45 protein-coding genes and 1 tRNA gene (2 of these 46 cut by a window edge) are annotated in these 57671 nt (G+C 51.6%); 36 read left to right on the plus strand and 10 right to left on the minus strand.

The window, feature by feature from the left end; translation table 11 throughout:
* Nucleotides 1-981, minus strand: the 5' portion of a protein-coding gene (locus GCU45_RS16905; RefSeq protein WP_152399713.1) for an HD-GYP domain-containing protein. 123 nt of this gene lie to the left of the window's left edge; the window shows 981 of its 1104 coding nt (coding positions 1-981); the start codon lies at nucleotides 979-981; its stop codon lies beyond the left edge, outside the window.
* 163 nt (nucleotides 982-1144) lie between these two features.
* Nucleotides 1145-3709, minus strand: coding sequence for a DNA gyrase subunit A (gyrA, locus tag GCU45_RS16910; protein WP_152399714.1), 2565 nt, complete (start codon nucleotides 3707-3709; stop codon nucleotides 1145-1147).
* A gap of 578 nt (nucleotides 3710-4287) precedes the next feature.
* Here gyrA and GCU45_RS16915 point away from each other — a divergent pair.
* Complete coding sequence (locus GCU45_RS16915; RefSeq protein WP_152399715.1) at nucleotides 4288-5118, plus strand: YheC/YheD family protein; 831 nt, start codon at nucleotides 4288-4290, stop codon at nucleotides 5116-5118.
* A 99-nt stretch (nucleotides 5119-5217) separates the two neighbouring features.
* Here the strand turns inward: GCU45_RS16915 and gyrB are convergent, their stop codons facing one another.
* The 6 genes from gyrB to dnaA all read right to left on the minus strand — a co-directional run bounded on the left by gyrB (nucleotide 5218) and on the right by dnaA (nucleotide 11569).
* Nucleotides 5218-7128 carry a DNA topoisomerase (ATP-hydrolyzing) subunit B gene (gene gyrB / locus GCU45_RS16920; RefSeq protein WP_152399716.1) on the minus strand — a complete coding sequence of 637 codons (1911 nt, stop codon included), beginning with the start codon at nucleotides 7126-7128 and terminating at the stop codon, nucleotides 5218-5220.
* Nucleotides 7129-7192: 64 nt separating this feature from the next.
* Nucleotides 7193-7444, minus strand: coding sequence for an extracellular matrix regulator RemB (remB, locus tag GCU45_RS16925; protein WP_076172512.1), 252 nt, complete (start codon nucleotides 7442-7444; stop codon nucleotides 7193-7195).
* Nucleotides 7445-7460: 16 nt separating this feature from the next.
* Nucleotides 7461-8573 carry a DNA replication/repair protein RecF gene (gene recF, locus GCU45_RS16930; protein ID WP_116233178.1) on the minus strand — a complete coding sequence of 371 codons (1113 nt, stop codon included), beginning with the start codon at nucleotides 8571-8573 and terminating at the stop codon, nucleotides 7461-7463.
* A gap of 56 nt (nucleotides 8574-8629) precedes the next feature.
* The gene (gene yaaA, locus GCU45_RS16935) at nucleotides 8630-8848 is read right to left on the minus strand and encodes a S4 domain-containing protein YaaA (protein ID WP_076172508.1); all 219 of its coding nucleotides are present in this window, start codon (nucleotides 8846-8848) and stop codon (nucleotides 8630-8632) included.
* Between the two features lie 32 nt (nucleotides 8849-8880).
* Nucleotides 8881-10023: a DNA polymerase III subunit beta gene (gene dnaN / locus GCU45_RS16940; RefSeq protein WP_105445360.1), complete on the minus strand. Its 1143-nt coding sequence runs from the start codon at nucleotides 10021-10023 to the stop codon at nucleotides 8881-8883.
* Nucleotides 10024-10222: 199 nt separating this feature from the next.
* The gene (gene dnaA, locus GCU45_RS16945; RefSeq protein ID WP_076172504.1) at nucleotides 10223-11569 is read right to left on the minus strand and encodes a chromosomal replication initiator protein DnaA; all 1347 of its coding nucleotides are present in this window, start codon (nucleotides 11567-11569) and stop codon (nucleotides 10223-10225) included.
* A gap of 835 nt (nucleotides 11570-12404) precedes the next feature.
* Here dnaA and rpmH point away from each other — a divergent pair.
* The 12 genes from rpmH (at nucleotide 12405) to GCU45_RS17005 (ending at nucleotide 24665) form a co-directional block, all read left to right on the plus strand.
* Nucleotides 12405-12539: a 50S ribosomal protein L34 gene (gene rpmH / locus GCU45_RS16950; RefSeq protein ID WP_068778604.1), complete on the plus strand. Its 135-nt coding sequence runs from the start codon at nucleotides 12405-12407 to the stop codon at nucleotides 12537-12539.
* A 357-nt stretch (nucleotides 12540-12896) separates the two neighbouring features.
* Complete coding sequence (gene rnpA / locus GCU45_RS16955) at nucleotides 12897-13247, plus strand: ribonuclease P protein component (RefSeq protein WP_076172607.1); 351 nt, start codon at nucleotides 12897-12899, stop codon at nucleotides 13245-13247.
* A gap of 73 nt (nucleotides 13248-13320) precedes the next feature.
* Complete coding sequence (locus GCU45_RS16960) at nucleotides 13321-14214, plus strand: YidC/Oxa1 family membrane protein insertase (RefSeq protein ID WP_152399717.1); 894 nt, start codon at nucleotides 13321-13323, stop codon at nucleotides 14212-14214.
* Nucleotides 14211-14915: an RNA-binding cell elongation regulator Jag/EloR gene (jag, locus tag GCU45_RS16965; protein ID WP_076172500.1), complete on the plus strand. Its 705-nt coding sequence runs from the start codon at nucleotides 14211-14213 to the stop codon at nucleotides 14913-14915. The genes GCU45_RS16960 and jag overlap by 4 nt, the downstream gene beginning before the upstream one ends.
* Nucleotides 14916-15106: 191 nt before the next feature.
* On the plus strand, nucleotides 15107-16483 hold the full coding sequence (gene mnmE / locus GCU45_RS16970) for a tRNA uridine-5-carboxymethylaminomethyl(34) synthesis GTPase MnmE (RefSeq protein WP_105445365.1): 1377 nt from the start codon (nucleotides 15107-15109) through the stop codon (nucleotides 16481-16483).
* Nucleotides 16484-16542: 59 nt separating this feature from the next.
* The gene (mnmG, locus tag GCU45_RS16975; protein ID WP_145162243.1) at nucleotides 16543-18429 is read left to right on the plus strand and encodes a tRNA uridine-5-carboxymethylaminomethyl(34) synthesis enzyme MnmG; all 1887 of its coding nucleotides are present in this window, start codon (nucleotides 16543-16545) and stop codon (nucleotides 18427-18429) included.
* Between the two features lie 3 nt (nucleotides 18430-18432).
* Entirely contained in the window at nucleotides 18433-19155 is a 723-nt protein-coding gene (gene rsmG, locus GCU45_RS16980; RefSeq protein WP_152399718.1) for a 16S rRNA (guanine(527)-N(7))-methyltransferase RsmG, read from the plus strand.
* A 744-nt stretch (nucleotides 19156-19899) separates the two neighbouring features.
* On the plus strand, nucleotides 19900-20715 hold the full coding sequence (gene noc / locus GCU45_RS16985) for a nucleoid occlusion protein (RefSeq protein ID WP_152399719.1): 816 nt from the start codon (nucleotides 19900-19902) through the stop codon (nucleotides 20713-20715).
* A gap of 405 nt (nucleotides 20716-21120) precedes the next feature.
* Nucleotides 21121-21882 carry a ParA family protein gene (locus tag GCU45_RS16990; protein ID WP_076172495.1) on the plus strand — a complete coding sequence of 254 codons (762 nt, stop codon included), beginning with the start codon at nucleotides 21121-21123 and terminating at the stop codon, nucleotides 21880-21882.
* Nucleotides 21875-22714: a ParB/RepB/Spo0J family partition protein gene (locus tag GCU45_RS16995; RefSeq protein WP_105445368.1), complete on the plus strand. Its 840-nt coding sequence runs from the start codon at nucleotides 21875-21877 to the stop codon at nucleotides 22712-22714. Before GCU45_RS16990 ends, GCU45_RS16995 begins: the two co-directional genes overlap by 8 nt.
* Nucleotides 22715-22806: 92 nt before the next feature.
* Complete coding sequence (locus tag GCU45_RS17000; protein WP_152399720.1) at nucleotides 22807-23955, plus strand: aminotransferase class V-fold PLP-dependent enzyme; 1149 nt, start codon at nucleotides 22807-22809, stop codon at nucleotides 23953-23955.
* A 209-nt stretch (nucleotides 23956-24164) separates the two neighbouring features.
* A complete protein-coding gene (locus GCU45_RS17005; RefSeq protein ID WP_105445568.1) occupies nucleotides 24165-24665 on the plus strand; it encodes a DUF4446 family protein in 501 nt (166 codons plus the stop codon).
* Here GCU45_RS17005 and yyaC read toward each other — a convergent pair.
* Entirely contained in the window at nucleotides 24640-25245 is a 606-nt protein-coding gene (gene yyaC / locus GCU45_RS17010) for a spore protease YyaC (RefSeq protein ID WP_076172492.1), read from the minus strand. The genes GCU45_RS17005 and yyaC overlap by 26 nt on opposite strands.
* A 144-nt stretch (nucleotides 25246-25389) precedes the next feature.
* On the opposite strand from yyaC, the gene GCU45_RS17015 reads away from it, so the two are divergent.
* From GCU45_RS17015 to GCU45_RS17030, 4 genes are all read left to right on the plus strand, one after another.
* Nucleotides 25390-25650: a putative Se/S carrier protein gene (locus GCU45_RS17015; protein WP_152403137.1), complete on the plus strand. Its 261-nt coding sequence runs from the start codon at nucleotides 25390-25392 to the stop codon at nucleotides 25648-25650.
* A 6-nt stretch (nucleotides 25651-25656) separates the two neighbouring features.
* Entirely contained in the window at nucleotides 25657-26586 is a 930-nt protein-coding gene (locus tag GCU45_RS17020; protein ID WP_425281197.1) for a mechanosensitive ion channel family protein, read from the plus strand.
* A gap of 2 nt (nucleotides 26587-26588) precedes the next feature.
* A complete protein-coding gene (locus GCU45_RS17025) occupies nucleotides 26589-26807 on the plus strand; it encodes a DUF951 domain-containing protein (RefSeq protein ID WP_076172490.1) in 219 nt (72 codons plus the stop codon).
* Nucleotides 26808-26874: 67 nt separating this feature from the next.
* Nucleotides 26875-26965: transfer RNA gene (locus tag GCU45_RS17030), tRNA-Ser, on the plus strand.
* 436 nt (nucleotides 26966-27401) lie between these two features.
* Here the strand turns inward: GCU45_RS17030 and GCU45_RS17035 are convergent.
* Nucleotides 27402-27596, minus strand: coding sequence for a YjzC family protein (locus GCU45_RS17035; RefSeq protein WP_076172489.1), 195 nt, complete (start codon nucleotides 27594-27596; stop codon nucleotides 27402-27404).
* 201 nt (nucleotides 27597-27797) lie between these two features.
* Between GCU45_RS17035 and rpsF the strand changes: the two genes are divergently transcribed.
* From rpsF to GCU45_RS17130, 19 genes are all read left to right on the plus strand, one after another.
* Entirely contained in the window at nucleotides 27798-28085 is a 288-nt protein-coding gene (gene rpsF / locus GCU45_RS17040; RefSeq protein ID WP_076172488.1) for a 30S ribosomal protein S6, read from the plus strand.
* A 50-nt stretch (nucleotides 28086-28135) separates the two neighbouring features.
* Nucleotides 28136-28615 carry a single-stranded DNA-binding protein gene (gene ssb, locus GCU45_RS17045; RefSeq protein ID WP_145162262.1) on the plus strand — a complete coding sequence of 160 codons (480 nt, stop codon included), beginning with the start codon at nucleotides 28136-28138 and terminating at the stop codon, nucleotides 28613-28615.
* A gap of 21 nt (nucleotides 28616-28636) precedes the next feature.
* Nucleotides 28637-28909: a 30S ribosomal protein S18 gene (rpsR, locus tag GCU45_RS17050; protein ID WP_076172485.1), complete on the plus strand. Its 273-nt coding sequence runs from the start codon at nucleotides 28637-28639 to the stop codon at nucleotides 28907-28909.
* Nucleotides 28910-29235: 326 nt separating this feature from the next.
* Nucleotides 29236-31071 (plus strand): sensor histidine kinase, encoded by a 1836-nt coding sequence (locus GCU45_RS17055; RefSeq protein ID WP_152399721.1) that lies wholly within the window; start codon nucleotides 29236-29238, stop codon nucleotides 31069-31071.
* Nucleotides 31064-32584, plus strand: a complete 1521-nt coding sequence (locus GCU45_RS17060; RefSeq protein WP_152403139.1) for a response regulator transcription factor — start codon at nucleotides 31064-31066, stop codon at nucleotides 32582-32584. The genes GCU45_RS17055 and GCU45_RS17060 overlap by 8 nt, the downstream gene beginning before the upstream one ends.
* Before the next feature lie 349 nt (nucleotides 32585-32933).
* Nucleotides 32934-34424 carry an ABC transporter substrate-binding protein gene (locus GCU45_RS17065; protein ID WP_145948233.1) on the plus strand — a complete coding sequence of 497 codons (1491 nt, stop codon included), beginning with the start codon at nucleotides 32934-32936 and terminating at the stop codon, nucleotides 34422-34424.
* A gap of 91 nt (nucleotides 34425-34515) precedes the next feature.
* Nucleotides 34516-35445, plus strand: coding sequence for an ABC transporter permease (locus tag GCU45_RS17070; RefSeq protein WP_076172479.1), 930 nt, complete (start codon nucleotides 34516-34518; stop codon nucleotides 35443-35445).
* A gap of 27 nt (nucleotides 35446-35472) precedes the next feature.
* The gene (locus GCU45_RS17075; RefSeq protein WP_076172477.1) at nucleotides 35473-36393 is read left to right on the plus strand and encodes a carbohydrate ABC transporter permease; all 921 of its coding nucleotides are present in this window, start codon (nucleotides 35473-35475) and stop codon (nucleotides 36391-36393) included.
* Nucleotides 36394-36432: 39 nt separating this feature from the next.
* Complete coding sequence (locus GCU45_RS17080; RefSeq protein ID WP_152399722.1) at nucleotides 36433-38736, plus strand: glycoside hydrolase family 3 N-terminal domain-containing protein; 2304 nt, start codon at nucleotides 36433-36435, stop codon at nucleotides 38734-38736.
* Nucleotides 38737-41838, plus strand: coding sequence for an alpha-mannosidase (locus GCU45_RS17085; RefSeq protein ID WP_152399723.1), 3102 nt, complete (start codon nucleotides 38737-38739; stop codon nucleotides 41836-41838).
* A 99-nt stretch (nucleotides 41839-41937) separates the two neighbouring features.
* Nucleotides 41938-43257, plus strand: coding sequence for a glycoside hydrolase family 125 protein (locus tag GCU45_RS17090; RefSeq protein ID WP_145162281.1), 1320 nt, complete (start codon nucleotides 41938-41940; stop codon nucleotides 43255-43257).
* Complete coding sequence (locus GCU45_RS17095) at nucleotides 43254-46376, plus strand: beta-galactosidase (protein ID WP_152399724.1); 3123 nt, start codon at nucleotides 43254-43256, stop codon at nucleotides 46374-46376. Before GCU45_RS17090 ends, GCU45_RS17095 begins: the two co-directional genes overlap by 4 nt.
* Nucleotides 46377-47070: 694 nt before the next feature.
* Complete coding sequence (locus tag GCU45_RS17100; RefSeq protein ID WP_152399725.1) at nucleotides 47071-49815, plus strand: alpha-mannosidase; 2745 nt, start codon at nucleotides 47071-47073, stop codon at nucleotides 49813-49815.
* Between the two features lie 965 nt (nucleotides 49816-50780).
* The gene (locus tag GCU45_RS17105) at nucleotides 50781-52514 is read left to right on the plus strand and encodes a peptide-binding protein (protein ID WP_152399726.1); all 1734 of its coding nucleotides are present in this window, start codon (nucleotides 50781-50783) and stop codon (nucleotides 52512-52514) included.
* Nucleotides 52515-52637: 123 nt separating this feature from the next.
* Nucleotides 52638-53609, plus strand: coding sequence for an ABC transporter permease (locus GCU45_RS17110; RefSeq protein ID WP_152399727.1), 972 nt, complete (start codon nucleotides 52638-52640; stop codon nucleotides 53607-53609).
* Between the two features lie 5 nt (nucleotides 53610-53614).
* Entirely contained in the window at nucleotides 53615-54598 is a 984-nt protein-coding gene (locus GCU45_RS17115; RefSeq protein ID WP_152403140.1) for an ABC transporter permease, read from the plus strand.
* Entirely contained in the window at nucleotides 54565-55593 is a 1029-nt protein-coding gene (locus GCU45_RS17120) for an ABC transporter ATP-binding protein (protein ID WP_116233202.1), read from the plus strand. Before GCU45_RS17115 ends, GCU45_RS17120 begins: the two co-directional genes overlap by 34 nt.
* The gene (locus tag GCU45_RS17125) at nucleotides 55586-56590 is read left to right on the plus strand and encodes an ABC transporter ATP-binding protein (protein ID WP_152399728.1); all 1005 of its coding nucleotides are present in this window, start codon (nucleotides 55586-55588) and stop codon (nucleotides 56588-56590) included. Before GCU45_RS17120 ends, GCU45_RS17125 begins: the two co-directional genes overlap by 8 nt.
* 364 nt (nucleotides 56591-56954) lie before the next feature.
* Nucleotides 56955-57671: the 5' portion of an LCP family protein gene (locus GCU45_RS17130; RefSeq protein ID WP_105445378.1), read on the plus strand. 303 nt of this gene lie beyond the right edge of the window; the window shows 717 of its 1020 coding nt (coding positions 1-717); it begins with the start codon at nucleotides 56955-56957; the stop codon falls past the right edge of the window.

Consider the following 57671-nt stretch of genomic DNA (forward strand, 5'->3'; position numbering starts at 1 on the left):
CTGATCATTGCTTAGTCGGACAACGGTACCGTTATGAAATTCTGTCACTTTGCTGATCAATGTGCGAACGATGCCTGGATCCAACTTACCAAAAGCCTCTGCATGAATTTGTTCCAGCACCAGGTACGGAGATTGGGCTTTCTGGTATACGCGATTCAGCGTCATGGCGTGGAATATATCAACGATGCCAACAATTTTCGCATAGATGTGAATCTTGCCTCCATCCAGCCGGAGAGGATACCCTGTGCCGTCTACTTTTTCATGATGCTGCAGAGCAGCCAAGCGTACGCCCTCATTAATGGCTGTTACATTTTTAAGCAGTTGATAGCCGTAGGTGGTATGTCTCTTCATCTCTCCAACTTCCTCTGCGGTAAGAGGCTGTGGTTTGTACAATACGGCCGGATCGATTTTGAAGTTACCGATATCATGGAATAAGCCTGCAAAAGCAGCCTGCATCCAATCCTTCTGCTGTAACCCGACCCATCTGGCCAGCTGATAGGATGACAATGCACAAAGGACCGCGTGGTGATAAATATAGTCATACTCGCTCATGCTTCTTGGCGAAAAGGTTAATAAATTATAGTCCTTAATCTGTGAAATAAGGGCCTCCAGTTGGCCTCTGAGTTCAAAAATCGGGATCTCTGCCGCAATAACGGAAGGGTATGTGCTTTTTACCAGCTGAATCATTCTGTCATATTCCTCTAGAAAACTGGAACGTTGGACGGTTGTGACTGAGTCCTTTCCGGCCTGAACTGAAGGGACGCTCCGCTGCGGTATAGCCGCTCTACTGTCAGCGGAACTCTTCGTTTCCTGCTCTCCGTTGTCAACGTCAACCGACTGCACCATAAATGCACGAAGGATTTCTAGGTCTCTCGGCAGCAGTACCGTTCCCTTCTGAAGCAGCAATCCGCCCAATGGCGTGTGAACATCCTTGGATAATTTTAAACCGGGTTTGATTTCTGTAATCGATACGCTGGCCATTGATCCACTCACTCATTTCCGACTCATATGGTGGTAATATACACCAATTATATTACGGATAAGAACGCTGTACAATCGCCTGCTTGCCATATGAAGCCAAGAAAAAAAGCATGAATCTGATGGAATCAGACTCATGCTCTTAGCGTTTGCCGTATAAACGGAATTATTCTTCGTCCGGTGCCTCATCCGAAGCATCCGTCATTTCAGGTGCAGGTGCTCCGGTGTCGTCAGGCTCCGCGCCTTCTTCCGATCCGTTGCCGACCTCTTGCCCTTCGATCAAGACTACGTCTTCATCGTCCGGATCGTCGGTCTTATCGACGCGGCATACGGTTGCTACAGCATCATCCTCACGGATGTTAATCAGCTTCACGCCCTGCGTGTAGCGTCCCATCGTGGAGATTCCCTCCATGCTGGTCCGGATCAACGTGCCACTGGTGGTAATGATCATCAGGTCTTCCTCGGACTTCACGACCTTCAGCCCAACCACCGGTCCGTTCTTGTCCGTGACGTTGATAGTTTTAATCCCCTTACCGCCACGCGTTTGCGAACGGTAATCGCTGGCAGGGGTACGCTTGCCGTATCCCTTGGACGTTACGATCAGGACATCCAGCTCTTTATCGATGACGTCCATGCCGATCACCGAGTCGCCTTCATCCAGGGTAATCCCTTTAACCCCTGTCGCTCCGCGCCCCATCGACCGCACATCATGCTCAGAGAAGCGGATAGACATGCCGTGGGCTGTCCCCATGATCATTTCCTGCTTACCATCCGTCAGCTTGACTTCAATCAAGCAGTCGTCTTCGCGCAAGTTGATCGCGATCAAGCCGCCTTTGCGGATATTCACGTAATCCTCAAGAGGCGTCTTCTTCACAACCCCGCTGCGGGTAACGAAGAACAGGTATTTGTCATCCTCAAACTCGGAGACCGGAATCACGGCATTGATCGTCTCTCCCTGTTCGATCTGAATGAGGTTAATAATCGCCGTTCCCCGGGCGGTACGGCCGAGTTCAGGAATTTCGTACGCCTTCAGGCGGTACACCTTACCCCGATCCGTGAAGAACATCAGGTAATTATGCGAGTTGGTGACGAAGAGATGCTCGACAAAGTCCTCATCCTTCATATCAAGCCCCGTTACCCCGCGTCCGCCGCGTTTCTGGCTGCGATAGGTGTTAGCAGGCAAGCGTTTGATGTATCCGGTATGCGTGATCGTGATAACCACTTCTTCACGCGGAATCAGATCTTCATCCAAAATGCTCTCTTCACCAACGGTAATTTCGGTGCGGCGCTCGTCGCCGAAGCGCTCTTTGATTTCTTGAAGCTCATTCGTAATAATGTCCAGAACAAGCTGCTCATTCGCGAGAATTTCGCGGTACTCGGCAATCTTCACCATAAGCTCCTGGTATTCGGCCTCGATCTTCTCGCGTTCCAAACCGGTCAGGCGCTGGAGTCTCATTTCCAGAATGGCCTGGGTCTGCTCAAGGCTTAGGCTGAAACGCTCTATCAAACGGTCACGGGCAATTTCCGTCGTCTGAGAAGAACGAATAATCGAGATGACTTCGTCCAGATGGTCGAGTGCGATTCGCAAGCCTTCCAAAATATGAGCGCGGGCTTCCGCCTTTTTCAGATCATATTCGGTCCGGCGGCGGATAACTTCAATCTGGTGCTGCAAATAATAGTACAGCGCATCGCGCAGCGTCAGAACCTTTGGCTCCTTGTTCACGATCGCGAGCATGTTAATGCCAAACGTGGACTGCAGCGCCGTGTGTTTGTACAAATTATTCAGCATAACGCTCGGATTGACGTCACGGCGCAGCTCGATGACGATTCGCATACCGGTCCGGTCGGATTCGTCCCGCAGATCGGTAATACCCTCGATTCTCTTCTCACGGACGAGCTCGGCGATTTTCTCGACCAAACGCGCTTTATTGACCTGGTAAGGCAGCTCGGTCACAATGATACGCGCCTTATTGTTGACTTCTTCAATCTCGGCTTTGGCCCGCATCGTGACGGATCCACGGCCAGTCTCATAAGCCTGGCGGATTCCCTGCCGGCCTAAAATGAAGCCCCGGGTCGGGAAGTCAGGACCCTTGATATATTCCATCAATTCCAGTGACGTAATGTCGGGGTTCTTGATGAGCGCCTGTACGCCATCAATCACTTCACCCAAATTATGCGGTGGAATATTGGTGGCCATGCCGACCGCGATTCCCGATACCCCATTGACCAGCAGGTTCGGATAACGTGCTGGAAGCACAACAGGCTCCAGTTCCTCGCCATCATAGTTTTCGGTAAAATCAATTGTCTCTTTGTTGATATCGCGCAGCATCTCGATGGCGATCTTGGAAAGACGCGCCTCGGTGTAACGCATGGCGGCTGCAAAGTCACCGTCAACGGAACCAAAGTTTCCATGGCCTTCAACAAGCATATAACGCATCGAAAAATCCTGTGCCATACGAACCATGGTCTCGTATACAGCCGAGTCACCATGCGGGTGATACTTACCGATGACCTCACCCACGATTCTCGCCGATTTCTTAAATGGTTTATCCGGATACATACCGAGCTCCGACATCGCGTACAGGATACGCCGGTGAACCGGCTTCATCCCGTCCCGCACATCCGGCAAAGCCCGGGAAACAATAACACTCATCGCATAATCCATAAAGGATTCGCGCATTTCGTCGCGTATGTCCCGATCTTTGATTTGCGAGCCTCTTTCTTCCGCCATGGTGGACCTCCTCCAATTTCTATCAAACCACTAACATGTCTTTTCAGACGATTCATTTAGTACAGCAAATAAAAAATCAATATATGAGGAAAAACGTCTATCGACGTACAGTCTTTGCAGGCTGGGCCTAGCGCCCGTATTTCCGCAAAAGCTCCCATAACTTTCAGGCTTATGCAAAGCCTGTTAAAGTTCAATTCCTTCTTGCCCGAGCGAACCGAAAAACGCATAACCGCAGGGCTGAAAAGGTGAAATCAACGGACGAGAATCCGCAAACCCACCAACCTTTATTATATTACTTTCACAAAAAGAGCACAATTAAACGTTTGAGCGCCACTGGCTCCGCAGCTGCCCAAGTTCCGTTTCTCTAGGGATTCGCCCGGCCTTCTGTGCCTTTTCCACATATACTGGTAGGGCAATAGGGACGCCTAGTGTTGTTTTGAGCAAACAAAACACCACATCTTTATATTATACCATTGTTTTGCTTGCTTGTCCTATGTTTTACGCCTGTGAACCGTGGAGAAGAAGCTCCGGCCGACAAGCACATAACAAGGCCAATCACGTAGAAAGGATGATATTTCTTGGCGATTCAACGTGTTGCAAGCAAATGGGCGAAAACCCAGGTCCTTTTACAGAATCAACAGGTATCTCCTTACATTCCCTTAACGCAAAAATATACACGCGCTACGCTGGGTAATATGCTTGAAAACACACCTCTTGTATACATTAAGCCGGACCGCGGCACATACGGCAACGGGGTCATGAACGTACAGCGGCACGGTGAACCTGACGCTCCAGCTGGCGAGCAGCCCGCCGAGTGCTCTCCCCACACTGGAGTGGAATATACCTTGCGCTACGGGATACGCTCCGAGACGTACGCGAACCTTGATGCGCTGCATCAGGCCATACACAGGCACACAAGAGGAAAGTTTTATATTATTCAGCAGGGAATCGTGACTTTGAAGTATGAGGAGCGCCAGTTTGATCTGAGAATCCTGACCCAAAGAACGCCATACCGCAATTGGGAAACGACAGGGATCATCGGCCGGGTGGCCGCTAAGGACATGATCATCACGAACTACCACGGTGGAGGTTCCGTACGCCTGCTGAACGAACTGCTCGAGGGGAACGTAAGCCCTGAAGAAGCCCCTCACTTGGAACGAAAGCTGTATGAGCTGGGTGTCGCCACTGCACAGCAGCTGCAGACCAAATTCCCCGGTATCAAGGAGATTGGCCTCGACGTAGCCATCGACGAGCAGCTCAACCCCTGGATCCTAGAAGTGAATACGCTCCCGGCCATCTTTCCGTTTAAAAAATTCTTCAAGGATAAAAGCATTTACCGCCGCATAGAACGGTATGCGATCAACTATGGGAGGCTCCCCGGCAGAAGTAAACGGAGAGGCAGCTATTAACAAAAACAAGAGAAGCTCCGGTTCCGGAAACTTCTCTTGTTTTGTCTGTCTATATCATCTTGGACTGGACTCACCAACAAGTTAAGGTGGGCTTCAAGCTTAAATGTCCAGATTTTTAACTGTTTTTGCGTGTTCGTGAATAAAATCACGCCGCGGTTCAACGCTGTCACCCATTAGGGTGTCGAAAATAAGGTCTGCCTGCATGGCGTCTTCAATCGTCACCTGCAGCATGGTGCGGCTCTCCGGATCCATGGTTGTCTCCCACAGCTGTTCCGGATTCATCTCTCCCAGACCTTTATACCGCTGGATATTAATTTTGGATCCCTCTCCGAACTCAGCGATGATTTCATCGCGCTCCTTCTCGGAACCGGCATAACGGACCGTCTTGTTGCGCTCAATTTTGAAGAGCGGCGGCTGCGCGATGTATACGTATCCCGCTTCCAGCAGCTGGCGCATGTACCGGTAGAAGAAGGTCAGCAGCAGCGTGCGAATGTGCGCGCCGTCGACATCGGCGTCGGTCATGATAATGAGCTTGTGATACCGGGCTTTGCTGAGGTCGAAGTCTTCGTCGCCAATGCCCGTACCCATCGCCGTTACAATCGCCCGGATCTCCAAATTAGACAAAATGCGGTCGAGGCGCGCCTTCTCAACGTTCAGGATTTTACCGCGGATCGGCAAAATCGCCTGGAAATGCCGGTCGCGTCCCTGCTTGGCGGATCCGCCGGCAGAGTCCCCTTCGACGATGTACAGCTCGCAAATGGACGCATCTTTCGAGGAGCAGTCCGCCAGCTTGCCGGGAAGGGCGCTGACTTCAAGCGCACTCTTGCGGCGCGTCAACTCACGGGCTTTACGTGCAGCTTCGCGCGCACGGGATGCCTGCAGCGCCTTTTCCAAGATCCGCCGGGATACGGCAGGATTCTCTTCCAGGAACTCGGACAGCTTCTCGGAGAAGAGCGATTCCACGATGCCGCGGACTTCACTGTTGCCGAGTTTGGTTTTCGTCTGGCCTTCGAATTGCGGCTCCGGAATTTTGACCGAAATAATGGCTGTCAGGCCCTCGCGCACATCGTCACCGGACAGATTGGAGCCGTCTTTGACGAGGCCGCTCTTGCGGCAATATTCGTTAATAATCCGGGTTAAGGCGCTCTTGAAGCCGGATTCGTGGGTTCCGCCCTCATGCGTATTGATATTGTTCGCAAAAGAATAAATGTTCTCGGTGTAGCTCTCATTGTACTGCAGCGCGATCTCCGCCTGAATGTTGTCACGCGAGCCCTCTACATAGATCGGCGCTTCATGAAGAACTTCCTTTTTCTCATTCAGGAACTTGACGTATTCGATAATACCGCCCTCGTACTTGAAATAGTTGGAAGCCCCCGTACGCTCATCGGTCAGCGTCAGAGCAATGCCTTTGTTCAAAAAGGCCAGCTCTCGAATCCGCGTCAAGAGAGTATTATAGTCATACTCTGTTGTCTCCGTGAAAATTTCCGGATCCGGCAGGAAGGTAACGGTCGTACCGTGCTCGTCGGTATCCCCGATGACTTTGACGTCATACTGGGGCACGCCGCGATGGTATTCCTGCTGATAGATATGCCCATTCAACCTAACTTGGACAACAACCTTGGTGGACAACGCGTTAACGACGGATACGCCCACGCCGTGCAGGCCGCCGGATACCTTATATCCCCCGCCGCCGAACTTACCTCCGGCATGAAGCACGGTCATGACGACCTCAAGGGTCGACTTTTTCAATTTCTCGTTCTCACCAACCGGAATACCGCGCCCGTTGTCGACAACCGTGATGCTGTTATCCTTGTGGACAATGACTTCGATATGGTCGCATACACCCGCCATCGCCTCGTCGATACTGTTGTCCACCACTTCCCAGACCAGGTGATGGAGTCCTTTGACGCTGGTCGATCCGATATACATGCCCGGCCGTTTGCGGACGGCTTCCAGACCCTCCAGAACCTGAATCTGACTCTCATCATATTGCGGTTGATTCATAGACATGCCTGTCACCTACTTCTATATATTCTACGTTTGCTGATTGGAGTGTACCTGCGTTCACAGTGTCCTAAGCGTTGGCGAAGAAGACATTCGCCCGCTTCTTAAGCGTGGATGAGGAAATTGGAGAGTAATAGACGGTGCTCTTCGTCACGACGATGGATTTGGCTTCCTCTTCGCCAATGTACTCCACGTTCTTTTCCTGCCGGGCATGGCTTACAAACTGCTTGGATATTTTGGAGGATTTCTCGATCGAAATATCAAAGATCGCAACCAGCTCCGCAGAACGGATGATTTTTTCACCGCCCAGATGGATATACATAACCATTCCCCATTCCTTAAGAGTTGACCTGTCCCGCATGAACATGATAGATGTTCGCGTTCTTCAGTTTATCGGCATTCAAACTTTCGATTCCCGTCGCCGTGATAAAGGTCTGAACCTTGCTCTGAAAAGTCTCAATCAATTGCGTTTGCCGGTAAGGATCAAGCTCGGACAGCACATCATCCAGCAAGAGCACCGGATACTCTCCGATCTCCTCCTGGATCAGTTCGATTTCAGCCAGTTTAAGAGACAGAGCGGTCGTTCTCTGCTGTCCCTGTGAACCGTACGTATGAACTTCCTTGCCGTTAATGAAAAAGGCCATGTCGTCGCGGTGAGGCCCGGCGAGGGTCATCCCGCGGCGCACTTCTTGATCCTTCACTTGTGATAACTTTAACATAAATTGTTCAAAAAGATAAGCTTCATCTTCCTCCTCGGCGTCGCCAAACGACGGCTGATAGACAAGCTTCAGCGATTCCCCGCCGCTTGTGATGCCTTGGTGGATCGTTTCCGCCCACTTCTGCAGCTTTATTATGAATTGTTTCCTCTTTTTGATGATTTTAACACCGTGCTCCACGAGCTGCTGATCCCAGATTTCCAGCATGCCCGGCTTCACGCTGTCTTTCCCCCACATCTGTTTCAACAGGTTGTTCCGCTGGTTAAGAACTTTCTGGTATTGCTGCAAATGATAGAGATATCCCGGTTGGACCTGGCCGATCTCCATATCAAGGAACCGCCGGCGGATGCCCGGTGTGCCTTTCACAATTTCCAAATCTTCCGGGGCAAACATCACCACGTTCAGCGCACCGATAAAATCGCTCAGCTTCCGCTGCTCGAGTCCGTTAATCTTCGCCTTCTTCCCTTGCGGGGACATCGTCAGATCGAGGGTAAGCGGACCGTACTTCTTATCCACAACCGCGGACAGATGCGCGCTTCCTCCTTCAAACGAAATTAGCTCCCGATCTTTGGAGGTCCGGTGACTTTTGGTTAATGCCAACACAAAAATAGCCTCCAGCAAATTGGTTTTGCCTTGGGCATTTTGTCCGATCAGCAGATTTACGTCTCCAAAAGAATCCAGCTGCAGCTTCTCGTAGTTACGATAATGCTGCAGACTGATATTTTTAACAAACACGCCTTATCCTCCCCATCTTCGCCGGCCGCCGCAGACAGCAGCGGCCTGGGGGCACTTTATGCCTCTTGTGCTACCACAAATTCGCCGCAGTCCGTCACTTTGACCTGATCGCCCGGATACAGCTTCCGCCCCCGGCGGTCTTCCGGCTCCCCGTTTACGGTCACCATGTTCTCCGCCAGCAGGGCTTTGGCCATCCCCCCTGTGGATACGCAGTTGGCGAGCTTCAGAAATTGATCAAGCTTAATATATTCACTGTGGATAACTATTTTGTTCATCAGGAATCCTTTCGCTGTGGACAAGTTTTGCTTTAGTTGGTGGTCCGGTACGGAAGAATGACGTACAGGCTTTGGCTGTCATCTACCGGCTTTAGAATGATCGGGCTCATGATGCCGGTAAAGGCAATTTTGAGCTGCTCGCTTTCCACCACTTTCAGCACGTCCAGCATATATTTCGAGTTAAACGAGATTTTCAGAGGTTCCCCTTTAAAATCAATCACGTCCAGCTCTTCTCGTACTTTACCGAGTTCCGACGAGCTGGAAGAAATTTCGATACCGCCATGCTCCATCGTCTGCAGGCGTACGATATTCGTCTTCTCCTCTCTGGAGAGCAAATAAGCGCGGTCGATCGACTCGCTTAATTTTTTTGTGTCCAAAACCAGTTCTGTTTTGTAGTTTGTCGGAATAATCCTAGAAGTATCCGGATAAATGCCGTCCAGGATGCGGGAATAGAACAGGACCCGGTCGATCTTGAACAGCACCTGGTTGTCGGCCACGACGATATCGACCAGCGTATTCTGGTCGGGAATGATTTTGCTCAGCTCGTTCAGCGTCTTACCGGCAATAACGACATTATGAAACTTCACTTCGTCGGCCCCTTCCAAATGAGCGGAGCGGGTGGCCAGGCGGTGTCGGTCGGTAGCGGTAAACTTCAGCTCGTTTTGATCCAGGTTCCACAGAACCCCCGTCAGGATCGGTGTCGTCTCATGCGTGGAAATGGAAAAACCGGTTTGGCGAATCATGTTTTTGAGCAGCGCTCCCGGCAGGGAAACGGTTTGGTTCCCCTCGATATCAGGCAGCACCGGGAATTCTTCCGGATCCAGTCCGACCATCTGAATTTCGGTGGCTCCCGAGGAGATAAAGGTTTGGAACTGGTCTTTGACCTCCATTTGAATTTCCTGAGAAGGCAGCTTCTTGATAATTTCCACGAAGAATTTGGCTGGCAGCACGACGCTGCCCGGTTGTTCGACCGTGACGATAGTGCGTTCGCTATCTTCCACCGGAATAAAGGATTGAATGGAAATATCGGTGTCGCTCGCTGTGAGGGTAACTCCCGAATGATTCACGTCCAGCTTGATGCCGGACAAAATCGGAATGGTGGTTCGGCTTGATATTGCCTTGGATACGTGCTGGATGGATTCGTTAAGAACGTTTTTAAGGATGCTGATTTTCATAGTTTCACTCCTAGCAGGAAATTCGGATTGCAAGACTACTCCGGTATGCCGGCTGCGTGCAGCCTATTTATGAATATTATTTTATTTAAATAATATAGTAATAGCAGTAGGCGCACTGAATTTGTGGATAAGTTCAAAAACCTCAATAAAATCAAGCCTATTCACATGTGTATAGATTGTGCATAGGCTTTGAACTTGTTCAGGTTGGATTTTTGATTTTTTCCGTGATGTTATTGATGACTTTGAACAGATCCTGGTCCTCTTTCAGAGACTGGGATATTTTCTCGTGGGCATGGATGACGGTCGTATGGTCTCTTCCCCCGAAGGCCTCGCCGATTTTGGGCAGCGAGAAATCCGTCAGTTCCCTGGACAAGTACATGGCGATCTGTCTTGGAAAAGCGACGGCCTTAGTCCGTTTCCGCGCTTTGAAATCCTCAAGCTTCAGGTTGTAGTACTCCCCGACCTTCTGCTGTATGTCCTGAATGGTGATCATCTTTGGTCTGCTGGACGGGATGATATCCTTCAGCGCTTCGGCAGCCAGATGCGTGGTGACGTCCTGATTGGTCAGCGAGGAATAGGCGACGACGCGAATCAGCGCCCCTTCCAGCTCCCTGATGTTCGTGTCGATCTGATTGGCGATATACATCATCGCTTCATTCGGAATATCGAGATTCTCCGCCTTTGCCTTCTTCCGCAGGATCGCGATCCGCGTCTCCAGGTCCGGCGGCTGGATATCCGTAATCAGCCCCCATTCAAAGCGCGAGCGCAGCCGATCCTCCAGCGTCGGAATTTCCTTGGGCGGCCGGTCGCTTGAGATGATGATCTGCTTCTGTTCCTCATGCAGGGCGTTGAACGTATGGAAAAATTCCTCCTGTGTCGACTCCTTGCCCGCCAGAAACTGAATATCGTCAATCAGCAAAATATCGACGTTCCGATACTTGTTGCGGAAACTCTCGGCCCGGTTGTCACGGATGGAGTTGATGAATTCATTCGTAAATTTCTCAGAAGAGATATATACGACCCGGCTGGCGGGATTGTGCTCCAGAATGTAGTGTCCGATCGCATGCATCAAGTGGGTTTTGCCAAGCCCTACCCCTCCATACAAAAACAAAGGGTTATACGCCTTCGCCGGCGCTTCCGCGACAGCCAAAGAGGCCGCGTGAGCAAACCGGTTGCCCGAACCGATGACGAATGTGTCAAATGTATATTTCGGGTTAAGCATATGGGTTAGAGCCTCGTCAGGGGTCGCCTGAGGCATGGGCGCGGGCTGCTGTGGGGTGAGTTCGGCAGGCTTGTTCTCCTCAATAACGAATTTCACGTCAACCTGCTTCCCCAACACTTCATAGATGGTGGAGCTAACGAGTTTTGTGTAGCGGCTTTCCAGCCATTCGACAGCAAATGTGGTTGGAGCGGAAATTACGATGGAATGCTCGCTCATTTGTATCGCTTTGGTTGCTTTAAACCAGGTGTCAAAACTCGGCTTGCTGAGCTTGGTATGAATAATTGATAGGATTTGCTGCCATAATTCGGAAGTATGGCTGTCCACAGACTGTCACTCCTTTAAATCTTCCAAATGTGGCTGGGATCGAGCCATGAGTGGAAATGTCGAAAAAAGATGAATGGTGCAGAATATATCCCCAGTTTCAAAAACGGGGGAAAATAAAAAAAGTGGACAAATTGAAATTGTTCACAAGTTTATCCACAGCTTGTTGATAATATATGGGGTGAAATCACATATTCACATCCAAAAACAATATAATCATAGCAAAAGAACGCCCGTTTATCAATGAAATGGCTGAAATTATCCACAAATTCAATAAGTTGTGTATAATTTTTATTCACACCACTATATATTGTTTATAACGTGTTTAATTTTCGACAGCATCTCCCAAAATAAAAAATCAGTTGTGCACAGGTTATGCCGGATCTTAGAATTTTATTGCGAACGATGTGTACAAGTGGATAAATCCGAATTGTGGATTTTTCAGGTTTGTTGGCCGGGGGCTGTGGAAAACTCGGATGGCTGGATTTTAAAATGAGATGATGTGGTTTTACCGAAATGCCACCAAATGACAAGGGAATGCCAGGAGAAGGTGTCCGCTGGAGAGAGATGAAGCGTATAATGAAGCCGCTGCTGGAGATGGGGATGAAGCGGTGAAGCTGGCGTTCCAGATCAGACAGATCGAGAAGTGGGAGAGGGAAGCAGTAAAAAGAGGGAGAAGAGCGATCGCAGGGATTCAAATTCCGGAAAGTGGAGGAGCAGGTTTGAGTTGACTTTTGGGCCTGTTCATGATTAAATGTATAAAGGCATTTTCTGTGTTGAATGAAAATGAATATTTAACCATAAAGGTTATGAAATCCTGTAAGGGGGTGTGCAATACATGAGACCGACATTTAAACCGAATGTAAGCAAGCGCAAAAAGGTGCATGGTTTCCGGAAAAGAATGAGCACGAAAAACGGCCGCAAAGTGCTGGCAGCTCGTCGTCAGAAGGGCAGAAAAGTACTGAGCGCGTAAATTTCGTACATGAAGACCACCGAGGTGGTCTTTTTTTCATAAGAAAACGTCTATCGGCGTACAAAAATGAGTTTTTCCTTTCACTTCTACAGAATTTTTTAAGAAAAAGAGGGAGAAGAGGGCTTTTACGCCGAGCAGAAGATGTAGATACGTCCCGATCCCGATGAAATGAAAGAGGACGGGCCGTGCTCAGAGAAGTGCTCACGGTACTTATTGTGGTTTATATCGCACAATGGATGACCATACTAGGAAGTGGAATATCGCTATATATTATATGAAGCAAAATTTCGAATGCTGATATTTTTGAAGGAAAGGCCGCTGTACATCGGGATGGCGGGCAGCAAGCAGGGGATATTCGTGCATAAAAGTTTACGTTTACGAAACCGGGCTGACTTCAGCCGCGTATATAGGCATGGGAAGTCATTTGCCAATTACCAATTCGTTGTGTATTGGTTCCGCAAAAAAGAGGTAGAGAAGTTCCGCGTCGGCATATCCGTCAGCAAGAAAGTCGGCAACGCCGTTGTACGCAACCGGATGCGAAGACTGGTCAAGGAGATTATGCGCCACCATGAAGACAAGCTGATCGAGCATGTCGATCTTGTATTTATTGTAAGAAAAGGCGCCGTTGAAATGTCCTATAAAGACCTTGAAAAAAGTGTTCTGCACGTGCTGCGGAAAGCGTCGCTGCTGAAGCCGCCGGGGCGCTGAATGCTGGTTTCTTTGTCCAATTAATTATGGTATGATTTACGGTGAATGGAAGCGTTAAGAGAGGGGTTATGAAGTGTCGCTACTTAAGACTAGCCGAGGCAGGAAATGGATCCTCCTCATCGCTGTGATGATGCTCGCAGTGGTTGTTTTAGCTGGGTGCGGAACAGGCAACACTGTGACGCATACTACAGAAGAAATGAAGAACGGCGGCTTTTGGCAAGCTAACGTCGTTTATTATTTCTCGCTCGCATTAGATACGTTCGCCGGTTGGTTTGGCGGAGCTTACGGCTTAGCCGTCCTCGTGATGGTGATTATCGTCCGTACGATTATTCTGCCGTTATCCATTAAGCAGGTTAGAAGTTCCAAGGCGATGCAAGCGATTCAGCCTGAACTTGCAAAGATAAAAGAGAAGTTTAAGGATCAGCCGGAAAAACAGCAGCAGGAAACGATGAAGCTGTTTCAGGAGAACAAGGTTAATCCGATGGCGGGATGTCTGCCGCTGGTTATCCAAATGCCGGTTTTTATCGCACTCTATAATTCCATCGTGTACAACTCGCATCTTCGTGACCACTCGTTCCTGTGGCTCCAATTGGGTAAGCCGGACCATACGTTCATCCTGCCGCTGCTGGCCGCTGCAACGACATTCCTGCAGTCCCGCATGATGATGAAGATGAACCCGAGCCCGCAGCAGGGTGCCATGCAATTTATGATGATGGTGTATCCGGTTTTGATTTTCTTCATGTCTTACCAGTTCCCATCCGCACTGCCGTTGTACTGGATTTACAGTAACCTGTACACCATTATCCAGAACTACTTCCTGTATCGTAACAACAATACGACAGCGAACGTAGCTGCCGTTTCTTCTGCTGGAGGAAGCGCAAATGCCAAGTCTGGCAACAAAGGCAGCATCAACAAAGGCGGTAAAGGAAATAACAAAGGGAAGAAGGGGGCAAAAAAATCTAAATGAGCAAAGTCGTCGCTTCAGGAAAAACCGTTGAAGATGCTGTAAACCAAGGGCTGGCCCAGCTTGGGGTTAGCCGCGACCGAGTCACGGTCCAAATCGTATCGCAGCCGTCAAAAGGATTCCTGGGACTGATCGGTGTCAAGGAAGCAAAGGTGGAACTTACACTGCTGCCTGAGCCCGCACCGGAACCAGTGGAGACGGCGAAACCTTTGCCACTAGATTTACATGAACCCGAAGCTTCCATAGAGGAAGAAGAGAAAGACCCTTACGAAACGGCTGCCGAGTTTATCATTGACGTCGGAAAGAGTATGGGGCTGGATGTGAGCGTTGAAATCCAGCACGCGAGGGATGCTACGACACTTCATATTTTCGGTCCCGATTTGGGATTGATCATCGGCAGAAGAGGACAAACCCTCGACGCCTTGCAGTATTTGGCCAACATTGTGGCGAACCGGGTGTCAAGCAGTTACGTGCGGCTTGTGCTCGATGCTGAGAACTTCCGGGAGCGCCGGAAGAAGACCCTGGAGGATTTGGCCGACCGGTTGGCGGGACGGGTGATTCGGACCCATAAAGAGGTCGTTCTTGAACCGATGTCCCCGCAGGAGCGGAAGGTCATCCATTCCAAGCTGCAGGATCATCCGCAGGTGAAGACCTACAGTAAAGGGGAAGAGCCCAACCGGCGCGTAGTCATTACGATAAAGTAAAGAGAGACCTGTACAATGACTTTATTGAGCTTACCTTTAGCTTATGAAGTCATTGTTTTTTTTGAATCTTGAATGGGGTCACCGGGAGGCACCAGGTACAGGCGTCGCAGGTCTTGATACGTCTTGTTATGGCAACAATAGAGCTAACAGAAACGGATGAACGTTTAATATAGAAAAAAGAGGTGACAGCCTTGCTTACAGATACAATCGCAGCGATATCGACAGCTGTAGGGGAAGCGGGAATCGCCGTTATCCGTGTGAGCGGACCGGACTCGATTTCCGAGGTCGAACGGATTTTTCACAGCAAAACGGCGTTAACGAAGGCGGAGTCGCATACGGTTCATTATGGGCATATCGTCGACCCGGACACCCAGGAGCGGGTGGAGGAGGTGCTTGTCACCGTGATGCGGGCGCCGCGGTCTTTTACCACGGAAGACGTTGTGGAGATCAGCACGCACGGCGGTGTGATTTCGGTCAAAAGGGTGATGGATCTGCTTCTGCAGCTGGAGATCCGTCTGGCGGAACCGGGCGAGTTCACCAAGCGGGCCTTTTTGAACGGCCGGATCGACCTTTCCCAGGCCGAAGCGGTAATCGACCTGATCCGGTCCAAGTCGGACCGTGCCTTCTCGATTGCATTGAAGCAGGTTGAGGGATCTTTATCCCAGAAAATCGGGGAGCTGCGCCACACCTTGGTGGAAACGATGGCTCACATCGAAGTCAATATCGATTACCCGGAGCATGATGTGGAATCGCTGACGGCAGAGTTCATTAAGCAGAAAAGCAGCGAAGTTATGGAAGGTATCCAGAAGCTGCTGAAGACCGCCGAAGAAGGGAAGATTTTACGCGAGGGTATCACCACGGCAATTGTCGGACGTCCAAACGTGGGCAAGTCTTCACTGCTGAATGCGCTGGCGCATACGAACCGTGCCATTGTGACCGATATTCCAGGTACGACGCGGGATGTCATCGAAGAGTTCGTCACGATCAACAACATTCCGCTCAAGCTGCTGGACACGGCAGGAATTCGGGAAACGATGGACGTCGTGGAGAAAATCGGTGTGGAGCGCTCGAAGCATGCGGTCACGGAAGCCGATCTCATCCTGCTCGTGCTGAATGCAAGCGAACCGCTGCATGAGGACGAACTGGAATTAATGGAACAAATCCGTGGTAGACAATCCATCGTCATTATGAATAAAATGGACTTACCTTCGCAATTGGACAGGGATCTGCTATCCAGATACTATCCGGATGAATTGATCGTCCCGATGTCGGTGATGACCGAAGAGGGGATCGATCTTTTGGAAAAGGCGATTTCATCGCTCTTTTTCAGCGGGAAGCTGGAGTCGGGCGATCTGACTTATGTCAGCAACGTCCGGCATATCGCTCTCCTTAAAAAGGCGTACAAATCGCTTCAGGATGCCTACGAAGCGGCGGATCAGTTCATTCCGATCGACATGATCCAGATCGATGTCCGTCTTGCTTGGGAACAGCTTGGTGAGATCACAGGTGATACGGCGGCCGAAACGCTGCTGGATCAAATTTTCTCCCAGTTCTGTTTAGGTAAATAAGTCGTTCGTTCATATAGATTCATGTATTTATTTTCAGAAAAATAAAGGAGGTTTGTCCGATGAGTTATGATGGAGGCAGCTATGATGTTATCGTCATCGGTGCAGGTCATGCCGGCTGTGAAGCAGCTTTGGCCGCAGCGCGGATGGGCTGCAACACACTGATGATTACCATCAATCTGGACATGGTCGCATTTATGCCGTGCAACCCTTCGATCGGGGGACCGGCCAAAGGGCATGTCGTCCGTGAAATCGATGCGCTGGGCGGCGAAATGGGCCGTAATATTGATAAAACGTTTATTCAAATGCGGATGCTGAACACAGGGAAGGGGCCGGCGGTGCATGCGCTGCGTGCGCAAGCCGACAAGTTCCTGTATCAACAAACGATGAAGGAAACGATGGAGAAAGAACCGAACCTGACGATGCGTCAAGGCATGGTGGAACAGCTGATTGTTGAAGACGGCGTCTGCGTCGGCGTGGTGACGAAAACTGGCACCTCGTACCGTGCTAAATCTACGGTGCTGACTACCGGCACGTATCTTCGCGGTAAAGTCATTATGGGTGAGCTGACCTACGAAAGCGGTCCGAACAACCAACAGCCTTCGGTGAAGCTGGCGGAAAATCTGCGCGAGCTGGGCTTCGATCTCGTTCGCTTCAAGACCGGCACGCCTCCGCGTGTACACAAGTCCACCATTGACTTTTCCAAGACCGAAATTCAACCGGGAGATGAGAAACCTAAATTTTTCTCTTATGAAACAGAGTCTTCCGATAATGAGCAGCTTCCTTGCTGGTTGACGTATACTTCGGTGGAAACCCACCGCATTATTAACGAGAATCTGCACCGTGCGCCGATGTTCTCCGGTATTATTGAAGGAACAGGACCACGTTACTGCCCGTCGATTGAGGATAAGATCGTGCGTTTCAGCGACAAGCCGAAGCATCAAATTTTCCTCGAGCCGGAAGGCAAGAACACCTCTGAATATTATGTCCAAGGGCTGTCCACCAGTATGCCTGAAGACGTTCAGCTGGCGATGCTGCGCAGTATCCCTGGCTTGGAAAAGGTTGAAATGATGCGCAACGGTTATGCCATCGAATATGACGCTATGGTGCCGACGCAGCTGTGGCCGTCTCTGGAAACGAAGAAGATGCCGGGCTTGTTCACCGCCGGTCAAATTAACGGAACCTCCGGTTACGAAGAAGCTGCAGGTCAAGGCATCATGGCCGGCATTAACGCCGCGCGCAAAGTACAGGGCAAGGAACCGGTCATTCTGGACCGTTCGCAAGGCTATATCGGAGTTCTGATAGACGACCTCGTGACGAAAGGTACCAACGAGCCTTACCGTCTGCTGACTTCCCGTGCGGAATACAGACTGCTGCTTCGCCATGACAATGCCGATCTGCGGTTGACACCGGTAGGGCATGAGATCGGCCTGATCTCAGAGGAACGGTTCGCGAAGTTTTTGGATAAGAAGGAAAAGGTGGAGCTGGAAATCGAACGCCTACGTTCAACGAAGGTAGGTCCTTCCCATGTGAATGCACTGTTAGAATCGATCGGTTCCGCCCCGATTCAGGATGGCAGCAATCTGCTGACCATTCTACGCCGTCCAGAAGTATCCCACAGCCATATTGAACAAATTTCACCTTCGCCATATGAACTAACGGAAGAAATGAAGGAGCAGGTGGAAATTCAAATCAAGTATGCAGGGTATATCGAAAAGCAGCTGATCCATGTGGAACGTCTGCAAAAGATGGATAAGAAGAAGATTCCGGAATCGATCGACTATAACGATGTTCAAGGTATCGCCATCGAGGCTCGTCAAAAGCTCAGCAGCATCCGTCCGATTTCGATCGGTCAAGCTTCACGCATTTCCGGCGTGACGCCGGCGGATATCTCGATTCTGCTGGTATATCTGGAACATTATAATCGCGTTACAGCGGCAAGAGGTTAACGAATGGATCCGATACAAGAGCAGTTTGTACAGCGTTTAAAAGAACATGGCATTACGCTCGAACCATCCCAGTTGGAACAATTTGAAATTTATTTCAAGGAACTGGTCGAATGGAATGAGAAAATGAACCTTACCGGGATTACCGAGCGGGAGCAAGTATACACCAAGCATTTCTATGATTCCATCTCCCTGGCGTTTTATGTGAACATGGAGGAGATCGGAACACTAGCCGATATCGGCTCGGGGGCGGGATTCCCGGGAATCCCGCTGAAGATTTGTTTTCCACACTTGAAGCTGACGATCATCGACTCGTTAAACAAGCGCATTTCCTTCCTGCAGCACATTGTGCAGGAGACTGCACTTAAGGATGTAGAACTTCTCCATGGCCGGGCTGAGGATTGGGGAAGGAAGGCGGGGTACCGTGATCACTTCGATCTCGTTACCGCCCGAGCAGTGGCCAGGCAGGCCGTCCTGAATGAGTTCTGTCTCCCCTTTGTCAAAGTGAACGGTCTGTTTGCAGCGATGAAAGGAAGCAATCCGGCAGAGGAAGTACAGGAGGCAGCCAAAAGCTTGAAGGAACTGCGGGGCAAGGTGATCGAAGTAGAACGCTTCTTGCTACCTGTAGAGGAATCGGCCCGCCATATTGTCCAGATCCGAAAGACTGCGCCTACCCCGGGCAAATATCCGAGAAAGGCCGGAACTGCAATTAAATCGCCTTTAGTATAAGAAAAAACTGGTTTCGGCAAGCTGTATCAGACCCTATGGGATGTGCAGTCGACTGACTTCCTATCAACGAACTGTCTGAAACCAAGTCATATTAATAAAATGAAGAGGATTGTTTCACGTGGAACAGTCCTCTTTTTTTAGATTATAAAAATATAAATTATCAGCGGAGCTGTTCGATTCTATATAATTTCAAGAAAACTTTTGAAATACGCGGTCTGTCCTTTATAAAGATACAGCGATAGCCGCTTTACTAAGATTATATTGTGATAAATATAACGGTGCCGAATCACTGTAAAATCGCAAGAAATGCTTCTGTTAGAAGTGGTTTGTCTTCTTTGACATTCCATCGATAAATGCTTTTCCCGATGTGAAAAAATGGATAAATGGCAGGAAAAATCGGGAACTTTGGAGAATAGGATTATATGAAGAAAAGTGGTAGAATAGAGTATAAACTGTATTCTATGAACTGGCTTCAAATGGTATGATAGAGAGGGATGATCGTTGGTAAGTGGTCTGACTGTCAGACCGTTCAGTCATGTGAACCTTATACATAAATCGCGTTCGGATCTGACGATTCTCATCTTCCATTTTGAAGTCATTGAATGACTCTCTATGTCTGGATAGCAGCTGTCAAAGCTCAAGGGTTAGTTGTTACCCCTATCCAACGTGGAAGTTTCGATGACCTGTAGATTGTTGTTAGGGGCTCTAGCGGTGCTATTACGAATTTAGGTGGTAATATACGGAATGAAAGAACAATTTTCTAAATTGTTTGGTTTGACGGAACGAAGCAATGGGGATGAAGTAAAGCAAATTCCGGTGGCGGAAATCGTAAGCAGTCCTTACCAGCCCCGGACCATTTTTGATGACGATAAAATCGACGAACTCTGTCAAACGATCAAGACGCATGGGGTGATCCAGCCCATTGTTGTTCGTATCCGTAATGCCAAATACGAGATTATTGCCGGTGAACGGCGCTGGCGTGCCGTTTCCAAACTCGGTTTGGAGACCATTCCCGCCATTGTCCGTGAATTCAATGATTCCCAAGCTGCTTCCATTGCATTGATCGAAAACCTCCAGCGTGAAGGCCTGACTTCCATCGAGGAAGCCGTTGCCTATCAAAAGCTCATTGACCTTCATCAGCTTACGCAGGAGAGCTTGGCGCAGCGCCTTGGGAAAAGCCAATCAACGATTGCCAATAAAATCCGGCTGCTTCATCTTCCGGATGAAGTAAAAAATGCACTGATGGAGCGCAAAATTACGGAGCGGCACGCCCGCGCGTTACTGTCCCTCGATACCGAGGAACTGCAGCTGAAAGTGCTGGCTGAGATTGTATCCAAAGAGCTGAACGTGAAACAAACGGAGGCTAGAGTTGCCTTTTACAAGGAATCGGCAAAAATTAAAAAGGCAAAGCGCATCTCTTACTCCAAGGACGTCCGGTTGGCGTTGAACACGATTCGCCAATCCATCGATATGGTGTCTGGATCCGGGATGGCCATTAAAACGCAGGAAAACGACCATGAGGATCATTATGAGATCGTGATCAAAATTCCTAAGCGTTAATACGATGGAGCTTAGCGGCTGAGCGGCCGCTTTTTTTAGGAAGTCATAATGAATTTATGCTCTAAACCATGAAATCATAGGTTCCAGGCAGCTGAATTTCATAAGATGGAAGAATAGAAGGGGAGGGGGAAAGTTCGCATCTCCCATTTTTCTCGTCAATGTTCTGAAATCAAAGTTGTTCATTGATGGTGTCCGAATAATTGAGTAAAGGTTTTTCTTGTTATTCCAGCAAGGGGAAGCGCACTACTGCAGGGCGAAGCCGTTTCTGCGTATCTGTATCCTTGAAACACCGGTACTTCTGATGTACCGCCGGGGGTATACAGGTATTTGCAGCCGTTTGTTTTGCTGATGATCACAATCCCGCGACCTACAAGAAGAGTCTTCATACACATAGAGGTGAATTGAGTGTCCAAAATTATTGCCATAGCAAATCAAAAGGGCGGAGTCGGCAAGACGACAACCTCCGTCAATCTCGGTGCAGGATTGGCTTCGCTCGGAAAAAGGGTGCTGCTCGTCGATATCGATCCCCAAGGCAATACAACCAGTGGGGTAGGTGTCAATAAAGCGGATGTAGCGAACTGCATTTATGATGTGATTATCAATGATGTACATCCCAAAGATGCGATCCTGCAAACGCAAATCGAAGGACTTCATATTATTCCGGCAACGATTCAATTGGCTGGAGCGGAAATTGAACTGGTACCGACCATTTCAAGGGAGCTTCGGCTCAAAAAGTCGCTTCAGTTGGTGAAAGCAAATTATGACTATATTTTAATCGATTGTCCGCCTTCTCTTGGTATACTTACTATTAATTCACTTACTGCCGCTGACTCGGTCATTATTCCTATCCAGTGCGAATACTATGCCCTTGAAGGATTAAGCCAGCTGCTGAATTCGATTCGTCTTGTTCAGAAGCATTTGAACACTTCGCTCCGAATTGAAGGCGTTCTGCTTACCATGCTGGATGCTCGGACGAATTTGGGGATTCAGGTGATTGAGGAAGTAAAGAAATACTTTCAGGAAAAAGTGTACCAAACGATCATTCCGAGAAATATTCGACTTAGTGAAGCTCCGTCCCATGGTCAGTCGATCATTACGTATGATCCGCGTTCGAAAGGCGCTGAGGTATATTTAGAGTTGGCAAAGGAAGTGATTTCGTATGAGTAAACGATTGGGTAAAGGGCTCGATGCTTTAATTCCTTCACTTTCGATTAATGAAGATGACAAAATCGTAGAAATCCCACTCAGCCAACTTCGTGCCAATCCTTACCAGCCGCGCAAGGACTTTAACGAGGAATCAATTCAGGAATTGGCCGAATCGATTCGTCAGCATGGGGTCATTCAACCGATTATTGTACGCAGCGTGCTCAAAGGATATGAAATTATTGCAGGGGAGCGGCGCTTTAGAGCTTCGCAATACTGCGGCAAGGCCACCATCCCGGCTGTGGTTCGCACATTCAGCGATCAGCAGGTGATGGAGATTGCCTTGATTGAAAACCTGCAGCGCGAGAATTTAAATGCGATGGAAGTGGCTGTTGCTTACCAGGGCTTGATGGATCAATACTCACTGACGCAGGAAGAGCTGTCGTTGAAAGTGGGGAAATCCAGATCCCATATAGCAAACTTCCTTCGTTTGTTGGCTTTACCGGATGAAGTCAAAGACTATGTTTCACGTGGAACAATTTCCATGGGCCATGCGAGAGCGTTGGTTGGTCTCAAGGATTCGTCCCTCATCAAGCAGTTGGCGAAGCAATGCGTCAACAATGAGTGGAGCGTACGGGATCTTGAGGAGGCTGTGAAACAGCTCGACCGGAAACCGGCGGATAAAAACAAGGTGAAAGTCAAAAAGCGAGATCCTTATATCGATAACTTGGAAGAGTCGCTGCGGGAGCGGTTTAGAACGACAGTGAAGATCAAGCAAAACAAAGATAAAGGCAAAATCGAATTGAACTATTACAGCAAACAGGACCTGGAACGGCTGTTGGAGTTGTTGCAATAAAGATCAGTGGATGGGATGACGCGTCTAGGTGATTCCTGAAAAGGACCACAGATGCGTCATTCTTTGTTCCTTGGATCGGAGTGAAACGGGATATGAACGCAGTTGTATATCTGGATCATGCAGCGACTTCCTGGCCGAAACCGCCTGGTGTTCTGGCAGCCATGCAAAAGGCGATGAAGGAAGCGGCAGCGAATCCAGGACGAGGGAGTCATCAAATGGCTCTGCAAGCGAGCAGGGTTCTCTTTGAAACCCGCCGGGTGCTGGCTCAGTTGTTTCGGGTGAAGAACCCGAATAACATCATTTTCACCCATAACACAACCCAGGCATTGAATATGGCGATCAAAGGAATCTTGAAGTCCGGTGATTATGTCGTTGCGACGATGATCGAACACAACTCCGTACGGAGACCGTTGGAATACTTAATGCGGACACTAGATATTCAAGTGGATTACATTGGGGTAAGTGATCAAGGAGAACTGGACATGCAGCAACTGGAGGCATGTTTATCCAAAAAACCGAGGCTGGTGGTTTGCAGCCATAGCTCGAATCTGTTGGGTAGTATTCTGCCAATCCAGCGAATTGGTGAGCTGGCACGCAGCAGTGGGGCAGTATTCTTGGTAGATGCTGCACAAAGCGCCGGGGTGCTGGACATTGATGTGGAGTCCTGCTGTATCGACATGTTGGCTTTTCCGGGCCATAAAGGGCTGCTCGGTCCGCAAGGGACAGGAGGGCTTTACTTATCGCCGGAGATCGAACTGGAGCCGCTGATCCACGGAGGAACGGGCAGCCAATCGGAGGAAAAGGAAATGCCCAGCGTAAGGCCGGATCGGTATGAAGCGGGGACCTTGAACACGGTTGGAATTGCCGGGCTAAGAGCAGGGGTAGAGTATGTGATTAAGGAAACCCCTCAGCGGATTTATGAGCATGAATGGGCGTTGACCCAAATGATGATCGATGGGTTGAAGGATCTGCCAGGTATGAACTTGCTTGGTCCGGCACAAGGGAAGGAAAGGACCGGAATCGTGGCCTTTACGATCGGGGGCAGGGATTCTACGGAAATTGCCTTCCGCTTGGATCGGCAATATGGAATCGCAGTCAGAGCGGGGATGCACTGTACGCCGTTGGCTCATTATGCGGTGCGAACGGATAAGACCGGAGCAGTGAGGGCGAGTGTGGGTGCGAACAGCACGGAGCAGGAGGTCCAACGGATGGTTGAAGCGATGCGCGAGCTGGTTCGTTAACTAGATGGCCTGACGCAAACCTCGAAGTTTATTGTAATCAAACCTCGATGGCAAGACAAAACCGGTTCTCCCCTGTAAAGCTGAAGGGACAACCGGCAGAATGAATGTTTGTGATTTTTAACCGTATAGTATCAAGGACCATGAATATATGGGATCACGATACGTCTTGGGAACGGGTAGGTCAAGATTGAGGAAAAGGAATGAACAGCATGTCGGACTTAAATGATTTAATCAGCGAACAATTACCAGGAATCATTGGCGGGATCGTACTCCTCATTTTGATCTTGCTCGTGTTGGTGCTGACACAAGGGGCAAAGCTTAGAAAAGTTCGCCGCAAATACGAAACGATGATGGCCGGCAGCGGGGTGGAGGATTTAGAAACACTGCTCATCGATCTAAAGACACAGGTAGACAGCGTGGAGGATGAGCAGCAGCAGCAGCGTGAATCCTTGTCACTGGCACTGAACAAGCTTCAAACGATCAAGGGTAACATCGGTATTAAACGTTACAATGCATTCAGCGAACGGGGGAGCGACCTAAGCTTTTCGATTGCGATCGTAGATGCCGATAGAAGTGGAGTCGTCATCACTGCGCTGTACAGCCGTGACAGCTCCTATGTTTATGCCAAGCCGGTAGAAGCCGGGCAGTCGACTTATCCCCTTTCACCGGAAGAGGTAGAGGCGATTACTCTAGCCTTGCAAAAAGCGTAGTACGGGCTTTCCATTCCTTAATGGCGGAATGAAGGCTTGAGGCAATAATTTCGGACAAACGCATCACCAAGCTCAGCCTGGTGTTTTGCAATACAAAATATTCCATAAAGCCGCCGACATTAACGATACCCGTCAAATGGATATCGCCAACCGGCGGTAATTCTTTATGTACGCCTGCACCGGGCTTGAGCGGGCCGTTGGCGACTTGAATGCAGCCTACGCTGGAGGATTGTCCAAGGCACGCATCGATGCCGATGACAAATGGATTGTCATACAGCGAATAGATCGAGGAGAGCGTCTCCTGGAGGTTAACGGCATGCACAGGCTCGTCCAGCGTGCCAAACAAGTGAAACCATGGACTTTTATACCGGGCCAATGCAGTGCCTACCAAAGGACCGAGGCAGTCGCCCGTGGACCGGTCGGTACCGATACATACAACGATAACCTGTTGATTTTCCCCGGCTTGAGAGAGATGAAACAGAAGACGATGAATAATAGCGGAATGGATTTCAGGGTCGGTATGTGGTATTTTTAAGCATGTAGGCTCCTGTTTGGGAGACGTTTTTGGCCACTGAGTCATAGAATCTTCCTCTCCTTGCATTTGGTAGTAACTAGTATATGGAAGGAAGAGGGTTTTTATACTTCATGCAGGAATTCCATAGAAAAAGTAATGCGAATGAATGCAGCACAAATCAAGGTGGGGGAGAAACGGATGGCGGCGGAGATGGAAACCTGGATGCTGATTGCTTTTGATTCGACACAGCAGGCGCTGCGCGCCGAGATGCTGCTTGAATACGCGGAGGTTGAAATTGATTTATTTCCTACACCAAAGGAAATTACAGCGGGCTGTGCATTATCAATCCAGTTCCCGCCGGAGCAGCTGGATAGCGTACAAACGATCATCCAGCAGGAGCAGGTGGAGATTCGGGGAATCTACTTCAAAGACAGCATAGAGGGATATAAAAGCATCGAGGATAGGAGGTAGAGTTGATTGAGTAAGTTTTGGCTGGAGGATACCATTCCCAATCCAGAGCAGGCTGTCAAGCAGGCAGTAAGTATCGGCGATAAATTTTTGGACTGGTTAACCAATGTAGATATGTGGACCAACGTGCTGTTTTCAGGCATTCGGATCATCATTCTGTTTTTTGTTTCCCGCGTCATTATACGAGTTGTATCCAAAATTATAGACAAGTCGCTGGCGAGACAGGAACAGAGCCGGATGAACGTCAATCCGCGGAGGTTCGCCACAGTAGCCGAGCTGCTGAAAAACGTAACGGCGGTCACCTGCAATTTTATTATGGTGCTCCTGATTCTTTCGGAATTCAACTTTCATTTGGGGCCGCTCCTTGCGGGAGCAGGGGTGCTTGGTTTGGCCATAGGTTTTGGCGCGCAAAGTTTGGTTAAAGATGTGATTACCGGATTCTTCATTATATTAGAAGACCAATTTGCGGTAGGGGACGTTATCCAGACAGGGACCTTCAAAGGCACCGTAGAGATGATCGGCCTTCGGACCACACGCATCGTAAGCCCTACCGGGGAAGTTTATATTTTGCCTAACGGTTCCATCGCCAGCGTAACGAACTACTCCTTATCCAATGCGCTCGCGGTTGTTGACCTTCCCATGAAAAACGAGCGAAATCTGGAAGAAACCGTAGCCCTGATTAAACAGGCGCTTACCGGCATTCAGCAGCGGGATCCTAATGTCATTTCGGTGCCGAATGTACTCGGGGTGCAATCCTTGAACACGAGTGAATACGTCATCCGGATCGTAGCCGAGTGCATGCCGAACACCAAAGGCGATGTCGAACGGCAGATTCAGGCCGACGTGAAGCAGGCTTTGGAATACGAGGACACGATGAAACAGGCACAGGCCGAGCTTGCGGCAGGTAAAGAAGGGAACAACGAAATGGGGGAAGGATAACGGTGGAACGTAAAGTGTTTCAGCTCGGAGATATCGTCCAAATGAAGAAAAACCACCCATGCGGCAGCAACGAAATGGAAATTATCCGCATGGGAATGGATATCCGGATCAAATGTGTCGGCTGTCAGCACAGTGTATTGATCCCGCGGGCGAAGTTTGAGAAAAATATGAAAAAGGTGCTTCGTTCGAAATCGGAAGAGGGAATGGAAGGGCAGGCTTAGAAATAAATAGCTTTGGGGTAAAGGGCTTGCACAAATGATGGACATGTGCTATAATCAATTTTGCTGCGGAAAGGTACCCAAGAGGTCTAAGGGGGCTGACTCGAAATCAGTTAGGCGTCGCAAGGCGTGCGAGGGTTCGAATCCCTCTCTTTCCGCCACATTCCCTTATTTAAGTGACTGCGCATAGAATACATACGGCGAAAACCTTCAGTTGAAGAAACTGGAGGTTTTCTTAGTTATTAGAGCGTTTCGCTTCATGATCCTTTGCTTTCATAATAAGAGGGGAAGCGGCATTACGGCTATATACAAACCAAAGGAGGACCCATAAGGTCCTCCGATTTGGCAGGCGATGCCATGATTTTTTGGAATTCATCCACACAACACTTCAGCAAGTGAAACTCGGGTCAGCCTTTAGCAAATCTTTGCTTTAGACAATAAAGTGTTTTTAGCACTTCCCTCCGCTTCTTGAACGTGCTGTTTCTGACTTCCTGTGCTTTGTTGCGTTGATCATGTCCAACGGAACCACACCTCTCTCAAGCACCGCCTGATTGTAATATGCGCAGTTTTCGTGCGCTTATGCATCCATTTGTGAAATTAGTGGACCCGCGCTTTCGTCATCCGTTTCCATTTGCGGTCTTTCTTCGAGGTCTCTGGAAAGGTATCGCCCTTAGCCAGCTCGACCCGCTGCGGATCCGTGATTTCAGTATGGAAGCTGTTTTCACCAACCTCCATGTACACGCCGGGGTTCGGCGCTTTGTCGCCTGGTTCGAATTCGGTTCTTTCACCCATGGACAAGGCCTCCTTTAATCGTTAAAATGGACTGCCTCTGTAGTGTGTACCCTTGGCGGAGAATCATGTGTGGAACAGGATCAATACAGCATTGTACTTGCAATCATTGGGCCAATTTGATATATTAATATGGTGCGAGTTCAGACTCGTTCCTTGCTCCTGACATGATCAGGGGCCGAAGTCCATAAGGAGGTGAAACATATGCGCAAATACGAAGTGATGTACATTATTCGTCCTGACATTGAACAAGATGCTGTTCAAGCCGCAGTCGAAAAATTCCAAGGCATCATCTCCAACGGTGGAGAAATCACTAAGCATGAAGTGATGGGTAAACGCCGCCTTGCGTATGAGATCAACAAATTCCGTGACGGTACTTTTGTTCTGGTTAACTTCAGCGCCAACCCTGACGTTGTAGCCGAACTTGAGCGCCTCATGAAAATTTCTGACGAAGTTATTCGTTATCTCATTACGCTTGACGTTGTTGCTTAATATCCGTTTACGGAATTAGTGATGAAATTCGCTCAAAGGAGGGGACTCGATTGTTGAACCGTGTTATTTTGATCGGCCGGTTGACCCGGGATCCGGAACTGCGCTATACACCTTCAGGGGTAGCCGTAACGCAGTTTACGCTCGCTGTGGATCGCCCGTTTACGGCGCAAGGCGGAGAGCGTGAGGCGGACTTTATTCCGGTGGTCACATGGAGACAGCTTGCTGAGACCTGCGCCAATTATCTGCGCAAAGGCCGTCTGACGGCTGTAGAAGGGCGCATCCAGGTACGGAATTACGAGAATAACGAAGGTAAACGTGTATACGTCACCGAAGTCATTGCCGATAACGTACGTTTCCTGGAATCCAACCGTGAAGGCGGTGGAGGCGGAAGCACCCCGCGTGAGGAGCCTTCCTACGATGGAGGCGGCGGACGTGGCGGTAACAGCTACTCGCGGAACAATTCCAATCAGGATCCTTTTTCCGATGACGGAAAACCGATTGATATTTCGGATGATGATTTGCCATTTTAATAAGGAAAGGACTGAAACAGCATGGCTTTTAAACAAAGAGAAGGCGGAGACAACGATAAAAGACCGGCTCGCCGCGGCGGCCGTAATAAACGTCGTAAAGTGTGCTTCTTCACTGTGAACAAAATTACTCACATTGACTATAAAGATACCGATCTGCTGAAGAAATTTATCAGCGAACGCGGTAAAATTTTGCCTCGCCGTGTAACCGGCACTAGCGCAAAATACCAACGCATGCTGACGATTGCGATCAAACGCTCCCGTCAAATCGCATTGCTGCCATACACTACAGAGTAATCTGTATCATGGCGAGCGAGAAAGCCAGTACCTTGGACATCCCAGGTGCTGGCTTTTTTGCTGTGATGAACATGTTCAAAATTATTCCATTTGTCTTACGGGAAACGAAAAAGTTATCATAGTGTTATTGCTGCATCAAGCAGTGGCGGTAAAGTTGTAAGCGTACCCGTAGGAAAGGGCAGGGCACAGCTTTCCATTTCCCGGGCAATTTCATGATAGTGAAGTTCCGGCTGGATTGATTAGCAAACAGGCTTCGTAAACAGCGTGTTCCTTAACGATCAACGAGGGTATGATATAATGGAAAAACGGCGAAAAGGGGGATTACGATGGGACTGGGCAGAATCTACAGGAATTATTTTAAAAATAACATGTTCATGAGGATTCTGCTGATTTTCACGATCATTGCCATTCTAACAATCGTGATTCTGTCCTATCTGATGTTCTCTTCCCTATCCCAATCGATCGTGGAGAAGGAACTCAACAACCAGAAGGCTGCGATGGAAAATGTCAGCCGGTATCTGGATCAGCGTTACCAGTCGGTAGAGAATATTGCCAGGGATATGTACCGGAACGAAATGCTGTTCTCGAACATTTCCTTTTTGATGGAGCATCCTTATTCCCAATATGTCCAGCATCGGATGGACCAGTTTTACAACGAAACGAACAACAACTCGACGGACCCGCTGCAGTATTTCCAGCAGGTGATGGACGAAAACGGAGATATCCGCAACATCATGCTGTACAGTTCAGAGAAGCAGTTTCTGTCTGTGTTCAAGCCAAACAAGCAGTATAAGCAGCTGACCACCGATATGACCCACTCTTACATTCCGGACGTCATGGCGATGGATTATAAGGGCATCACCGCTCCGAATTACTGGATACGGAAGGCGGCGGACCAATGGGCGCCGGAGCTGTACGCCGTCCGGGTACCGATCAATAACCGGCAGCTCAAAAATGCGGGTCAGTTCCTCGTATATTTGGATTCGGGCGGCATCACCGATGCGCTGACCAGCTATAAGGACAGCTTCAAAGGGGATATCGCGGTGCTTTCGGCGGACGGCAAGGTTTTGTATGATTCGGAAGGGAAATATTATGGGAAGACCTATCCGTATATGGATGTGACCGACTCGCTGTATGACGGTGGAAATACCCGCCCGGCTGAGGTCAGCAGCCGAATGTATATCAACAAGCTGACTTCCGCTGACAACGGATACGTCGTGATTGGTGCGGTTCCGAAAAAGGACGTGGAGGCCAGCTATTCAGGTATCCGGAAAACGATTATAACGATCAGTGGGATCTGTATATTGTTTGCGATCTTTTTCCCGGCCTTCTTTGTGATTAATTTCGCCAACCGGACGAATCGGATTATTAGGATTACGCGCAAGGTGAAAAACGGGGATTTGTCTGCACGGATTGATAATCCGGGAGAAGACGAGCTTGGCCAGATTTCCCGGAGCTTTAACGACATGTTGGACGAGTTGAACTTGTATATCGAGCGGGTATACAAAGCCGAAATTAAACAGAAGCAGACGGAGCTGGTGGCGCTGCAGGCGCGGATCAATCCTCACTTTTTGTACAATACGCTTGAAGTGATTCGGATGCGGGCCATTTCCCAAGGGGCTAAAGATGTCGGGGAAATGATCTATAGCTTGTCCGTGCTTTTCAAAAGCCTGGTGAAGCAGAAAAAGATCTACACGCTCAAGGATGAGCTGGAGGCATGCCGCTTGTATCTGGAGCTGTTCCGGATCCGTTATAAGGAGAAGTTCAGCTATACGATCGATTCAGATCCGGCGCTGCAGGGCAAATCGGTCATGAGGCTGTCGCTGCAACCGCTGATCGAAAACTATATCGTTCACGGCATCCAGACCAATCGCGACGATAATCAACTGGACATTCGGGTGAGGGAAGAAGGCGATATGCTGGTGGCCGTGATTACAGATAATGGCAAAGGTATCACGCCTGAGCGTCTGGCTGAAATCCATGAAGAGCTCGGGAAGCCGGAGGAGTCCGGTGAAATGTTTGGGCTGCGCAGCGTGCACAGCCGGCTGCAGTTTTTGTACGGTCCGGCTTACGGGGTGGAAATTGACAGTCGGCCTGGAGTCGGTACGGTTGTCACCGTACGTTATCCTAACCGGGAAGGGACGGATGCTGAAGATGTATAAAGTGTTTATTGTGGACGATGAGCCGTTCATTATCGAAGGGCTGTACGATATTTTGGATTGGGCAGCGCTGGGGCTGGAGATCGTCGGGCACGCAGAGAATGGCCGCCAGGCGCTCGAGGTGATGGCGTCTACGCCCGTGGATGTACTGATTACGGATATTTCCATGCCGGTGATGGACGGCCTGAGTCTGATCGGCGAGGCTCGTAAAACCCGCAGCGACCTCAAGGTGATCATCCTAAGTGGATACAACGAGTTCGATTACTTGAAGCAGGGGATGAGGCTCGGTATCGAGAACTACTTGCTGAAGCCGATCAATGTGGAGGAGCTGGAATCGACTCTCCGTAATACCGTGTCCAAGCTGGACAGTACGAGGGCGAGCGGATTGTACAGCGCTTTTGATGTGCAAATTTTGAAGGACAATACGCTCTATCGCTGGATGAACGGGCAGATCGCCCCTCCGGAATTTATAGAAAGAGCCGATCTGCTCGGCGTGAACTTGGACCGGCCTTATATGGCCGTGGCGGTGCTTCGGACCGCAGCCGATGAGGCGTTGTTCGGGCAGGTTGACGATTTGCTGGAAGACAGCACGGAGCTGACACTGTTCCGCGATGTGGATGGGGATACTGTCCTTATTGGAAGTCTGGAGAACCCGCAGGAGGGGAAGGCTCGTCTGATGACAGCATTGGAGCAGCTGGAGGCTGATTTAGCGAGACAGGGCTGCACGGTGCATATCGGTGTCGGCTCGGCGGTGAGCCTGCCTGGAGAGGCTTCTGTCAGCTACAAGGAGGCCAAGCAGTCGCTGGAGTATTTTATGGTATTTCCGGATCGGCGGATCATCGACTACACCAGCCTGGAAGAGAATAGCGGCGGCCCGGATCGGCATATCGCCATCGCTTGGGACGAATACGCCAAGCTGATTCTGGCGAGGGACGAGGCCGGGCTGAATCGAAAAATCCAAGACGACTTTGAGCAGATGCAGAAGGCGGGACATATCCGTCCGGAGGATCTGCTGAACGCGGCCCTGGAGCTGGTGATTCGTTTCAAAATGGAGCTTGAACAGATCAAGCATACGGATGAGTCGGATATATTCAAGAACGGCTTAGGCAGGGTTCGGGACAGCTCATCGCTGCAGGATCTCATTACTGCACTGCAGGACGTGGCTGGGGCTGCGGTCCAGTCGCTGCTTCAGGATATGAAGAACCCCGTTGTGAATCAGGTGCTGGTTCATATTCACAATCATTACGCGGATGAACTGTCGCTGAAGACGCTGGGGGCACAGTATCATATCCATCCGGTGTACCTGGGACAGCTGTTTCATAAGGAAACCGGGGAAACGTTCGCCGAATACATCAACAAGTTCCGAATCGAAAAGGCGAAGCAGCAGCTGAAGAACACGAACTTCAAGGTGCAGGAGATTGCGCGGAACGTAGGCTACTGGGAGACCGGATACTTTTATAAACAGTTCAGGAAATATGTCGGGATCTCGCCGACGGATTACAAGGGGCTGGGTTGACCGGCTGAAAACACCCTGAATCAGATGAGACTAAACACCTACCATCTCATCCGGTTTAGGGTTTTTTTGTGACGTTTGATGCAGAAAAAACCGAATGAAAATGAAAGAAAAACAATAAAAGTAAGCGTTTCACTGAAAAAATGACAAATTTAGACAAAAAGTAAACCTTTTCTTTAATTTGTACACGGTTTTATTTAGTTTATCTTCTTTTTGTAACGGCTTACATCCGTTAAGGTTATCTTAGTTAAACAAACCGAGCCGGAAACAATAAAAGAAAAAGCCGGTTTGGCCGCTTGGTGGGCAGACAGCTAGACAACATTGACTGCAACACAAAAAGGGAGGAACACACATGAGCAAGGGTAAGAAAAGCTTCTCGTTCGCACTGGCCATGTTGACGGCCTTCGCGCTTGTACTCAGCGCGTGCGGTGGGGGCAACAAAGACGCGGAAAGCAGTGGTTCCGGATCTTCGGGAAGCTCCGAGAAACCGGTAAACCTGATCTGGTACACGATCGGCACGCCGCAAAAAGACGTTGACAAGGTTATGGCCGAGGTCAGCAAGTATACGCAGGAGAAAATTAATGCAACCGTCACCATGAAAATGATCGACTGGGGCGACTACCAGCAAAAAATGCAGGTAAACGTAGCTTCCGGCGAACCGATGGACATCATGTTCACATCCGCAGGCGGATTCGATTACGTACAGAACGCAAGAAAAGGCGCGTTCATGGAACTCGACGATCTGCTTGATAAATATGGACAAGGTATCAAAGATACCATCGATCCTGCTTTCCTGGAAGGCTCCAAAGTCGATGGACACAACTATGGCATTCCGGCCAACAAAGAGCTTCCTCAGCAAGAAGTATGGCGCTTCAACCAAAACCTGGTGGACAAGTACAAACTGGATACCTCCAATGTACGTTCCCTGGATAGCATTGAGCCGCTGTTGAAAGCGATTAAGGAAAAAGAACCGAACGTAACACCGTTCGCGATGGACAAGAACTACGTTCCTTATGTTCCTTATGACTACATCATTCAGAATCTGCCAATGGCCGTGAAGCTGGATACGACCGATTACAAAATCGTCGACATCCTCGAAACGCCAGAAATGAAGCAGGCGCTGACAACGATGCACAAATATTATCAAGCCGGCTATGTGGCTCCGGAAGCAGCAACAACAGGCTCCACTAGCGATCTGATGACTTCCGGCAACTGGTTCATGGACCGTGCGCAAACCCAGCCGCTGGCTGACAATACTTGGTCTGCAAGCTATGGTTATCCGGTTAAATCGACACCGGCAAGTGATGCCATTATCACAAATACTTCGGTTCAAGGTTCGATCATGGCGATTTCCGCGAACTCCGAACATCCGGAGAAAGCAATGGAATTCCTGAACCTGCTGAATACGGATCCGGTTCTTCGCAACATGGTGGATTCCGGTATCGAAGGAACGCACTACAAGAAGGTTGACGACAAGCACATTGAAAACCTTCCAGAGGGCAAAAACTACGACATGCCGTCGTACTCCCTCGGCAACAACATGCTGCTCTACTTGAACCCGAATGACCCGGATGACAAGTGGGAGCAATTCAAGAAATTTAACGCTGAAGGTAAAGATTCTCCAATCCTGAGCTTCAACTTCGACAGCACGAAAGTAGCAACCGAAATGGCAGCTGTACAAAACGTGAAGGAACAGTTCTGGGCATCCCTGATGACCGGTACTGTTGATCCGGAAACCTACCTGCCAAAAGCGATTGCGGCCTTCAAGCAAGCCGGCCTGGACAAGGTCATCGCTGAAGCTCAAACTCAGCTTGACGCCTGGAAAGCTGCAAACAACAAGTAATGTAGAAAAAAATTCGGAAAGGATCGGGCGGGTGACTTAGCGCCCGGTCCTTTTTCAATGTATAACCAATCAATCATGGGAGGGAAACAGAATGGCCGCATTTTTCAAAAACCTCATTAGAAACAAAGTCATGCTGTTTATGGTGCTGCCCGGTGCCATTTGGTTTTTCTTCTTTTCCTACCTGCCGCTGGTGGGTACGATCGTGGCATTCAAGCAATACCGTTTCAACCGGGAAGGCTTCTGGGCCAGTATCAGCAAGAGTGAGTGGGTAGGCTGGGACAACTTCAAATTCCTGTTCAGCACCAATGATGCCTACACGATTACGCGTAACACGTTATTGTACAACCTGGCTTTTATTATCCTTGGATTGATCTTGTCCGTAGCCATGGCAGTTCTGCTCTCCGAGCTGGTCGGCAAAACGATGGCGAAAATTTATCAGACAGGGATGTTCCTTCCTTACTTCCTGTCCTGGGTCATCGTCGGATACTTTGCATTCAGCTTCCTGAGCATGGACCGCGGGATGATCAACCAAATCCTCGGCTGGTTCGGCGCCGAGCCGGTTCAGTGGTATTCCGATCCAAAATATTGGCCGTATATCCTTGTCTTCGTCAGTCTTTGGAAATCCGTCGGTTACAACAGCGTCGTGTATCTCGCCTCCATCATGGGCATCGACAAATCCCTGTATGAAGCAGCCATGATCGACGGGGCCAGCAAGTGGCAGCAAATCAAGAACATTACGATTCCGATGCTCTCGCCGATCATCATTATCATGACACTGCTCGCAGTGGGCCGGATCTTCTACGCCGACTTCGGTCTGTTCTACCAGGTTCCAAGAGACTCGGGTACGCTGTACTCCGTAACCAACGTAATCGATACGTACGTATACCGCGGTCTGAAAACAACTGGCGAAATCGGTATGAGTACCGCTGCAGGCCTGTATCAATCGGTTGTCGGCTTTGTACTCGTTATCGTGTCCAACTTTGTCGTCCGCAAAATCGACAAGGACAGCGCATTATTCTAAATCATTTTTTGAAGGGAGTGTCAGGTTATGGCGGAGGTCATTCAAAGAAAAAAACGGGATTTTCATCATGTTTCGCGCGGCGCGAACGCTGTTCTTCATACGATTGCGGCGATCTTTTCCTTCTTGTGCGTATTTCCTTTTCTGTTCGTCGTCATTATCTCGTTAACCGATGAAAAAACGCTGGCAACGGACGGCTACCGTCTGATCCCGGCCAAATGGAGCTTCGAGGCTTACAAATTCGTATTTCAAAGCGGCGACACGCTGCTCCGTTCCTATGGCGTGACGATCCTCGTTACCGTCGTGGGCACGCTCGTCAGCTTGATCCTGATCTCGCTGTACGCCTATGCGATTTCACGGAAAAGCTTCCGCTACCGCAGATTTTTCTCCGTATTCGCGATCCTTACCATGCTGTTTAACGGCGGGATGATTCCGACGTATATGGTTGTGTCGCAATTGCTCGGATTGAAAGATACGCTGTGGGCGCTGATTTTGCCGCTCGCGATGAACGCTTTTTATATCATGATTCTGCGTACGTTCTACAGCACCAGCGTACCGGAGGCGATTATCGAATCGGGCCGGATCGACGGCGCGGGCGATTTCTACATTTTCCTCCGCATCGTGCTGCCGTTGTCTTTGCCAGGTCTGGCGACGATCGGACTGTTCAGTACGCTAGGGTATTGGAATGACTGGTTTAATGCCTTGCTCTATATCGACAATCCGAACCTGGTGCCGCTGCAATCGATGCTGATGCGGATCGAATCCAGCATTCAGTTCATTCAGCAAAACTCGGCCAACAGCTCGCTCAGCATGGCTGCACTGCAGTCCATTCCGCAGGATACGTCCCGTATGGCGATGGTCGTGCTCGCTACGCTGCCAATTATTTTTGCATATCCGTTCTTCCAACGTTATTTTGTACAAGGACTTACCGTAGGTGCCGTCAAAGAATAATAAACAACATCACTTTAGGGAGACAGGAGAGAAGTCGAGATGTTGATTTACAAAGACAAGACGAAACCAGCTGTGGAGAGGGCCCGGCATTTGCTAGGTCTGATGACTTTGGAAGAAAAGGTTGGCCAGCTCGTGCAGCCGTTCGGCTGGCAAACCTATGAACATAGAGATGGGAAGATTGAATTAACGGAGTCTTTTAAGCAGCAAGTCCAAAATGGCGGTGTCGGTTCCCTGTACGGGGTGCTGCGCGCCGATCCGTGGACCGGCGTCACGCTGGAGAACGGCCTGTCCGCCAAGGAAGGTGCGGAGGCGGTTAACGAAATTCAGCGTTATGCCATTGAGAATTCCCGGCTCGGCATTCCGATCCTGATCGGGGAGGAGTGCTCGCACGGGCATATGGCGATCGACGGCACGGTGTATCCGGTGCCGCTGCTGCTCGGGAGCACGTGGAACGTCGACCTGTACCGCGAGATGTGCCGCGCCGTCGCCGCGGAGACGCGGGCGCAGGGCGGGGCGGTGACGTACTCGCCGGTGCTGGACGTCGTGCGCGATCCCCGCTGGGGGCGCACGGAGGAGTGCTTCGCCGAAGACCCTTACCTGATCGGCGAATTTGCCGCCGTATCGGTCCAGGGGCTTCAGGGCGATGCTTTGGACAGCGACGCGAGCGTTGCCGCGACGCTGAAGCATTTTGTCGGATACGGCAGCTCCGAAGGTGGACGCAACGCCGGCCCCGTGCACATGGGCTGGCGCGAGCTGCTTGAGGTGGACCTGTATCCGTTCAAGAAAGCAGTGGAAGCCGGCGCTGTGTCCATCATGCCGGCGTATAACGAAATTGACGGGGTGCCATGCACGGTCAACACGGAACTGCTGGATGAAGTCCTCCGCAAGCAGTGGGGGTTCGACGGCATGGTCATCACCGACTGCGGGGCCATCGACATGCTGGCCGCGGGTCATGATGTGGCGGAAGACGGCATGGACGCCGCCGTTCAGGCCATTAAGGCGGGCATCGACATGGAGATGTCCGGCGAAATGTATGGCCGGTATCTGCTGGAGGCGGTCAGCCAGGGCAAGCTTGGCATTGGTGTCCTGGACCGGGCGGTGCTGCGGGTGCTGGTACTCAAGTTCAAGCTGGGCTTGTTCGACCGGCCATATGTGGATCCGGAGCGGGCTGGGCAGGTCATTGGCCAAAGCGAGCATGTGCAGCTGGCACGCAAGCTGGCGGAGGAAGGCATCATTCTCTTGAAGAACGAGAAGGATGCACTGCCGCTGGACAAGCGGGCGGGCACCATTGCCGTGATTGGTCCGAACGCAGACCACGGCTATAACCAGCTGGGCGATTACACGTCGCCGCAGCCGGCGGACAAAGTGGCGACCGTGCTGAAGGGCATCCGGGCGAAGCTCGGCGCTGAATCCGGCCGGGTGCTGTATGCGCCGGGCTGCCGGATTAAAGGCGATTCCCGCGAAGGATTCGATACAGCGCTGTCCTGCGCGTCACAGGCAGACACCGTGGTGATGGTGATGGGTGGATCGAGTGCCCGCGATTTTGGCGAAGGAACGATCGACCTGAAGACTGGCGCCTCGAAGGTGTCGGACAACTCCTGGAACGACATGGAGTGCGGCGAAGGTATCGACCGCATGACGCTGGGATTGGCGGGCGTGCAGCTGGAGTTGATTCAGGAAATCCATAAACTCGGCAAGCGTCTCGTCGTGGTGTACATTAACGGCCGTCCGATTGCCGAACCATGGGTGGACGAGCATGCCGACGCCATTCTGGAGGCCTGGTATCCGGGGCAGGAGGGCGGACACGCGGTGGCGGACATTTTGTTCGGCGAAGTCAATCCGTCCGGACGGCTCACCGTATCGATTCCGAAGCATGTCGGCCAGCTGCCGGTGTATTACAACGGCAAACGCTCGCGGGGCAAGCGGTATATGGAAGAGGACTCGAAGCCGCGTTACCCGTTCGGATATGGCCTCAGTTATACGACCTTTGGTTACGATCAGCTCCGCATCAGCGCCGATTCGATAACGGAAGACGAAACGGCAACCGTGTCGGTGAACGTGACGAACACCGGCAGCCGTACCGGAGCGGAAGTCGTGCAGCTGTACATTTCAGATAGCGTGAGCGCCGCAAGCCGTCCGTTGATGGAGCTCAAAGGGTTTACGAAAGTGGAACTTGAACCGGGTGAATCCCGGACCGTGGAATTTAAGATCGGCAGGGAACAGCTGCAGTACGTGGGCAGGGACCTGAAGCCCCTCGTGGAACCGGGGCTGTTCCGGATCCATGTCGGCAGACATGTAAACGACACGATGAGCACGGAGTTGGCCGTGCGGGAGGGTAAATAAATGGAACGGATCAGACGCTTTATCCGTGAATTATCAGACAACCGCTGGCTGGAGCAGACTGAGCTCCGCAGCTGGGACATCACCCGCTCTTACTACAAATTGCCTGGCGAATATGAGAATACGGCTCCTTACCCGGAAGGGAAGGGGCTGGCCTCTTTTCCAAGCAAGCAAGGAACGACATATTTCTTCCGGACCCGGCTTGAGCTGCCGGAAGGCTGGCCATCCGAGACATTCGGGCTTGTCTTCGCTTCGGGCGGAGAAGGGCTTCTGCGCGTCAACGGGGTTTCCTACCAAGGCCTCGACCGCAATCATACGTATGTAACGCTCGATCCTGCAGTGATCGGAGAGACGCCGGAACTCGAAATCGAGCTGTTTGACCCGGTTCCGGAACCGGTCGATCCATTGAACCAGCAGGCCGTCATCAACCCGCCGATCACGTCGGTCACGAGTCTGCTTGTGCGGCCGAATCATGCGGTGCTGAGCCTGATGTATACAGTCACCGTCGTGCGCGATTCGTTGGTGCTGCTGCCGCAGGAAGATTTCCGCCGCGTGCGCCTGATGGAAGTGCTGTACCGGGCGATGGACCGGTTCGTGAACCTGGATGCAGCGGCCATCCGTGATGGCAGGGACGTTGCGGAAATCGAGGCAGCGCTCAGAGCAGACGTCCAGGAAGTAGGCGGCAATGCCGAGGGGCTGGAGCATATGGTCGGCCAGTCCCATATCGATATCGCCTGGCTGTGGCCTGTCCGCGAAACGGTTCGCAAGGCGAGCCGCACGTTCTCGACGGTCGACCGGCTGATGGAGGAATATCCAGAATACCGGTACACGCAAAGCCAGCCGCAGCTCTTCGCGTTTCTGAAGGAAAACGATCCCGAGCTGTTCGAACGGGTCAAGGCGCGGATCGTGGAAGGACGCTGGGAGCTGGTCGGCGGCATGTGGGTCGAGCCCGACCTGAATCTGCCGAGTGGCGAATCACTGATCCGGCAGATGCTGTACGGTCAGCGGTTCTACCAGGAGGAATTCGGCCGGACGTCGAATATCGAATGGCTGCCGGACACGTTTGGCTACTGCGCATCGCTGCCGCAAATTTTGAAGCACGGCAAAGTGGATTATTTCATGACGACCAAGCTCGGTTGGAACGACACCAACCTGTTCCCATACGATTTGTTCCATTGGGTCGGCATCGATGGAACACCGATTTTGTCTTATCTGAACCATGGCGTGAACGAACACACACTGCCGAAGGATGTTCACGATCACTGGCAGTCCTATCGGGAAAAGGCGCTGCATCCTGAGCAGATGCTCCTGTACGGGCACGGGGACGGCGGCGGGGGCGTCACCCGCGAGATGCTGGAGTACATCGACCGGTCCGATCTGATGGTCGGGCAGCCGGCAAGCCGCTATAGTACAGCGGCTAAGTTCTTCGAGAGCATCGAGCATGCGGGTCCGGTGCTTCCGACGTGGCGCGGCGATCTCTACCTGGAGCTGCACCGCGGCACGTATACGACGCACGCCCGCAACAAACGCAGCAACCGCAAGGCGGAGGTGCTGTACCGGGAAGCCGAGCTGTGGAACACGCTGGCTGGGCCGAACATGGATGCTGCCAACCGTACAGAGGTGACGCAGCAGCTGCATGACGGCTGGAAGCTGATTCTGCTGAACCAGTTCCATGACATCATTCCGGGATCGGCGATTACCGAAACGTATGAAACGTCGGATAAGGAGTACGGCGAAATTTTCGCCAAGGGAGAACATGCCTTGAACGAAGGGCTGAACACGCTGGTGTCGGATATCAACACTTCCGGCATGGAGGGTACTCCGTACGTTGTCTTCAACAGTCTCGGATGGAACCGCAGCGCTGTGGTTCATATCGAAGCCGTACAAGGCGAAGGCGCCTTGGCCGCTTATGACGAGCACGGCACGCGCCTGGAGATGGACGCTGTCGAAGGCGGAATCTCCGTGCGGGTTCCCGACGTACCGGCACTGGGTTATAAAACCGTGTGGGTGAAGCCGGAAGCTGCTGTGAAAGCTGACTCCGCCGGAGTTCAATCGTTCGGCGATAAGTGGGAGACTTCCGCTTACCTCGTGCGGTTCAACGAGCGGGGCGAAATCACCAGCCTGCTGGATAAGGCTGCCGGCCGGGAAGTCGTGAAGAAAGGGGAACGCGCCAACCGGTTCCATTTCTTCCACGACCGTCCGACGCTGTGGGATGCCTGGGACATTGACACCCGCTACGAACAGCAGCCGGCCGGTGAGGCGGAGCTGCTCGAGAAGCGGCTGGTTCTGGCCGGACGCACCAAAGACGTGCTACGCTTCCGCTGGAAGATCGGCCAGTCCGAAATCACGCAGGACATGATCTTCTATCACCATGACCGGCGGATCGATTTCAAAACACATGTTCACTGGAACGAGGCGCACAAGCTTCTGAAAGTGGGCTTCCCGGTCGACGTGGTCACCGATAAAGCGACCTACGAAATTCCATTCGGCTCCCTCGAGCGCGCCACCCACCGGAACACGAGCTGGGAGCAGGCGCAGTACGAGGTATGCGGACACCGCTTCGTGGACGTGTCGGAGCATGGATACGGCGTCAGCCTGCTGAACGACTGCAAATACGGCTATGACGTTCAGGGCAGCACGATCCGTCTGTCTCTGCTGCGGGCGCCGAAGTGGCCAGACGTGACGGCAGACCTTGGCGAGCATGACTTCACCTACTCTTTGCTGCCGCATCAAGGCGGTTGGAGGGAGTCACACACCGTCCGTCAGGCGGCGGAGCTGAACGTGGACATGCCGGTTCGCCAGGCAGAGTCCGGTGCACAAGGCTCTCGTCCGTCAACGGGATCGCTGATTTCCCTATCCGGTGGACACGTTGTGCTCGACACGGTGAAACCATCCGAGGACGGAAGCGGCGTCATCCTGCGGTTCTATGAATCGACAGGCGGACGCGAACAGATCGAGCTGACATGGCCGGGTGCCATCACAGAGGCTTATCTGTCCAACGCGCTGGAAGAGCCGGCCCATCCGCTGCAGCTTCAGGAGGGGAAACTGCAATTATCTTTTGCCCCTTATGAAATTAAAACCGTCCTGCTTAAGCAGGTTGATTAACGCCATATATAGAAGTTTGGTATAGATCGTATAACAATACATGATTTGATGTGACATCATTACACTCTACAATTCAGCCAAGTAAAGGGGCGTATCGCTTTGGAACAATTCAGACTCCCTAAAATACCGATGCCGGCGCTGGAGATGCCGCAGGCGATCCAGGACGTAATTAAAGAAGCCGAGCAGAAGCTGGCCCACCGGCCGAAGCTGCTGCAGCTGTTCAAAAACTGCTTTCCAAATACGCTGGAAACGACGACTAAGCTGATGGACGACGGAACGACCTTCGTCATTACAGGAGACATCCCGGCCTCCTGGCTGCGCGATTCCGTGGAGCAGGTCGTCCATTACGTACCTTTTGCCAAGGAAGACCAGGATCTGCAGCGCATTATCGGCGGATTGATCAAACGCCATGTTCACTACGTCTTGATCGACCCGTACGCCAATGCGTTCAATGAGTCGGCGAATGACTGGCATTGGAATACGACGGACGAAACGGACATGTCCCCATGGGTGTGGGAGCGCAAATTCGAGATCGATTCGTTGTGCTTCGTCATTCGTCTGGCGTACCTGTACTGGAAGGAAACCGAGCTGACCGACATTTTCGATGCCAATTTCAAAAAGGCCATGCGCGCCATCATCGACGTGTTCAAAACGGAGCAGCACCACTTCGAGAAGTCTCCGTACCGCTTTACGCGCAACAACGGCATCCTGACCGACTCCCTGCGCAATAACGGAATGGGCATGCCGGTTAACTACACAGGTATGATCTGGTCGGGCTTCCGCTCCAGCGACGACGCTTGCGACTTCCATTACAACATTCCGGGCAATATGTTTGCGGTCGTGGCGCTGCGCCAAATGCAGGAGTTCGCTGAATGGGTCTTCCGCGACATGGACATGCTTGCTGAGCTTAAAGAGTTGGAGATCGAAGTCAACTACGGTATTCAGCTGTACGGCATTTACCGCCATCCGCAGTTTGGGCCGATTTACGCGTACGAGACCGACGGCTACGGCAACTACTGCCTGATGGACGACGCCGGTACGCCGGGCCTGATGTCCATCCCTTACCTGGGATACACAACGGCGGACGATCCGATTTATCAAAATACGAGACGGTTTGCGCTCAGCAAAGAAAATCCGTTCTACTTCGAAGGCAAAGCGGCCAAGGGCATCGGCAGCCCGCACACGCCGGAGGACTATATCTGGCATATGGCCTTGTCCATGCAGGGATTGACCGCGCAGACGGCCGAAGAGAAGCTGGAGATGATCGCCATGCTGGAAGCGACCGATGCGGATACAGGCTTCATGCATGAAGGGTTCCACGCTGACGATCCGACCATTTTTACACGAAAATGGTTCGCCTGGTCCAACAGCCTGTTCTCCCAGCTCGTGTATAAGGCCATGAAGGACGGTCTGCTATGAGCCGGCATATCATCATTCTATGTGATCCGGATTTCCCGGCTGCGGGCAAGCTCCCGCAGGCCGGAGACTTCCAGCATGCCGCAGAAGTGGCGGTCGTTCACGCCGAAGAATTGACTGATGCGCTTCGCGGAGTGGATCAAGGTTGTTTTGTCAATTTGCACGCGCCTTATTTTCCAAAGGCTGCCTGGACGGAAATTTCCGCCTTCCTGCATCGGGGAGGCAGCCTGATCAGTGCAGGCGGGGCGCCTTTTAAAATTCCTGTGGTACGGGATAACGGATCTTGGGTGTCGGAGACCGAGCAAACCGCCTATCATCAGGAACTCTATATTCACGAAGCGCTGCGGGTGGACACAGGCAAAGTCACGAAACTCGCCGTTTCGGACCGCATCCCGCTGCTGAACGGCCAAGAAGGCCTGTTTGAGCTGGCAGATGCCTGGAACTTGGTGCCGCATACGACCAAAAGCGCCGATTTGCCGCAGCAGATGGGCTCAGCCGGCCCGATGAGCACGCAGATCTATCCGCTGCTTACCGGCCTCAGCGCCGAAGAGCGCGAGATCGCCGCGCCGATCGTGCTGTGGGAGAACTCCCGCGTAACGTTCGCCGGCTCGCGCTGGATGTTCGTGTTCCTGCCGCTAACGGAAGCGTTCTGGAACGGCAATGGCGCTGCGCACCTGATCGACTGGGCGCGTTTCTGCGCCCGGGGCGTGACCGAGCTGTCGCTGAAGCCAAATTATGCTTCGTACGAAGCCGGGGAACACGCGGTGATGACGCTGCAGACGCAGATTTTGCAGCGCGGGGAATCGCGCAGTGCGACGCCTGAACTGTGGAGCTTCGAGCTGGAAGTAAGCCGTGAGGGCGGAAGCGGAGAGGCCTGGAGCCACCGGTTCCAGGCGCAGGTGACGAAGGAGCAGAACTTCGTGCGCATTCCGGTGCCTCTGGCCGTGAAGAGCGGGCTGTACCGCATCGTATGCCGCGCAGAGGGACCGGACGGCGAAGTTCGTGTGCTGCGCCAGGGCTTCTGGGGCCGTGACGACCTCCTTCTGGCCGAGGGCTCGCCGATTACCCGCAGCCGCGACTATTTCATCAAAGACGGGCGGCCGCTGCCCGTTGTGGGCATGACGTACATGACCTCCGACGTGGCGCGCAAGTTCCTGTTCCTGCCGAACGTGGACGTATGGGAGCGGGACATGGCCCAGATGGCCAAAGCGGGCATCAACTGGATCCGCACCGGCGTCTGGACGGCTTACCGGAATATTATGCAGGTCGACGGCCACGCCTCGGAGGAAGTGCTGCGCGCGATCGACGCCTTCTTCCTGACGGCCAAGCGCCACGGTCTGCAGGTGACCTTTACGTTCTTCTCCTTTACGCCGGAGACGTGGGAAGGACTGAACCCTTATCTCGACCCGCAGAGCGTCGAGGCCCAGAAACGCTTCATCCGCAGCATCGTCAGCCGCCATACGGCCACGACGCATGTGGACTGGGATTTGATTAACGAACCGTCGATGTTTGATCCGCCGCGGATTTTCTCGGAGGGGCCGCGTTCCGCCCGGGATCCGTTTGAGCACCAGGCGTTCGTGGAGTGGCTGGAGCGCCGCCACGGCGATATCCGCAGCCTCCAGGAAGCATGGAACATGACGCCGGACCAGCTGCCCGACTTTGCTTCGGCATCCATTCCGGAAGCGGAAGAGATCAACTTCGACGTGCAGGATATGCACAAAGCCAAGAAGGGAACGAGATGGCTCGATTACTGCCTGTTCTCGATGGATATGCACAACCGGTGGGCCGAGCAGCTCGTCGGCACGATCAAGGAGCTGTGCCCTGACCATTTGGTGACGGTCGGGCAGGACGAAGCGCTCGGCGCCCAGCGCCCATCTCCGTTCTTCTATGAGCAGGCCGTCGATTATACGACGGTGCACTCCTGGTGGTTGAACGACTATCTGGTATGGGACGGCATCTTCACCAAAACGCCGGATAAACCGAACCTGATTCAGGAAACCGGCATTATGTACGTAGAAACGCCGGACGGCCGCGCCAAGCGGTCCGAAGCCGAGCTGCGCAGCATTTTGGAGCGGAAATACGCCTACGCCTTCTCTACCGGGGGGGCCGGTGCGATCCACTGGATCTGGAATACGAACTTCTATATGGACAACGCCAATGAATCGCATATCGGAGCCCTCCGCGCCGATGGCACGGAGAAGCCGGAAGCGGATGTATCCTACGACTTTGGACGCTTCATCGCGGCCACGCGGGACTTGTTTACGGACCGGGAGCTCGAGGACATCGTCGCCGTCTTCCCGTACTCCAACGACTTCTCGAACCGCGCATTTGCGTTCCAGTCGACGACCCGGCTGACACGGCTGCTGGCTTATGACCTGAAGCTGCCGTTCCGTGCGGCATCGGAATACCATCTGGACGCGCTGCGGCAGAAGGCGCCGAAGCTGATCCTGCTGCCGAGCCCGCATAACATGGACAGCCGGGCGCTGGACGAGCTGCTGGAGCTCGTCAAGGAGACCGGCGCGACGCTGCTCGCCACCGGCCCGCTCGGCCTGGACGCCTACTGGCGTCCGTCGACGCGCCTCGATGCCGTCCTCGGCGAGCGCCGGCTTGCCAATGTGCGCCGGGAGGAAATGCTCGGCGTGAACGGCCGTCTGCTGCCGGTATCCTTCGGGCACCGGCGGATCGCCGAGGTGGCCAAGGAAATCCCGGCCACAGCCGCAGGGACAGGCATTGCTACGGATGCCGTTGTGGACGTGCCGCTGGGCAAGGGCCGGCTCATCTGGAGCCCGCTGCCGCTCGAGCTGAACGGCCGGGACGAGCCGATCCTCGAGCTGTACCGGTACGCGGCTGCCGCAGCCGGCGTTGAGCGTGAGCTCGAGTGGCTGGCCGGCGGAGACCTGCCGGGCGTGTATGGCCGGAAGCTCAGCTTCAAGGACGGCAGCCTGTACGTGTTCGTCTCCGAGTACGGCTGGGATGCCCCGGTACAGGTCAAGGACCCGCAGACCGGAGCCGTCTACAGCTTTACGCTCGAGAGCGACCGCAGCGTGCTGTTTGCCGCCGACCGGGAGGGCCGCATTACGGCCGTGTACCGGCCAGATGAGGTTGACATCCAAGTAGACTAAACACGTTGAGTTGATTTGTACAATAAAGGTGTAGGCGATTGTCAGGAACTTTGCAGAGGTGAAGCCATCGGGGCAAACGGGATGGGCATCAAACTAATCCTTGCAGGGCAGGAAGAAAAGGATAATTTTGGTGCGTGGTCCAGGGATACTGCCCCTTTTGGCTGCCGTACCGGAGGCAAGGTATTTGTCCACTGTGAATGGACACTTGTTTTTAGGAGCCGGTGTTATTCCGGCAGGAAGCCCGCGGTCTTATTGGGCAAAAGGGCTTTTGGCAGCAATAGCCGGCTTTTGAATGTTGGGCCCCTGGCGTCCTCCTATTTGGGGAGTTCTTTGGGATTGATCACCAAAACTGGGCAACCGGCAGGGGTTTTTTATAAACTTTTAATCGAAGGTTCAGGCCTGCAGAAATCGTCGGATGCACGGATTGCCAAATTTTTTTCTTCTATTATATATAGGTTTTATTTAAGACTTACTTTGAATGTTAATTTGTACGCGTTGGATGGACACTTGCGGAAAAAGATGATGATGTCCGTAAGTCATCCATGTCAGCGTCCGGCCATCCATGACAGTGCAAATTTATCCAGGGCAGGGTTTGGCTACAAGCTGGACCTTAGCCCGATATGTTGATCTGCAAGCAGGGGATGAGAGAGTTCCGATCGGAACAAGCCGTCCAAGGAAAGGAGACCCGATTTCTATGTCAAACAAGCCGAAACGAACGGCGCATATCATCTCCCATACTCACTGGGACCGGGAATGGTATTTGCCCTATGAAAAACATCATGTCCGTCTCATCCGTCTGATGGACGTGCTGATGGATACTTTGGAGAACGATACGGAGTACAAGAGCTTTTACCTGGACGGGCAAACGATCATTCTGGAGGATTACCTTCAGGTGCGTCCCGAGCAGAAGGAACGGCTTGAAAAATACATCCGCGAAGGCCGCATTTTCATCGGCCCGTGGTATATTTTGCAGGATGCGTTCCTGACCAGCGGCGAGGCCAACATCCGCAACATGCAAATCGGCCATAAGGACGCCCGCCGTTACGGGCAAATTTCCAAGGTGGGATATTTCCCCGACACCTTTGGCATCGTCGGCCAAGCGCCGCAGCTGATGCGCCAATCCGGCATCGATAACGCCTTGTTCGGCCGCGGCGTCAAGCCGACCGGCTTTAACAATACGGTTGCCGACTCTGAATATGAGTCTTCCTTCTCGGAGCTCATCTGGGAAGGTCCGGACGGCTCCAAGGTACTAGGCATTCTGTTTGCCAACTGGTACAGCAACGGCAACGAAATTCCGGCCGATCCCGAAGAGGCGAAGGCGTTCTGGGACCGGAAGCTGGCGGACGCGGAGAAGTACGCGTCGACGCCGGAGCTTCTTTTCATGAACGGCTGCGACCACCAGCCGATCCAGACCGATTTGGCTGAGGCGCTGGAGACTGCGCGCAAGCTCTACCCGGACACCGAGTTCGTTCACTCGAACTTCCCGCAGTATTTGGAGTCGGTCAAAGGCCATCAAGAGAACGAGCTGTCCGTCGTTCGCGGCGAGCTTCGGAGCCAGCGGACCGACGGATGGGGGACGCTTGTGAACACGGCGTCTGCCCGCGTATATCTCAAGCAGATGAATCAGCATGGCCAGGCGCTGCTTGAAAAGGTAGCCGAGCCGCTGGCGGCCTATGCCCACCTGACCGGTCATGCCTACCCGCATCATCTGTTTACGTATGCATGGAAAACGCTGATGCAGAATCATCCGCATGACAGCATCTGCGGCTGCAGCGTCGATGAGGTTCACCGCGAGATGGTAACCCGCTTTGCGAAGAGCCGGGACGTGGCGGAATCGATCATTGAAGACAGCAAGCGGGCGGTGGCGGATGCGGTGGATACGTCATCCTTCGCGCAGTATGGCGAAGATGCGCTCCCGTTTGTGGTGTTTAACACTACCGGATGGGAGCGGACCGGCACCGTATCCGTCGAGCTGGACGTACAGCGGATTTACTTCCGCGACGGCATCCCGCTGGACGAAATCAGCCGCCGGATTCAGGCGCTCGAGCTTGGTGAGCGCGTGGTGCTGGACCCGAGCGGAAAGCCGGTGCCTTTTACGCTCGAGGATCTGGGCCAGCGCTTCGGCTACGATCTGCCGGATGACCGGTTCCGTCAGCCGTATATGGCGCGTGCCGTGCGAATTACGCTGCAGGCGGACGCCGTTCCGGCGCACGGACTTCAGGCGTACGCACTCGTGTCCGGCCAGGCAGCGGCGCAGCACTCGGACAATGCTTCAGCATCGCTGATCACCGGGAACAACGTGATGGAAAATAGCATCCTGCGGGTAGCGGCTCAGCCGAACGGAAGCCTTACGGTAACCGACAAGCGAAACGGACGCGAATACCGTGACCTGCTCGTTTACGAGGATACCGGGGACATCGGCAACGAATACATGTATAAGCAGCCGGAAGGCGAAGCTCCGCTGACGACGCGCGATCTGCAAGCATCGATCCGGGTTGTGGAAGATACACCTTACCGCGCTACGCTCGAAATCGTTCACGACTGGGAGGTACCGGCATCGGCGGATGAGCTCCTTCAGAAAGAGCAGATCGAAGTGGTCTACTATCCAGAGCGCAAAGCTCAACGGGTGAAAGAAACCGTGCCGATGAAGATCCGTACCCTGGTTCGTCTGGAGAAGGACGGCAAGGGCGTTAAAGTGGAAGCCTCGTTTAACAACCAGGCCAAGGATCACCGCGTCCGCGTATTGTTCCCGACTGACATTGAAGCCAGCCGGCACCGCGTGGACTCCATGTTTGAAATCGTGACACGGGATAATCAGCCCGCGATCGAATGGCAGAATCCGAGCAACGCCCAGCACCAGCAGGCTTTTGTCGATGTGAGCGGGGAGACAGCCGGCCTGGCGGTAGCCAACCTCGGCTTGAACGAGTATGAAGTGCTGCGGGACGGCCGGAATACCATCGCGGTCACGCTGCTGCGTTCGGTCGGAGAATTGGGCGACTGGGGCTGGTTCCCGACGCCGGAGGCTCAATGCCTTGGCGAACATGCCGTTCAGCTTGAAATCATTCCGCATGACGGCCGCGGGGAGGAGTCCGGAGCTTACGCGGAAGCTTACCAATTCCAAATTCCGTGGACAAGCGTGCAAACCGGAATTCATACCGGCGATCTGTCTGCGGTACATGCTCCTTTTGCCTGGAGCGATGAGGGAGTCGCCTTCTCGGCGTGGACCGTTAACGAGGATTCCGGAGACCATATGCTTCGCTGGTACAACATGAAACAGCAGCCTGCCAGCCTTCGGTTAGAATGGCCTCAATCGGTGAGCCGTGCATATAAAACGACCATTCTGGAAGAGACGGAAGGCGCTTCGGTAGAACAGCTGTCTGAGTCTTTGGAGCTGGAAGCGGGACCTTGCGAAATCGTAACGATAGGCATTGAGCGCTAGTATGTTTAACTGTGTGGAATAATTTGGTCCTCATAGATTTATTCAAAAAGTGATTTATAATAGGGGTGTGAGGGGGGCTTTTCCCCCCTCCGGCAGCCCCGGCTCCTTGACAATTTAAACATTCCAATTCCCATCTACTTACCAGAATTACCCGCTATTTTTATAATTGACAGATGATTTATGTTCCAGTAAATTTGAACGTAATCAATTGTTGATTTGCAAGAGATGACGCGGAAGATTCCTATGCTGTTAGCCTGTGGCTTCCACAATTTACAAGAAACCTCGCTACTATGTCACAGAACCTAACATGCATTTTTATGTATTCTCAATGTAAGCGGTTTATACTTTGAACATTTTGAAAACTTGGATATTCCAGACGTCAAACCTTCCTGTTTTTAACATTTAAATTTGGTGAAAACGGATCGCCTCTTTCATCAAAATCCCATTGATACAGCTAATATTGAGCCATTTTAAAAAATATATTAAAACCGCCCAAAAAAAATATTGACGTGATATTAATTTACACGTATTATTTACATTAAATTTATTAGGAAGTTTTAACCATTTCATATATAGTCCTTTTTGCTGATTCAAATTGACCGATGGTCATTTAAAGCATTAATGCTTTATTGCGCTATAATGCACTGCGCGTTCGCGTCGCGGAATCAACCGTCCTTTATTGCTGCACGATCCCGCATCGGTCCTGCCTTACTTCTGGATATATTATTTTTTAATATATTGCTTTACTTTGCTACCGTCGTCTTGTTGCAATATGAAAGGTCTACAAGAGGGGGAATTGTTTCAACGTCATTCGGGGGTCGGTTACGGTAACCGAAGTAGGTGTAAAGTCCCTAATGGTTTTCGCGGCCAGTTCGCTTAAGACCATTGGAGAGGTCTTGGGTTGTTCTCGTATCTTATGCGGGACGCCATTATTTTTCAAATCATAAAGGGGAGGAAAATGGTACATGACAAGCAAGAAAAAATGGCTCTCATTACTCGTTTCATTATCGGTAGTCAGCACGCTGTTCGTAGGATGCGGCAGCAAGGATGAAGCAAGCAGCACACCTAAAGACGAGGGGAACAAAGAATCGTCTACGAATACGGGCACGGAGGGAACGAAAGAGGCGACCGGTCCGGTGGACGGCGGAACGCTGACTTACGGAAGCTTCTCCGACATCGTTAGTGTAAACCCACTGTTCGTTCAAGATACAGCTTCTGGTGATGCTGCGGAGTTCATGTATGCCAAGCTGTATGACATTAACCGTACAGGTGAAGTCGTGGCCGAGCCTTGGTCTCTTGCTGCTGAGCCAATGACGATTTCCGAAGACGGACTTACGTATACCATCAAGCTGAAAGATTCGGCGAAATGGAGCGACGGCGAAGCGATTACGGCCGACGACGTTGTCTTCACATTCAATTCGATTAAGGACCCTAAAGTCGGATCCCCTGGGATGTCCGGATTTGACAAGGTAACGAAAGTCGAGAAAGTGGATGACCTTACCGTTAAAATTACGTTGAAACAAGTCTACGCTCCATTCCAATATGTTTTGTCTACCCAAATCGTTCCGGAGCACATCCTGAAGGACGTTAAACCTGAAGAGCTGCAAAAGAACGTATACGGAACTGATCCGGCCAAAACGGTATCCAGCGGTCCTTGGGTATGGAAAGAGTGGAAGCAGAAGCAGTACCTTTCCTTCGAAAGAAACCCGAACTACTGGGGTCCTAAACCTCATATCGACAAGATCGTATATAAAATCTATGCTGACCAAAACACAGAAGTGCAAGCCCTTATCAAAGGCGACGTTGACCTTCTGGGCGGTATCCCGGTAACTCAAGTTGACGCTGTGAAGAGCAGAGACGGCTTGACCGTTATCCAGGAGCCAGGTCCGCAATACGAGTACCTTGGATTCAACTTTAACCCGGACAACTTCAAGGACAAGTTTGTTCCTTGGGCTGGACAAAAAACAAGACAAGCGATTGCTTACGCGCTTAACCGTCAAGGTATGATCGACAACGTTCTGAAAGGCACGGGCAAGCTGATGAACGCTCCGTTCCTGCCAGGTTCCTGGGCAGATCCGGGCGATGCGGCAGTCAACTATGCCTTTGATCCGGAAAAAGCGAAGCAGCTGTTGGCTGAAGACGGATGGACTCCAGGCAGCGACGGCATCCTGACGAAAGACGGACACCGTTTCTCCTTCGAGCTTCAGTACAACTCCGGTAACAGCCGTCGTGAGCAAGTGTCTAACGTTATTCAGCAAAACCTGAAGGACGTAGGGATTGAAGTTGTTCCTAAAGCGATTGACTTCGCTGCATGGGTTGACCAAAACCTGACTCCAGGTAAATACCCGGCGATCCTGATGGGCTGGTCCCTGAACAACCCAGATCCGGACGGAGAAACAACGTTCAGCTCGAAGTACTTCCCGCCGGCTGGTCAGAACCAAGGTTTCTATAAGAACGAAAAACTCGACAAGCTGTGGGAAGAAGGAACGGCTGTCGTAGACCAAGAGAAGCGTAAAGAGATTTACAAGGAAGTTGGTAAAGAGATTTCTACAGACCTTCCATACGTGTTCATGTACCAATACGGTACGCCAACCGCGTATAACAGCAAAGTGAAATTTGCGGAAGAGGATGCTCCTGAATCTTCGCTGGCTTACGGATACTTCTTCCACCTGATCAACTGGTGGGTAGACGCAAAATAATAGACAACATAAGAAGTACAACGGTGCTAGAGGGGGAGGAAACTTCCCCTCCACCCTTTTTTGTGTTTAAAAAAGGATGATGGTTAGGCGTCCGTGTCCGTATCATCTCTAGGAGGATCAACAATGACTGAATACTTCATCCGCCGCTTACTGCAATCCATTCTTGTACTCTTTCTGATCTCTTTGGTTGCATTCGGCCTTATTCACGCTGCGCCAGGCGGTCCAACACAGATGATGATGGCCCCTGGAGTATCACCCGAAACCGCAAAGATTCAAGCCCATAACCTGGGTCTGGATAAGCCTGTTCCTACTCAGTATGTTATTTGGCTTACCAACATGCTGAAAGGCGACCTCGGTCATACGTTCAAAAACAATCTGCCCGTTGGTGAGGTTTTGTGGCCAACGGTTGGCAATACGATCAAACTGATGGCGTTTGCCTGGTTTATCGCGTTATTAATCGCGATCCCTTGGGGGATTTATAACAGTACGAAAGTATACGGTATATCCGACCAGACGGCTAACTTCGTCAGTTATATCGGCTTTGCGATGCCTGCGTTCTGGTTCGGCATCATCCTGCAGGAGCTGTTTTCCCTAAAACTAGACTGGCTCCCGCTGTCCGACATGTACGACATGGATAAGCAAGGGAACTTCGGCAACCTGCTGTATCATTTGATTCTGCCTTGCTCCGTGTTGGTGCTTGGTTTCTTGGCCTCATATTCCAAATACGCCCGTTCCAGTATGCTTGAAGTGCTGGAGCAAGACTATATCCGTACGGCCCGCGCAAAGGGTGTTCCTGAGCGCAAAGTTATTTTCCGGCATGCGCTGCGTAATGCCCTGATTCCGATCATTACGATCATCGGCCTCGACCTGCCGATTCTGGTTGGCGGTGCGACCCTGACGGAAAGCGTATTTAACTGGCCGGGTATGGGACGTTTGTTCGTTGAAATGGCACGTTCGCGTGAGTATTCCGTGTTAATGGCGATTACACTCATTACGGCTGTGGTCGTCGTTGCCGGTAACTTTATCGCTGATATTCTTTACAAGATCGTCGACCCACGCGTGAAACTTGGAAGTAAAGGAGGCAAATCGGCATGAGTGACATGAACATCGAGACAGCTCCCAATGTTCAGGCATCTGAGCATACGGAACCGGCAATCGCGCCACTCCCTCCTTCCAAAAAGCCTCCGGGCCCGTGGATGACGGTCGTGAAGAAATTTTTCCGTAATCCTTATGCTGTAACCGGACTTATCGTATTGCTCTTTTTTGTCGTGATATCCGTTCTGGCAAACGTTATTACGCCATATGATCCGGCTAAGATCGATCTGATGAACGCCAACCTGAAGCCGGGCACTGGCGATCACCTACTGGGCACAGACGAACTTGGGCGCGATATTTTCTCGAGACTGCTGCACAGCGGTCAGATTTCCCTGACGGTCGGATTTTCCGTCGCAGCCATTTCCGTCATCATCGGTACATTGGTCGGAGCGATTTCCGGCTTCTTCGGCGGCTGGATCGATACGATCTTCATGCGTCTGATCGACGTGATGAACTCGATCCCCACGCTGTTCTTGAACATTCTGGTCATGGCGATTTTCGGCACGAAAATCCATTATATGATCATGATTCTGGCCTTTACAAGTTGGATGGGCGTGGCCCGTCTCGTTCGCGGTACGTACCTGCAGCTTCGTGAAATGCAGTACGTGGAAGCTGCCCGTGCTATCGGGGTTTCCAGAACAGGTATTATTTTCAGGCATTTGCTTCGTAACGCAAGCTTTCCGATTATCGTAAACGCCACCCTGATGGTAGGGGGCGCGATTCTTTCCGAGTCCGGATTGTCCTACCTGGGTCTGGGTATCCAGGCACCGGCCACAAGCTGGGGACTTATGCTGAGCAACTCGCAGGAATTTATGCTGATTGACCCGTTGCAGGCCATTTATCCAGGGGTTTGTATCCTGGCGGTCGTGCTTGCCGTCAACTTCATCGGCGACGGTATCCGCGATGCGATGGACCCTAGACAGAAGAAGAAGATTTCCCGGAGGAGGCTGGACAAATGGCGGAAAAACTACTCGAAATCCGGAATCTGACCACGGCATTTATGTCCGAGAATGGTTTCGTCAAGGCGACGGACCGGATCTCACTCAATATCGAAAAAGGACAGACGCTCTGCCTCGTCGGCGAGTCCGGCAGCGGAAAAAGTGTTACCTCTTTATCCATCATGCGTCTGATAGATTATGCAGGGGGCAGTATACTGGAAGGTAACATCCGGTTTAATGGCGACGACCTTGCAACTAAAGAGCAGGACCAGATGAGATCGATCCGCGGCAACAAGATCGCGATGATTTTCCAGGATCCGATGTCTGCGCTTAACCCCGTCTTTACCGTGGGTGAGCAGATCGCGGAGAGCCTGCGTCTGCATCAGAACAAGAGCCACAGCGAAGCCTGGAAAGAAGCGATCGAACTGCTTCGTCTGGTAGGTATTCCGGCTCCGGAAATGCGAGCCAAGCAGTATCCGCACGAACTGTCGGGCGGTATGTGTCAGCGCGTCGTCATCGCGGTGGCACTGGCCTGCAAACCGGAGCTCTTGATCGCGGACGAACCGACGACCGCATTGGACGTGACGGTACAGGCACAGATTCTGGAACTGCTTATGAAACTGAAAGAAGAACTCGGTATGGCAATTCTGCTGATCACACACGATATGGGTGTGGCTGCCGAGGTGGCTGACCATATTGCCGTTATGTATGCGGGCTCGATCGTCGAGCAGGGTACGGTTGAAGAGATTTTCTCGAACCCTTCCCACCCATACACGGTTGGTCTGCTGCAGTCCATTCCAGGATTTGAAGGTAAACGCGGCAACGAATTGTACACGATCAAGGGCACCATCCCTGGTCTGGGCAACCTGCCGAAAGGTTGCCGGTTCAACCCGCGCTGCCCGCATGTGATGGATAAATGCCGTCAGGTAGAGCCGGGCGATATCCAGATTGGTGCAGAACACAGCACGAAGTGCTGGTTGTACGAAGACAAGGATCGTAATGGAGTTTCGGTAAGCGGTGGAATAGGGGGAAATGCCAATGGCTAAGAACTTGATCGAAGTAGAGCACGTGAAGAAGTATTTCCCTATCCATAAAGGACTGCTGAACCGCGTTGTGGGCAACGTCAAAGCGGTCGACGATGTGTCCATTACGATCCGCGAAGGCGAAACCTTTGGACTCGTAGGCGAGTCCGGCTGTGGCAAGTCAACGCTAGGCCGGGTCATTTTACGGCTGCAGAACGCTACTGCTGGTGCCGTTAAATTTAACGGGCGCGATATTCATTCCATGGGCTCCAAGGAATTGAACAAAATGCGCGAGGAAATGCAAATTATTTTCCAGGATCCGTTTGGTTCCCTGAACCCGCGCTTCCTGGTCAAGGATATTATCGGCGAACCGCTGAAGGTGCATACGAAGATGTCTGCGTCTCAGATCGAAAAACGCGTCATCGAGCTGATGGAACTGGTCGGTCTGGACGCTTCGCGCCGGAACCGTTATCCACATGAATTTTCCGGCGGTCAGCGCCAGCGGATCGGGATTGCCCGCGCCATCGCCCTGAATCCGAAATTCATCGTGGCCGACGAAGCAGTATCGGCGCTTGACGTGTCGGTCCAGTCGCAGGTCATCAACCTGCTGATGAAGCTGCAGCGCGAAATGGGCCTGACGTTTCTGTTCATCGCCCACGGCCTGAACGTCGTCCGGCATATTTCTGACCGCGTCGGCGTCATGTACCTCGGTAAAATGGTTGAGGTCGGCGAAACGGAAACGCTGTACGCCAACCCGCTTCATCCTTACACCGCTGCGCTTCTGTCCGCGATTCCGAAGCCGACGCCAACGAAGAAACGCAACCGGATCGTCCTTCAGGGCGATGTGCCGTCTCCGGCCAATCCACCGTCCGGCTGCCGTTTCCATCCACGCTGCCCGTTTGCTCAGGAGAAATGCAGCCAAGTGGAACCTGCCCTGACGGAAGTGCTTCCTGGGCGCCAGGTGGCCTGCCACTACCCGATCGGCGTGGAAGGCGGTTCGGACCTGAACAGCCTGAAGTAATATTGTATTCGAAGATTAGAGTTCATATGCTGCGTATACAGGAAGGATTGGGGTCCTTCTGAGCGTTCCATATACAGCCCTGCCTGCGGTGTTCAGCCGAGGCGGGGCTTTTTTTGAGGGAAGAAAACAGCTTGGAAATATCCTCTTTCCGGTAACACTGTTACCTTTTTAAGGTTTTCTTTTGTTTCGTTTGCGTTTACAATGTAAATGTCGTTTGGCTGTGACTTTATACCCAAATGGCAGCGGGCAAGCTTGTGCGTCAAGCCTTCGCCCCTCGTGTAAATATAGAAGGGAGGGATGGAAGTACAGGCGCGACCTGGCTATAATTCATTTTTTATTCTAAATTTAAAGAAGGAATCCCTTAATGAAAAAGAGAACAAAAACATATATAACGTTAACTGTGATTTTGCTGCTTCTGGCCGGAGGGGCTTATCTCTTCCGCAAGCAGCTCGCAGTCATGGCATTTGACCTGTTCCTGTCTAAGCAAGTGGAAAGCTCGCTGCAGAAATCGTATCAGCCGTTGACGTCCCAGGACAACGTGCCGAGCAAGCCGGTGGAGAAGATTGCGTACCAAAGCAAGCCGTTTTCGGTGCTGCTGCTCGGATCCGACCAGCGTGACAACGAACCGTCGCGTTCGGATACGATCATTTATTCGGTCGTACGTCCAAAGGATTCCAAGGTGCTGCTCATTTCGATTCCGCGGGACACGTATACAGAGATTGTCGGCAAAGGTAAAAAAGATAAAATTACCCATGCGTATGCCTTTGGAGGTCAGCAGATGTCCAAGGATACCGTAGAGGCGTTCCTGGACCACGATATCAATTATTATGCCACCATCAATTTCAAAGGTCTGAAGGATGCGGTTGATGCGCTGGGCGGCGTGGAGCTGCCGATCGGCAAAGATATTGTTAACAAAGGCAAGGATCATGAGAAATTTACGGTCAAAGCCAATAAGCCTATTTACAGCGGTGAAGAAGCGCTCAACTATGTGCGCTACCGGGAGGACAGCGATTTTAACCGGACGAAGCGCCAGCAGGTCTTTTTGGATGCGGTGGCCAACCGGATGCTGAACCTGAATCAA

The organism is Paenibacillus cellulositrophicus (assembly GCF_009363095.1).
GTDB classification, from domain to species: domain Bacteria; phylum Bacillota; class Bacilli; order Paenibacillales; family Paenibacillaceae; genus Paenibacillus_AQ; species Paenibacillus_AQ favisporus.

What these genes read in the sequence shown, in the direction of transcription:
- gyrA (WP_152399714.1), bottom strand. Translation starts at nt 3,709, where the DNA reads ATGGCGGAAGAAAGAGGCTCGCAAATCAAAGATCGGGACATACGCGAC.
- gyrB (WP_152399716.1), bottom strand. Translation starts at nt 7,128, where the DNA reads ATGTCTATGAATCAACCGCAATATGATGAGAGTCAGATTCAGGTTCTG.
- remB (WP_076172512.1), bottom strand. Translation starts at nt 7,444, where the DNA reads ATGTATATCCATCTGGGCGGTGAAAAAATCATCCGTTCTGCGGAGCTG.
- yaaA (WP_076172508.1), bottom strand. Translation starts at nt 8,848, where the DNA reads ATGAACAAAATAGTTATCCACAGTGAATATATTAAGCTTGATCAATTT.
- dnaN (WP_105445360.1), bottom strand. Translation starts at nt 10,023, where the DNA reads ATGAAAATCAGCATCCTTAAAAACGTTCTTAACGAATCCATCCAGCAC.
- rpmH (WP_068778604.1), top strand. Translation starts at nt 12,405, where the DNA reads ATGAGACCGACATTTAAACCGAATGTAAGCAAGCGCAAAAAGGTGCAT.
- jag (WP_076172500.1), top strand. Translation starts at nt 14,211, where the DNA reads ATGAGCAAAGTCGTCGCTTCAGGAAAAACCGTTGAAGATGCTGTAAAC.
- mnmG (WP_145162243.1), top strand. Translation starts at nt 16,543, where the DNA reads ATGAGTTATGATGGAGGCAGCTATGATGTTATCGTCATCGGTGCAGGT.
- rsmG (WP_152399718.1), top strand. Translation starts at nt 18,433, where the DNA reads ATGGATCCGATACAAGAGCAGTTTGTACAGCGTTTAAAAGAACATGGC.
- noc (WP_152399719.1), top strand. Translation starts at nt 19,900, where the DNA reads ATGAAAGAACAATTTTCTAAATTGTTTGGTTTGACGGAACGAAGCAAT.
- GCU45_RS16995 (WP_105445368.1), top strand. Translation starts at nt 21,875, where the DNA reads ATGAGTAAACGATTGGGTAAAGGGCTCGATGCTTTAATTCCTTCACTT.
- GCU45_RS17000 (WP_152399720.1), top strand. Translation starts at nt 22,807, where the DNA reads ATGAACGCAGTTGTATATCTGGATCATGCAGCGACTTCCTGGCCGAAA.
- GCU45_RS17005 (WP_105445568.1), top strand. Translation starts at nt 24,165, where the DNA reads ATGTCGGACTTAAATGATTTAATCAGCGAACAATTACCAGGAATCATT.
- yyaC (WP_076172492.1), bottom strand. Translation starts at nt 25,245, where the DNA reads ATGACTCAGTGGCCAAAAACGTCTCCCAAACAGGAGCCTACATGCTTA.
- GCU45_RS17015 (WP_152403137.1), top strand. Translation starts at nt 25,390, where the DNA reads ATGGAAACCTGGATGCTGATTGCTTTTGATTCGACACAGCAGGCGCTG.
- GCU45_RS17035 (WP_076172489.1), bottom strand. Translation starts at nt 27,596, where the DNA reads ATGGGTGAAAGAACCGAATTCGAACCAGGCGACAAAGCGCCGAACCCC.
- rpsF (WP_076172488.1), top strand. Translation starts at nt 27,798, where the DNA reads ATGCGCAAATACGAAGTGATGTACATTATTCGTCCTGACATTGAACAA.
- rpsR (WP_076172485.1), top strand. Translation starts at nt 28,637, where the DNA reads ATGGCTTTTAAACAAAGAGAAGGCGGAGACAACGATAAAAGACCGGCT.
- GCU45_RS17055 (WP_152399721.1), top strand. Translation starts at nt 29,236, where the DNA reads ATGGGACTGGGCAGAATCTACAGGAATTATTTTAAAAATAACATGTTC.
- GCU45_RS17060 (WP_152403139.1), top strand. Translation starts at nt 31,064, where the DNA reads ATGTATAAAGTGTTTATTGTGGACGATGAGCCGTTCATTATCGAAGGG.
- GCU45_RS17065 (WP_145948233.1), top strand. Translation starts at nt 32,934, where the DNA reads ATGAGCAAGGGTAAGAAAAGCTTCTCGTTCGCACTGGCCATGTTGACG.
- GCU45_RS17070 (WP_076172479.1), top strand. Translation starts at nt 34,516, where the DNA reads ATGGCCGCATTTTTCAAAAACCTCATTAGAAACAAAGTCATGCTGTTT.
- GCU45_RS17075 (WP_076172477.1), top strand. Translation starts at nt 35,473, where the DNA reads ATGGCGGAGGTCATTCAAAGAAAAAAACGGGATTTTCATCATGTTTCG.
- GCU45_RS17080 (WP_152399722.1), top strand. Translation starts at nt 36,433, where the DNA reads ATGTTGATTTACAAAGACAAGACGAAACCAGCTGTGGAGAGGGCCCGG.
- GCU45_RS17085 (WP_152399723.1), top strand. Translation starts at nt 38,737, where the DNA reads ATGGAACGGATCAGACGCTTTATCCGTGAATTATCAGACAACCGCTGG.
- GCU45_RS17095 (WP_152399724.1), top strand. Translation starts at nt 43,254, where the DNA reads ATGAGCCGGCATATCATCATTCTATGTGATCCGGATTTCCCGGCTGCG.
- GCU45_RS17100 (WP_152399725.1), top strand. Translation starts at nt 47,071, where the DNA reads ATGTCAAACAAGCCGAAACGAACGGCGCATATCATCTCCCATACTCAC.
- GCU45_RS17105 (WP_152399726.1), top strand. Translation starts at nt 50,781, where the DNA reads ATGACAAGCAAGAAAAAATGGCTCTCATTACTCGTTTCATTATCGGTA.
- GCU45_RS17110 (WP_152399727.1), top strand. Translation starts at nt 52,638, where the DNA reads ATGACTGAATACTTCATCCGCCGCTTACTGCAATCCATTCTTGTACTC.
- GCU45_RS17115 (WP_152403140.1), top strand. Translation starts at nt 53,615, where the DNA reads ATGAACATCGAGACAGCTCCCAATGTTCAGGCATCTGAGCATACGGAA.
- GCU45_RS17120 (WP_116233202.1), top strand. Translation starts at nt 54,565, where the DNA reads ATGGCGGAAAAACTACTCGAAATCCGGAATCTGACCACGGCATTTATG.
- GCU45_RS17125 (WP_152399728.1), top strand. Translation starts at nt 55,586, where the DNA reads ATGGCTAAGAACTTGATCGAAGTAGAGCACGTGAAGAAGTATTTCCCT.